This window comes from Candidatus Woesearchaeota archaeon, from assembly GCA_018303425.1.
Classification (GTDB): domain Archaea; phylum Nanobdellota; class Nanobdellia; order Woesearchaeales; family JAGVYF01; genus JAGVYF01.
On record JAGVYF010000032.1, the window covers coordinates 1 to 43,784 of the forward strand.

The following is a 43,784-nucleotide window of genomic DNA, read 5'->3' on the forward strand; positions in this document are numbered from 1 at the left end:
CAAAGATGGAGAATTTGGGCCTGCAATGGATAGCGCAAATGGCCTTTGGGAAAATTATGTAAATCGTAATTGCCAGCAACAGCATAAATTTTATATTTGTCCAAATGGTTGCAAAAATGGGGCATGTGTTTCAGATACTCCTTGTACTGATTCCGACGGTGGTAAAAATTACTTTGTTAAAGGAACAACTTCGGGCATGACAAAAACATACTACAATGGCACTGAATCAGAAAAATACTCAAGTTCAGATGATATTTGTGTAAAAGATAATCAAATTCCGCAATCTGGTTATGAAGAAGGGCTTTTCGAGCACTATTGTGAAAATAATTATTTGCAAGTAGATGGTTCAGATAAAACCTTTATTTGTCCAAATGTGTGCGAAGATGGTGCATGCGTTGAAAGTAATGATAATTCTGAAATAAAAACACGTTACGCATATTGGGAATGTTCAAATGGCGTAAGTTCAAAATCAGGAGGACCTACGAGCTGTAAACCCCGATATATTTGGGAAGAATATGGCAATGAATTCTGCAGAGCGCAATGTGGTGATATGGGATGTACGCTTAAAAAATTTGATACCTGGGAAAAATGCGGTGAAATAATAGATGATATTTTAATTTTACCAGCTGTAGATTTACCGGTTTACACATTACCTATTGATATGGCGGTAGATACAACGATTAGAGAATCTGAAAAATGTAATGGTTGCTTTAATAATGAAATTTGTCTTCCATTTGGTACAAGATTATTAAGTAATGATCTTCCAAGTTATTGTTCAATTAATCAAAAAATTGTAACTCAATTAGGGGTTGATGAACCCTGTATGAACAGTTATGAATGCAAAACTAACCAATGCGCAAGCAATGTTTGTATTGATTTAAAACAAGAAATTGCTGAAACAAGAGGCTTATTGCAAAAAATATTAGACTGGCTATCACAATTATTTGGTTAGATTTATTTTTTCTGTTTTATATTTTAACACTTTTAGTAATATATATAAAGTAAAATACCCCCAATTATAATATGAAAAGAGGTATAGCTATACTTTTACTTATTGTTATTAATGTGATTTCTGTTAACGCGCAAAATTTTAGCGCATTTGATGAAATTAATCTTAATTTAAACATCAGTTCATCATTAGTCAATTTATTTCTTTATCCTGAAGATAATTGGCAGCAAAATGTGTTAGATTTAAAGACTGAGCCAAATGCAAGTTTGAATGATGGAAGCATTTTATTTCAATGGCAAAATCTCGAAGAACAAAAAATAGATTTTCAGGTTACTGCCAATGTAAAAGTAAAAAATAAAGTATTTCCTATCAGAGATAAAATATCTTTTCCTATCAAAAACCTTCCAGATGAACTAAAAGTCTGGACACGGCCTACTGAAAAAATTAATTCTGATGACAGTAGAATCATTAGGCTTGCTTCAGATTTAGCGGAGGGTGAAGATGACTTGTTTAAAGTCGTGTTTAAGCTAGCCAATTTTACTAAAAATTATATTCGTTACGATTTAGCATTTGCCGGGGAAGTAAAATCTGCCTTATGGATACTTAACAACAGAAATGGAGTATGCGGAGACTTTAGTTCATTATTTATGGCGCTTACTCGCGCTTTAGGAATTCCGATAAAATATGTTGTAGGTGTTGCATACACCGATTTTGAAGATGCAAATGAATTTGTACCGCATGCGTGGACAGAAGTATATTTTCCTAATGAGGGGTGGATACCATTTGATCCTACCTATGGTGAATTTGGTTATATCGATATAAGCCATGTAAAACTTAAAGAATCTGTTGATGTTGACAATCCTTCAGTGCATTATGAATGGAGGGGTAAAAATTTTGATATAGCTATTGATAAATTGGAGTTTAAAGGTCAGATCACGTCTGAAACTGGGATATATGTGAAACCTATTTCAATTGAAACAAGTGTAGAAAGCAAAATAGTGGATATTGGTTCATATCAATTAATAACTGCCATAATTAAAAATTTAAAAGATTATTATATTACAGACCAAATTAATTTATTCGTTCCTTCAGAGATAAAATTAATTAATCCGGCTGTTCAAGTTTTGTATCTTGAACCCGGTCAGGAAAAAACGTTATATTGGATAGTGCAGGTTGATGAAATACTTAGCCCAAAATATACTTATACATTCCCTTATACCATTAAAACATTAAGAGATATAAGCGCAACTTACCAATTTGAATCTGTTCCTGGTTCAGAAAGTTATACATTGCTCGAACTGCAAAATAAGATTAGTCAAATTGATGAAGAAAAAGAAAAAGTTTATTCAAGCAATGTAGAATTAATCTGTACCGCCACGCAAGATGAAATTTATACATTTGAACCATTAGAAGTAAATTGTAAGATGACTAATGTAGGCAATCAATATCTTGAAAATTTGCATGTCTGTCTTTCTAGAGACTGCAATTTTCTTGATTTAGGCATTGGGCAAGAAAAAGAAACAAAATTTAAAACAGTGTTTAATGAATCAAGATCATCTATTGAAATAATTGCAAAAAATAATCTAATTACTAAAGTAGAAATTTTGGATATTAAAATCATCTCGCCACCAATAATGCGCATAAAAGACATTGAATACCCATTAGAGTTAAATTTTAATGAAAAGTATAAACTAAGTTTTAAACTATCAAAGGAAAAGTTATCAGATGCGCAAGATATATTTATACATTATAATCATAAGGTTTATCCTGTAAATGATTTTTCTCTTGAAAAAGAGATTATGATTAATAATCTTAAAGCATATGATTTAGTAGAAGGTGATAATAATCTAAAAATATTTATAGAATATAAAGATAAGAGAGGCAACAAATATACTATTTCTGAAGCAGTCACATTAAAATTAAATCATTTGAATATTTGGCAAAAAATAGTCAGCAAAGTAAATTATTATCTTAACTTATTATCTTCAGCAGTTGAGAATGCTTACATATCTCCAATTTATAAATAAATTGCGTAACTTTAGTTTTTATTAATATAATTAATTTAAATTAAAAATAGAAATAAATAAAAAAATAAGAAAAAAAGATATTTTTGATATTTTATCTTCTTACAACTTTTCTGACAGCTCTTCTTTTAACTGATCTTTTAGCTGCAGATCTTCTTGCTACTCTTTTAACTGCAGTTTTTCTTCTTACAACTTTTCTGACAGCTCTTCTTTTAACTGATCTTTTAGCTACAGATCTTCTTGCTACACTTTTAACTGCAGTTTTTCTTCTTACAACTTTTCTGACAGCTCTTCTTTTTACAGATCTTTTTGCTGCAGTTTTTCGTCTTACAACCATTGAATTGCACCTCTTTTTTATATTTTAATAACAATAACCTGAATTTGTTTTAAATTCCGATATAACTTTCTATTTTATATGGATTATTATTTATAAATGTTTCTATTTTCTTCCGTGAATCATTTAATTTTTTTTTAAAGTAATTGGTTAAGATTTTCTCGTCGAGAAAAATTAAGTAATTTTATTAAACGGGCAAGCCAAAACTTTTGTTTGCGGATTTGGGTCAAACTTACGAAATGTACTGTCGTACTCTTATTTTTACTTAATAGTTCTGTTTGATTAATTATTTGAAACGAAACAATTAAATACCTTTAAAGTAAATTCAATAACATGATGAAATACAAAAAGATTATTCCCGATACTTCAATTTTAATTGAAAATACTTTATCTAAACAACTGGAAGCTAAAGAAATCACCGTCGATGAAATCATAATACACGAAGCAAGTTTAGCTGAAATGGAGGCACAGGCCAATAAAAATAAAGAAATTGGCTACTTGGGGTTAAATGAAGTAAAAAAATTAAGAATACTGTCAAAACAACTAAAATTTGAGATTTCATATAAAGGACAAAGACCAGCTGAATTTGAGATATCCTTTGCAAAGTCCGGAGAGATTGATGCATTAATCAGGTCATTAGCATATGATGAGCAAGGAACATTATTTACTGCTGATAGAGTCCAGGCGCTTGTTGCAGAATCAAAAGGGATAGATGTAAAGCTTATTGAATTCATTAGGAAAGCCACTAAATGCCAAATTGAAAAATATTTTGACGATAAAACTATGAGTGTCCATTTGAAGGAAGGTGTTATACCTGGCGCAAAAAAAGGGGGTCCGGGCAATTGGCAATTTGTCGAGGTTGGTAAAAAGAAACTAACACAAATTGAAGTAAAAGAAATTGCAAATGAAATTGTTGAAACTGCTAACACTACTAAAGACGGATTTATAGAAGTTTCAAGAAAAGGTTCAACTATTATACAAATGGGCAGGTATAGGATTGTAATTACCAAACCGCCGTTCGCAGACGGTTGGGAAATTACAGCAGTCAGACCAGTTAAAACATTAATGTTTAAGGATTATGAATTATCTGATAAACTTAAAAATAGAGTTTCTGAACAAGCCGAAGGAATTTTAATTGCAGGTTCGCCGGGCATGGGTAAAAGCACATTTGCGCAAGCACTGGCGGAATTTTATGTAGATAAAAAAAAAATTGTTAAAACGGTGGAAGCTCCCCGTGATTTATTAGTTTCAGATTCAGTTACACAATATTCATTAACATTAGGGGATCATGATGAGATTCATGACATACTTTTATTATCAAGACCAGATTATACTTTTTTTGATGAGATAAGAAATTTCCAGGATTTTAAAGTATTCGCAGATTTAAGACTTGCAGGGGTTGGTATGGTTGGAATTGTTCATGCAACTAACCCTATTGACGCAATTCAAAGATTTTTAGGCAAAATTGAATTGGGGATAATTCCTCAAGTTATTGATACTGTTATTTTTATTAAAAATGGTATTGTTAATGCAGTACTTAGTATGAAAATGGAAGTTAAAGTGCCTTCCGGCATGCAAGAAGCTGATTTAGCAAGGCCTGTTGTAACTGTTTCAGATTTTGAAAGCAATAAACCCGCATATGAAATATATACTTATGGAGAACAAACAGTGGTGATTCCTGTAACTGAAACAAACATGAAAAGCATGGTAAAACGTTATGCTGCTGAAGAGATTGAAAGAAGATTAACAAATGAAATTGGAAAAGTAAAAGTTGAAGTTACTAGTGAAGAGCGTTGCATAGCTTACGTTCCAGAAAAAAATATTGCCATGATTATTGGTAAACAGGGCCAAAACATTGAAAAAATTGAACAACGCCTTGGAATGAGCATTGATGTTCAACCATTGTTACAGCTTGAAACAGGCAAAATTGAATTGGGATATGATATAGCAATTGCAAAAAACAATATTTCTATAAGTTTTGAACAGCGTGCAATCGGCAAACAAATTAGCTTATTTATTGACGGAGAATATTTATTGAGCGCCAGGGTTTCAAAAGATTCAAAACTGCGCATTAAAAAGAAAAGTGAGCAAGGAAAAGATATTATGAATGCAATTAATACAGGTAAAGTTTTAAAAGTTTATTACTAAACATTCATAAAATCAACAATACTTTTAAATATCCTTTCTATATACTTAAATATTATGATAGACATTAAACAAGTACGGGAAAATTCGGAGATATATCTAAAAGATCTGGAAAAAAGGAAAGTACCTGATAAAATTAAATGGTTAAAAGACCTGGTTAAATTAGACCAAAAATGGAGACAGGTAAAGTTTGATTTGCAAAAGGTTGTACACCTTAAAAAAGAAATTTCTATGGAAATTAGTGAAATGAAAAAGAAAGAAGAAGATATAACTCTAAAATTAAAACGGTTAAGACAAATCCCTGAGACTATTGAAGTATATGAAGCGGAAATGGACAAGATGGAAGAAAAGATTAATTATTACTTAATGAGACTTCCAAATTTATTACATGAATCAGTTCCTCAAGGAGATAGTGAAGAAGACAATGAAGTAGTAAATTTATATGGAAAAAAACCCACTTTTGATTTTGAACCCAAAAGCCATGTAGATTTATTAAAAGAATTAGATATTGCAGATATTGAAAGAGCGGGTAAAATTTCAGGTTCAAGATTTTGGTTTTTGAAAGGAACATTAGCAGAATTAGATTTAGCATTACAAAAGTATGCAGTAGATTTTATGACAAAGCGCGGGTATATTTTAATTCATCCGCCATTTATGATGAATAGAGAAGCATATGAAGGGGTCACAGACCTTAGCGATTTTGAAAATGTAATGTACAAAATTGATGGTGAAGATTTATATTTAATTGCAACATCTGAACATCCATTAACAGCAATGTTCTATAATGAAATTATGGATGAAAAACAATTTCCTATCAAAATGGTCGGTATAAGTACATGTTTCAGGAAAGAAGCGGGTTCACATGGCAAAGATACTAAAGGAATATTTAGGGGTCACCAATTTAACAAAATAGAACAAGTCATAATATGCAAACCTGAAGAATCATGGACATTCCATGAAGAATTGATTAAAAACATGTCCGATTTTTTTGAAAGTTTGAATCTTCATTTTAGGCAGGTAAATATCTGCACTGGTGACATTGGCACAGTTGCAGCTAAAAAATATGATTTAGAAGTATGGATGCCTGTGCAAAAAACATATAGGGAAGTTGGTTCATGTTCAAACTGTACAGATTATCAGGCAAGAAGACTAAAAATGCGCTATAAAACAAATAAAGACACCATTATTCCGCACACATTAAATTCAACATGTGTAGCAACATCAAGAGCACTTGTAGCAATCCTTGAGAATTATCAGCAAAAAGAGGGTTCAATTAAAATACCTAACGTATTAGTACCTTATATGAATGGTAAATTAATGATTAAAAAAGTTTAAATATAATTAACACTATTATTTCTGCATGCAAAAAGATTTGAAGGTTGTAATTGGCATATTTATCGTGAGTAGCGTATTATTACTTGGCATGGAAGCAAAAACAGAAATTAAATCAGTTATGCCTGAATCTAAAATTGACAGTGTGATTACAATACCGCATGGAAACTTTGACATTGGCAATAAAGAAAGAGGCACAATTACGATTAATATGGATTCTAATCATTATAATCAGATGATTTTAGAGAAAAAAGATAGAAATGTTAAATCATTAATCTTTTTTAGCTCAAAGGTTATGCCTGGTTTAGAAATTAGGTATAATATTAAAGAACAAGTTTTTGAAGCAGGTATACCTCCTTTTAAAAGTACCAGTGTTGAACTGCTTAATGGGCAACAACATACACTTGCATTTACATATCAACTTGGAGAAAAACAAGCAATATATTTTGATGGTCAAAATATTGGATATAGGCCATTTGTAAGCTATAATAGAGACCAAATTTCCGGATTTGCAATTAAAGGATATGGCACCGAGGAAATTATTGTGGAGTCATTAGCTTCAAAGATGAGGATTGCAGACTATGTAATTAGTGAAGAAGAACTTCTTGCGCGTTAGGATTATTACTTCTGCGCATAGACTTTTAGGTTCTTATACATCGAAATTCTTAAAAATATCAGAATATAATCAGGGTTATATGGGTCTTTTCGATAATTTTCAAAAAGAAGGTGAGTCATTATTTAGAGCGCGTGTCGCACTAGATTTTGATTATATGCCTAAACTAGTTAAGTTTAGAGAAAATGAACAACATTATATTGCATCATGTATTAAACCTTTATTTGAAAAACAAAGTGGTAGAAATTTATTACTCTATGGACCACCGGGTATTGGTAAAACTGTAGCAACAAGACATGTATTAAGTGAGATTGTTGAACATACTGATGATGTAATTCCGCTTTACATAAATTGTTGGCAAAAAAATACCACTTATAAAATATTATTAGAAATATGCGAGAGGGTTGGTTATGCATTGCCTTATAACAAAAATACTCAGGATTTGTTCAAAATTATCAAAGAAAAACTCAATAAATATTCAGTTGTATTTTGTTTTGATGAAGTGGATAAATTAGAAGATTTTGATATTCTTTATATGATACTTGAAGATATTTATAAGAGTTCACTTATTATGATTACTAATTATAAAACCTGGTTGACCTTGCTTGATGAACGCATACGTTCTAGATTAACGCCAGATACATTAGAGTTTAGGGATTATAATGATTACGAAATCAAGGAAATTTTAAAATATCGGTTAAGTTATGCTTTTGCGCCTACGGCATGGGAAGAAAATGCGTTACAAAAGGTATTTGAAACTACACTTGAAGTTGGAGATGTCAGATCCGGATTGTATCTGCTTAAAGAATCAGGCATGTGTGCTGAAGAAGCTTCATTAAAAAAAATAACTCTTAACGAAGTTGAAAAAGCTATCTCTAAATTAAATGAGTTTTCTGTTAAAGATAGTGAAGACCTTGAAACAGAAAACAAATTTATATTAGAAATAATTAAACAAAACTCGGGTAATAAGATCGGAGATTTATTTGAAATTTATGAAAAAAATAATGGTCAGCGGGGATACAAATCATTTCAAAGGGCAATAAAAAAACTTGCCGATGCGAATTTTATATTGGCTGAAAAAGTAACTGGTGGGGGCGGTAATTCCACAATTGTAAAATTCAATGACCAAGCAAAAACTTTATCTGATTATTAAGTTATTTTTTAAAATAAATTTAATTGCTATTTATATTTTAATCATTTTTTAATTATTTCTACAAAAAAAGTAAAGCACTGGACATATGATTATTCGACGGTGATTTATAAGCACTGGACACTGGACATTTATGGATGAACTTTATAAAGTAAAAGAGTAATCATTTCTATAGCCTAAACTAAGAAATAAGGCAGGTTTCACAATAAGCAAGGTTTTTGTATCAAGAACGTTGTTTTTTGGCGCTACACTGTTTTCTTGCCTCTTCTTTAAAAGGCTAGTAAAAATAATAGAGGTGAATTAAAAATGAACAATGAGAACTTAAACACTGAATATATACATAATTTGTTTATTCAACAAATACATAATTTATCAGTTAAAAATCAGATACGCGATTTAATTTTATTCAATCTTGTAAAGGGTGAAGTATGATGAAAAGACAAAAATTAATTTTTAAGATTGTTGAATATGATGTAGAAAATGTTGACAATGTTGAAAGCAGAGAGGGTATAGAGTATGCAGCTGAAGATGATATTCTTTCAGGCGCAGAAGAGGGTTTTTTGATGGGTTATACTGGTGCATAAAAATGTTAGCGGCAATAATGACGGCTAGGGCAAACGATTATAAGTATAATAAGTTTAGAAACTCTTTTCATTTAAACTTTACGGAAAAAAAATACATCAAAGAACAGGGTTACTTTGAAATTGAAAAATATGCTCAAAATAGTATTAGGCGTAAATTAAAGATTAAGCTTAATAATGATGGTAAGCAAACTCCTTATAGCGGTCATCCAATCTTTAAAGCTCAACATGCTACCGCTTGCTGTTGCAGGAAATGTATCCAAAAATATCCTCAATTCCAAGTTATAAAGAATTGTCAGACCCTGAATTAAATCATCTTGTTAATACAGTAATGACTTGGATTAAAAAAGAGATGGAAGGGGGTTGTTTGATTTTGAGTTTATTTTATTTTTTTATTTTAAGAAAATATAGAATTTCTAGTTTATTAGAAACTTTACTTTAAAGGTAAAATTGATATCCCATACAGAGGGATGTAATATTTTTTGCATATTCCTTTATAATATTCCTACCACAATCTTTAAATACCTTTAATTTTATCTTTTGTTTATGGGGGCGTAGCATAACCTGGTCAGTGTAGCCGGCTCCAATATGGGTCCGTGTTCAAAATAATTTTTAAGAAAAATTTAAGTTAATGAAAATCACGGCGTCCCCACTTGATTTTTCAAAATTATTAAAATATATGATATGTCAAATAAAAATAAAATAGAAAAAATAAGTCTTACTTACCAAGAATTCTGTACATACCTGTACCACATTTAGGGCATTTTCCTTTCATTGCTTTTCTACCATTTTTCATGGTAACTGTTTTAGCATCTGCCATATCTCTTTTTGCTTTACATTTTACGCAATAAGCTTGTACTTTTTCAGCCATTTTTAAATCTCCTCCATTAATTATTAAATAATAATACTATATTAATTAAAGTGAAGGGCATTTATAAAGGTTTGCCAAAGAAACACTTCAAATATTAAAAATATTTATAAATGGAGCAATTTACTAAAAAATCAATGATCATCAAATTAATGGGAATTATAGATTTAATTACTGCGTTAATTTTAATTTTAATACCGTTTAATATTATTAACTGGCAAGGAATGATAATTGGGACCTTATATTTACTATTAAAATCTTACTTATTTAAAGGAGATATTGCGAGTATAATAGATGGAATTTCGGGGGTATATCTATTTTTGACATTTTTAGGTGTTACTACAATATTCACCCCGATATTTGGGGCTTATTTAATCCAGAAATCAATATTTAGCTTATTATAACTCTAATTATTCTAAATATTTAAATAATAAAATCCAAATAAATGCACTAATAAACAAGGTAATAATTAAAGTAAAAAATACGCCTACTTCTAAATATGCAAATAATGCCGCTATTAATACAGCTCCTAAAGTAGTAAAATAATTTATATAAGAAATTATAATCAAATAAAATCCAGTAGTAGATGGAATTGGCAGCATGGAAAATATTGCGATTAACAAACTAATCACAACAATCTTTTCAAATATTAAAGATACGCCATATAATGGAGCAAACAATGCTCCAATTAAAATAAGAAATAATGAGCTTATGGTGCCTATATAACCAAATGATGAATATTTCATCATTTTAAGTTTACCCAGCCTATGCTTTTTCACATAATTAAAATAAATACTGCCGGGAATAAGCAATATAAACAGTCCCTCGCTCATAAAAGTTAAAAATAATGCAATTCCTAAAATCGTTTTACTTAATTTAAATTCCGCTTTATATCCTTTCCATATAGCTACAATTTTAATAATTGAAAGGTAGACCATATATAACAAGAAAAAAATACCCGATGAAATAACCCATGCTGAAATTCCGGATTTTACACTAAAAATATTTTTGCCCCAATCTCTAAAACTGAGCATAAAACCAAATAAAATGGTTGCTAATAGGATAGAAAATAATTCTTCTTTAGAAAACTTAAAATATTCTTGAAGTTTTCCCGATATATTCCTAAACATAATATTGTTTATATAAAGTAAATATATAAATGTTATTATATGGCACTTGAAACGCAGTAATATTTTGATAAGATGAAGCTTTCCCAGTGTACTGCATTTTTCAGGATATATAAGAGATGAGTGTAGTAGGCTTGATATAATAACTATTTACGCACAAGCGTAAACAATCTCAAATTAGGGAATAAAACTATAAAATTAAAGTATTATGAAATAAACTCAATTTGGGAGTTATCAATTTTTTTTATAATTTTAATAATCTCGTCTTCATGACCTGCGCCCACAACAGCAATGATTTTTTCGTTTGGGAATTTTTTAAACAATGCAACTAACTTTTTTGCCATTACAATATTACGGTCGTGAATCAATACTTTATATAATGAAGGATAACGCATTTTAACATTTTTTAATAATTTAGCTATAACTTTTTTAGAAGGTACTTTAGTAATGTCAAAAGTATCAATCCCTAACTCTTTTATCTGATTTTTCTTAAAAAATAAACCTTTTAATATATCAACAAAAAAGTTCCAGCGCTCTTTCCAGGTAAAAGCTTTAGAAAATTTATATAATGTAATAGTAATATCCTGATCAATGAGTGCCAGTTGGGATTTAGTTTTATTAGCAAGTTTAACTGCTTCTAACATTTCAGACCCTGGATCAACACCGACAATTCTCCCCAACTTTTTTTGTATATAAGATGCGATTAATATAAACAAATAAGCTTTCACGCCTAATCTAAATATTTCTTTTAATTTCAAACGCTTATGGCTTTTATCAAGTAAACCGGCAAGCCGTTTTTTGTCAAGCTCAATTGCAATTATTCCGGGTTTTTCAGCTTCAACAGCAGACCTAACTTCTTGAATACTTTGCTCTGCAATATGTGATGTGCCAATTAATGTTAACTGTTTGTATTTTATCATAATTCTATAGTTATAGTTTTATCCTTGGAGTTTAAATTTTTAATTAGTTTGTGTCCTTTTAGTTTTTCTTTTATTTCATCAAAAGAATATTTTTCTAGAGCTTTGCGGATCTGTAGTAAAACTTCGCTAATTAATTGATAATTTGAGTATAATTGTTCGCCTTTTTCACGATTTTCCTTTTCATCTTTTTCTAGTTTTAACAAATTATTTCTTTGAATTTCTATAATTTTATTTATCTTGTTTTGTTCTTTATTTAAAGAAGTTTCCAAAATCGATTTAGTTTCCTCTTTTGAAATATTTGTAAAATAATTATCCAGCGCTTCATTATAAGTATTAAATTCTTTAAACTCTTTATTTGCATATGATTTAAGTTGAAAAGGGCTGATATCTTCGTTAGTGTAATTATACCCTTTATTTCCATTTTTTAATTCCATCAAGATTTTAAATAGATTTTCAAGTTTTTTTCTGCCTAATGCCGGTTCAGAATTTTTATCAATATTAGCGATAATACATGCCTCTTCAGAATAAGTTTTGCCCAGTCCTAAATCTAAAGCCAAAGTTTTAACAATAGATTCCTGTGAAGATTTTTTACAAAATTCTCGAAATTGTTCTTCGTCCATTTTAAGAAAATTAATCGGTTTATTCGGGAAAATATAATCGTTACCTGGCATAACTGACCTGTCTGCCCATTTTTGCTGTTCAACAGCGCTCAATATTTTATTATCTTTTACCAGTATAATGTTTCCTTTGCCAAACAGCTCAATAAATAAACTTAATTTGCCCTCTTGTTTTTCAATTTCAATTTCAACTATCCTTTCAAAACCTTTTTGTTCTAATTTTCTTATTCTAGCGCCTAACAGCTTTTTTCTAAGGTATAAACAAAAAGAGGTCGCGCCCTCGAATTTTGGTTTATAGTCAGTTAAATACATAAATTTACCTGCCATGATTCTTAATATTTTTTTACCTAAAGAAGGCACATGTATAATTAACATCAGCTCTTTCTTTGAAGGGTTATAAATATTGTCTAACTTACTTCCTACAAGAAATTGTAATTCCTTAATTATATAATTAAGTTCAAGGGCTGCTATGTTTTGTTTCATCATTAATTTTTTTCACAATGCTGCTTATTTTGTAACCTTCAGAAGTTTCAACAACTAAAATCTTATGTTTATATTGTTCTTGCGCTTCTGTTAAACATACATCAAATATTTCTGCATCCAGGTTATCACGTATTTTTTTATCTTTATATCCGCGTTCTTTTAAACGCTTTTTTAATTCTGAAATTTCGCACTTGCATACAACGCACAAATCAATATATTTTTGCGGGATATAATGGGATAAATGGGAATCAATAATTAACCGGTTATTTTTATTTATCAAATCAATTAACATTTTTGCTAATTTTTTAGGATCGATTATTAAACATTCATTCTGCTCATCAAATCCTTCACAAATAGTGCTTTTTTCAAGTAAAGCCTTAACATCAATAAATTTATGATTATATGCTTTAGCCAATTTTTTTGAAATAACTGTCTTTCCGGTTCCGGGTGTACCAGTAACTATTATTATCATATTTTATAGTAATGAAAAATCCTATATAAAAGTATCTTTATTAATGACTTAATATTAAAATGAGGTTAATTCCTTTTCGTGAAGGTTACCCCGTGTATAAATTGGTTTAAATATTTGGATACTCCTTTTAATTAATAGTTGTTATATGATATGTTAAAGGTATTTAAAAAAACTAGCTTCTTTAACATTTTTTTTTGCTTTTTCAATATGTTCTACTGAAAAGTATTTATTTTTTTCTTTATCCTCCTTTTCTTCTACTTTTTCAATGATCGACTTTTTTCTAAATTTTAGGAAAGAAGGTATTAACGCAAATTTAGTGCTTCCGGGAGTTAAACTGCCCCAACCTTTCAAAAGATTTCTTCTTCGAATTACATTAATCAATATAATCAGGAAAAATATTGCTAGTGAAATCCCTATCAAATAAAACACTTGTTTAGATAATGTTTCTAAAGGTTGGCCATAAACTAAAACTTTCTTTAGCATATCTTCAGCTATAACAAATGGATTATATGATAAATATACCCTAAATGATTCAGGTACAGATTCTAACGGAATAATCAGATTCGAAAGCAACAAAAATAAACTACCTATAGAAATTGCGCCTAACGTCCCTGTTTCTTCAGAGTTAAATAAATATCCTATTAACATTCCAATGACCGTAAAAATTGTAGTGATTAATACAAGTGATACAGATGCTTCTAAAATAGTGGTAATGAGGTTAGGACTAAAGAATACAATTGAAATACCTATTATAATTATTATTTGGATTAAAACTAATACCATATTTGTAAAATAGATTGAAATTACAAACCAAAAATCAGAAACAGGTGAAATAAAATTTCTAAAATATGCTGGACTATGTTTTTCCATCATTACAAGAGTCGTGGCAAGCAATATACTTACAAACATTATAACTAACACAATTAAACTTGGAAATAATAAATTAAGATGTGTTGTTTCAGAGGTTACTGCTTTAATATTAGTTTTAATTGGGCTAACAACCTCATCAGCACCAGAAATTTGAACACTGCCTACAGAATTATCAATTTTATTAAATGCTTCCTGTATACTCTCTAAAGAAGATAAGCTTTCATCTATATTAGTTTTAATAGTCAGCAGCAAAGTATTTGCATCTGTCCGTGTTTTGGATGCAAGTTGTAATTTATCACTTGTTTCAATAATTTTGTTATAAGAAAGTTCTATCATTTGCATTAATTCCCCTGTATTATTTGCACCACTTTCAAGAAGGCTTTTAGCGTTTGTTAAACTGGAATATGCCGAATTTAAATCCGAAACAACTTCATCTCCGCCGCTTAATGAAGTCGCGAGAGCCATTGCAGCGCTAACTTTTGATCTTGCTGAAGTAATGCTGCTGAGAGCCTCTTCTTTATCCGATTCTAGGATTTTAGCCTTAAGCTCAGGCATATTAAATTCTTCAATATTCACATTTAAATCTAAAGAAGATAAATCTGTTGTAATTGACTGGATATTAGAACTTATTTGTTTATTATCTGAAATAAGCTTTGATAGCAAAGGTTTTTTACTAAATACTTCTTTTCTGGTCTCTTCTAAACTGGTTAACAATGTATTTGTAAGTTCCATACTTATTTCTTTTGAACGTAATGAGATTTTATTTGTTAAAGTTTCAAGAATCAGGTAAACCATATTAATCCTTGAATAATCCACATAAAATGTTACTTCATTATTACGATTTTCACCTACAATACTAAAATCATTTGGAAAAATAACACAAGTATGCAAAGCTCCTTCTTTAATCCTTTGAACACAGTCAGTTTCAGTATTTGTCTTTACAACATTAAATTGTTTTTCTGAAAGTTTATCTATAAAGGAATTAACTATTTCATTTACATTTGAAGAATAGATTCCAATATTTAGCGCATAAGTATTTGTGTTATCAAATGCAAAACCCAGCAACAATATTACTAATAATGGTCCAAGGATAACAATTAACGCTGAAGCTTTGGACCTAATCAAAAGTTTAAAATTCTTTTGTATTAATTTAATAAATTTGTTAAGCATTATCGTTTTTGTGAGTTAATAAACACTTCCTCCAAAGATGGTCTTGATACAGTTAATTTTACGATATGGTCTTTTGATAGTTTAACCATTTTGATTAAATAGTCTAATACTTGTTCAGTATTAGGGGTATGAAAAATTAATGAGTTTTCAATTTTTACAATATTAGATACTTTAAAACTTTTTTTAGATTTAAGTTTAGGAATGAGTTTACTATAATTTTTTGAAGTTGTAGTCAGATAAACTTCATTATTAGTTGTATAAAGCTGTTTAAGTTTCTCAATTGAACCAATTTGACTAAATTTCCCGTCATGTAATACGGCGATAGTATCACATTCACTTTCAAGTTCATCCAACAAATGAGAAGCAATAATAATTGTTGTTCCCGCATTATTGACCTTTGCTAAAAGTTCCCAGGTTTCTCTCCTCATTATCGGATCAAGGTCAGCAGTAGGTTCATCCAATATCAATACTTTTGGTTTATGAATTAACGCGCAAGCAATCCCTAAACGTTTCTGCATTCCAAAAGAGAGTTCCATTGCCAATGAATCTTTAAATTTAATTAAATTTACCAAACCTAACAATTCTTTAGATGTTTTTGCAATTTCTTCACTTGAAAGACTATATAGTGTACCAAAATATTCCAAGTTTTCTTGGGCAGTTAATTTGGGATAAAAAGAAGAATCCTGCGGTGCAAATCCAATCAATGTTTTAATAATTTTTGAAGATTTCGAAATTGGCATCATGCCTTTATCAGTCCTAAACAATACTTCACCTGTTTCAGGGGATAAAAATCCTATCAAAACATTTAATAAAGTACTTTTACCTGAACCTGACATTCCAATTATACCCATCACTTCTCCGGTTTTAACTGCAAGATCTAAATTACTTAAAACTTTATTTTTGCCATATTGTTTGGATATTCCTTTACAATCTATGATATACTGATTATTTTTGTTTTTAGCAGAATCTTTAAAAATTGATTTTTTTTTAGAAATCACTTTATTTTTAACACTAGCTTTTGCCATAGATTTACCTCTTTTTCTTTTAGGCATTAATATATATTATAGAATATTTTATTTATAAAACTTTCTTTTATTCTGCTTTGGAGAAAAACTCATTACATGAGGTTGACTTCAAGTTAGTATTCTAATCAGTCCAATATCTCTAAGAAAGGTTTTTTGGTTACTTTAAATTTAAACTGAAATACTAACCAAAAGAAGTCAACAGATTTTTACCGGGCTTTCACTTATACAATATCTCTACCAAACACCAGAGACTTTTTTTTGAACTTATAAAGTTTTGCAGGCCTATGCGCGCCTTCCATTTTAGACTCTCTGGTTTCATCAAGAATATCTAAAGAAAGTAACTTTTTTCTAAAATTCCGTTTATCAAGTTTTCTATCAAGAATAATTTCATACAACTTCTGTAATTCAGTTAATGTAAATAACTGCGGCAATAATTGAAAAGCAATTGTAGTATAATTAAGCTTATTCCTTAATCTTTTGATAGCATAATCTAATATTAAATTGTGATCGAACCCTAATTTAGAAACTTTGCTAATTGGAAACCATTTAGCATTTTTTGCATCTGTTGAAGCCTTTAACTTAATTTTTGTAGAATCAATTAATGAATAATATGTCACTGTAATCACTCTTCCCCGGGGGTCACGTTGAGGATTACCAAAAGTGTAAAGTTGTTCCATATAAATATTATTTACACCTGTTTCTTCAAAAAGTTCACGTTTTGCAGCTTTTTCTAAATCTTCATCTAATCTGACAAAACCGCCCGGAATTACCATTAAATCTTTCCATGGCTCAAACTTTCTTTGAACAAGCAATACCTTGAGAGTTTCGTGTTCAACAGTAAAAAGAACAATATCTACAGTCACTAACATTTTATCCATAGTGTATATTATACATTTAGTTTATTTAAATGTTATCCAAAACATCATCAGTAGTAACAAACTTTGCGCCTGCTTCAGCCATTTCTTCTAAAGCCAATTTGGTTGTATCGGGAGCAACACCTTTAATTGCATCTTTCACAACATAACATTGTATTCCTCGCTTCTGCATACCTAAAACTGCTGCTTTTACGCAATAATCTGTTGCGACTCCATAGACGACTGCTTCGTCTATCATTGGTACAATTCTATCATTTTTCAAACCTTTATTACTTAACAATTCTTCGATTGCAGGGTTAGTAAAAATGTCACAAGATTGTTTTTCAAAATAAACTGAATTTTTAAGTCCCAAACAACGAAATTTATAAAAAATAGAGAATAAAGAATCTCGAGCAATCCCTAATAATTTATTATTACTTCCCTTAACTAAATCGTGAGGAATATAAATTCCTAAATCTTCACCATCATAAGGTGAACCATCAATAGTTTGATGAATTTTTAATTGTCCTAAAGTTCCATCCATACAATGATCCGGAAATGGTCCACCATATCTCTGCAATTCTTCTTCTCTGGATTTATATTCAGGTGTGCCAAAATGCCTATCAACTGAACCAATTACCTGAATTCCCGATAAATTTGCAAAATCAATTAATAATTCCAAATTATCTTTAATCTCTTCTGCTCCTGGCACATAAAGCGCACCATCCACATTCATAAAATCATTTTGTGTATCCACATCAAAAAATATTTTCATTTTTAATCACCCCATAATTTCAATTTTGAGGTCAGAAAACTTTTTAGTTTTCGTTACCTCATATAATTTACTACCCAAATTTTTAATCATTTCATAATTTTCAAGTTTTGTTTTCCATCTATCTGGAATCTCATCAATTCCATTAAAAGTTCCTAACAAAGCGCCAACAATTGCGCCATTTGTATCAGTGTCACCACCCGAATTAACAGTTTCAATCAAAGTTTCTTCAAAATCATATGGGTTCATTGCAAACATTCCCAATGAAAAAGGTACGGCCTCTAAAACATAAAATCTTGCTCCAACTTTTTCCAATAGATATCCTGAGTCAAATTCTAAACTTTTTTTAACAATTTGCAACTTATTTGACAAATATTCTTCAGTTGGTCCTAATTTTGCTTCACAATCTTTTGCGTAATTTATCAATGTGTCAATAAAATGATTTTTTTCAAAATCATTACGATGATTTAATGTGTAACTGATAGCATATGCAGTTACAGCTGAACTAACTAGAGCTCTTGGATCTGTGTGTGTCATTAAACCAATATTTTTACAAGCCTCAAATATTTTTTCATGGTGCAAATGATAAAACAAACCAACCGGTGAAATTTTCATTGAAGGTCCAGTACCTGCACTAGGCAATCCTGTTTCTTGCCAAGATTTACCATTAGCCAATTTCTCTAAAGCATTAGTTGTGGTTGGACCCCAGCCCCTCAATGGTTTTTCATTAAATGCTTCAATATGTTTTTTAACAATGTCATCAATATTAATTGCTTTTGAATCAATAATAGATTTGGCGATTGCAATTGTCAGTTGGGTATCATCGCTATATTGCCCAAGCGCCATATGTGAACAATATTTATGTCTAACTGGAGCAATAAAATCTCTTAACTTTTGAGGAAATCTTTTTAAAACCTGTTTCTTTGTTAAAAATTCTAGCGGTAAACCCAATGTATCACCTACACCGCACCCAATGAGGCAGCCTTCAATATTTTTTTTCATTAACAACATCCCCATACAATTTTTTCTCAATTAATTTTCCAAACGCCAATTTTATTAACAGGAGATTTGGAATTTAATTTTTCATCTTACATAATTTTTTTTATTTGTGCCACATTCTTATATATTTTATATTCAATTTTCTGCAAATAAGTTTAATTCGTTTACTTCGTGTATAGACCACACTAACATCTATATAAACTTTTCGTTAGAAACCCTTAAAAAGAGCAAAAAATCACTTAAGATAATGCACCCGTAGCGCAGTCTGGACATAGCAAATCTTGATTTATGAGATTTCCTTTGGGGCAAATAGCGCGACAGCCTCCTAAGCTGTAGGTCGGGAGTTCGAAATGAATTAAATTCAGCGAAAATCTCCCCGGGTGCGTTCATATTCACAATCATCACAATTAGATTTAGTGAGGTTAAGCTTACAAAGTAAGCGCACACCGCACTTGTTTTTCCCGGGTTTTATTAAAATGCAGGTAGGGTGTGCTATTTTTTAAAATGATAGAACAAATAAAAGAAGGCCTATGGATGTTTTTATTTAGATTCAAACCTTACCCCAAATACAAAGGTAATGCAACAGAAATCTGTGAACAAATAGTACAAAAATGCTGGAATGGCAAATTTTTTCAAACTGGTGCATGCTCATACCCTTTATTTTGGACAAGAGATTTTGCTTTTTGTACTAATGCACTAATGAGTTTGGGGTACAAAAAAGAAGTACATAAAACATTAAATTTTGCATTAAACCATTTTCAAAAACAAAACAAAGTTGGATGCTACATAAACAGATATGGAAAAGTAATGAATTTTCCAATCTACGCCGTAGACACATTGCCATTACTACTTTATTCAATAGATACTGCAAATTTTAATATCAAGCCATACAAGGATTTTCTAAATCAAGAAATTCAAGGATTTTACAAAAAAGTATTCAATGCAAAAAAAGGAATCATAAAAGAATATACTCATTTTTCTTCAATGAAAGATCATTTCATAAAAAATAGTTCCTGTTATGATAATTGCATGATTGCGCTATTATGTAAAGAAGTAACTAAATTAAAATTAGAGAACCCATTTAAAAAATATAATTTTAAAAAAATAATAACTAAACATTTTTGGAACGGTTATTATTTCAATGAAGATTTGACAAACGCAGAAGTTACAGGTGATGCAAACATATTTCCGTTTTGGACAAGTGTAATAACTGGTAAAAAAATGTTCAAATCATGTCTTGGCTATATTCAGACAGAAAAACTTGACAAACCGTTTCCATTAAAATACACTAAAGAGAATCATAATGGACAAATCGCGGCATCAATTTTCGTGCCAACATGGGAAGGCGATAAAATTTGGCCTTTTTTAGGATTATACTTTATCGAAATTTTAATAAGATTTAATAAACCATTAGCTCAACAATATCTAAACCTGTATAAAGAACAAATTGAAAAAAATCAGAATTTTTACGAACTTTTCACAAAAAAAGGCGAGGTTTATAAGTCATTGTTTTACAAAGCGGATCATTCAATGTTATGGGCATCTAAATACTTGTATTTAGATAGCTTTAAATAAATCTAACTTTTTCAAAAAAGATTATGAGTTATGAGGAAATACAACGGAACATTCAAAATCAGATAAAATTTGAAGACGGAATTAATATACAAAGACTTGACGCAATATTCAGACTTTTAAAAAATAAAAGCGGCAAATTACTTGATGTTGGATGCAGCGAAGGTAAATTTATAATTGAATATCAAAAAAAGGGATTTGAATGCGAAGGAATTGATATTTCTGATAAAGCAATTGAAAATGGAAAACGCAGGGGTTTAGATATAAAAAAAGTTGATATTACACAAAAATTACCTTACAAAGATGAAACTTTTGACATTATATGTTGCGGTCAAGTGCTCGAACATGTATTAGACCCTTTGCCTGTAGTAAGAGATATGCACAGAATACTTAAAAAAAATGGAAACTTAATAATCACTGTGCCTAATATTAATATGTTCAGAAATCTTTTTTTGATTTTACTTGGAAAACCTCTAGCTTATTCTTGCAGGTTTGATAGTCCGCACTATCGGGATTTTTGTAAAACCGAGGCCATAAGGATACTTAAAAAGGGCGGATTTAAAAATATTAAAATTACAGGAGATAAGTTAAATATTCCTTATTGGAAAGGCAAACTGATTAGATTAACACCATATATCCCTAGATTTTGTGATAATTTAGTTTTAAGAGGAACAAAATGAAAATCACCAAAAGGATGGCAATTTTCATAATAATATTAAGCACATTCCTAAACACATTTGCCGAGGTTTCCTACAAATTGGGCGCAAATAAATTGGAATTAAATGTAATCTCAATTATAACAAATTATTCTTTATTTTTAGGTTTAACAGCATATGGGGTTTCTGCCTGTTTATTGATAATTGCATTAAGAGGCGGAAAATTATCAGTGTTATATCCAATTTTTGCTACGGGATATGTTTGGGTAACTCTTACGTCAATATATTTTTTTCATGAGGTTTTAAGCCTTTATAAAATATTTGGCGTCTTATTTATTATTTTAGGGATTTCACTAATTAATTACAATAACCAAACCAATCATAATAATTTAAGTAACAAGGTGTTGCAATGAAAACTTCAATTTATGCAATTATTGGAGTATTTATCGCATCATTATTTGGAGGGATAGGTGCGCTTTACTTAAAAAAAGGTTCAGACAATATTAAATTAAATTTTTGGAAACTTATTAAAAATTATGATTTAATCAAAGGAATTTTATGTTACGGATTCTCAACACTTCTGTTCATTCCTTCTTTAAAATTTGGAGAACTTTCAGTTCTTTATCCTATTACTTCATTTACATATATTTGGGTAATTTTATTCTCACTAATATTTCTGAATGAACGGATGAATAAATACAAATGGTTAGGCCTCATATTGATAGTAATAGGCGTAATTTTAATAGGCATAGGAAGTTAAATTTATATATACTTAATACTTTATTTTCTTATGTTAAAAGTAATTTCATTAGGGGGGTCACTTATTATACCGAATGAAATAAATTATATTTTTTTAAAACAATTTAGAAAAATGATTATCAATTACATAAAAAAAGGTAATAAAGTAATAATTGTTTGCGGGGGGGGCAGTATTTGCAGAAAGTATTATAGGGCGGCTAAACTCGTTACAAATATAAAACAATCTGAACTTGATTGGGTTGGGGTTATGGCTACAAGGCTTAATGCTGAATTAATACGGATAATATTTGGAAGTTTTGCAGAAAAAAATGTAAAGTACAGTCCCAACAAAAAATATGATTTTAAAAAAATTTTAATAATTGGGGGAGACAAACCGGGAGGAAGTTCTGATCTTGACACAGTAGAGCTTGCGAAAAAATATAATACAAAAGAAGTAATAAATTTGTCAGATATTTCATATGTTTATGATCAAAATCCCAAAAAATATAAAAATGCCAAACCTCTAAAATCTTTAAGATGGCAAGAATATAAAAAAGTTATAGGTCGCAAATGGGTATCTGGTGCGCATGTGCCTTTTGATCCAATCGCAAGTAACAGGGCTATGCAATATGGTCTTAAAGTAATAATTGCAAATGGTAAAGATTTAAATAATTTAAAAAAAATATTATATTCCAGCAGAAGTTTTAAAGGTACGGTGATTGAATAATGGGAATTTTGAGCAAAGATGAGATATTAAAAGAAATTAAAAAACAAAATTTAACGATTTCTCCATTCAATAAGAATAATCTTGGCGCAGCATCTTATGATTTAACCCTTGATGAAGAGTTTAGAATATTTGATTTAAATTTAAAAGTGTTTAATGTTGAAGAAAATTCGGATTATAAAAAATTATCAAGTTTCAAAAAAACAAAGTCAATTATTCTTCAGCCCGGAGATTTTGCTTTGGGAATTACAAAGGAAACGATTAATTTAAACAGTAACATTTGCGGTTGGCTTTCAGGCAGAAGCAGATTTGCAAGATTGGGGATAGGGGTGCATGTTACTTCAAATTTCGTTCAACCAGGGATTGATAATAAACAAGTTCTTGAAATTAAAAATTTAGGAAATACGCCCTTAAAGATTAATGCCGGTACAAGGATTATCCAGATTATATTTGAAAGAATAGAAGGAAAAGTTTCTAAATACAAAGGTAAATTCGTAAAACAAACCGAAATTTAATCTTGCATATTAACACATTTTTTACAAATATCTAACTTAAATTTTCCGTCTTGAAGCTCTTTTCGTAATTTAATAAAGTTAGGCTTTTTCCAAACTTCATTTATTTTTTCAGTTGTAAGGTTGCCGAATTTAACAGAACTAAAAAAATCATTACAACAAAGAATTACGTTTCCTTGAAAATCAATAATTAAAGAAGTAGCTGGAAAATTGCATTTATTCATATATTCAGTTTTAATTTTGTCAATCAAGCCTCCTCTATTTGATAAAGTGGTATCGGGAGTAAATTTTCTCAGGGTAACCTTTTTCTTTTCCGCGGCACTTAAAGAATTTAACATTTTTTTCAAGGTTTCAGAGTCAGGACCTACATGCCGGGTGATTAAAAAAGCATCAACGCCTTTAGATAATAATAAATCAAACATTTCTTTTGTCAAAAAATCACCATTTGTAAAAACAACAATATATGCGGAGGGCAATTTTTGTCGAGTATACCCTAATAAATCAGGTAAACGTTTATCTCCTAAAGGTTCGCCATAAAAATGCGGTGAAACTCTGCCATTGTAGTTTAACTCTGCTAATTCATCAATTATTTTTTTATACAAAGACTCTTCCATATATTGATCCCCGCGGTCATATTTTGAATTTGGGCAATAGAAACATTTGCGGTTGCATTTAGTTAATGTTTCAATTTCAACTGCTCTAAAAAAATCAGTTGTCCCATGTTTAACATAATTGTTTAGGAGATAATATAGTTTAGAAAAATGATGCTTGATTTTTTTAGGAATAATCTTCTTTCCTATTAAAAATAACTTCACTGTCATATGTTGAAAAAATCCTAATAACTATATAAATATGCTTACCTTCTTTGATTATAGATAGTGTGCTCTAATAATCTTTATAAATCATGTTTAGATTAAAATTCTAAAATGAAAAAAGAACCACTATTTTTTCTGAGAAAAAAGTTTATGGGGGGATTTATTGCAGTATTAATGATTCTTAGTATTAGTGCAGTATTCACTTCAAACACTAATTCGGAAAAAGACCCCGTAGAGTTTAATGGTAAATGGTTTTATCCTTACAATTTGGGGTGGTTTACATATATAAATAATGTACAAACAGCATTTCCCTATTTACCTGATGAATTAACAAATATAAGTTCATTGCCATATGTATTCATAGACTCGCCAAAAGTTTATATTATAACCGATCCGAATGAAAAAAACATAACATTTGATTTGCTAAAACAACGATTGGTATATTTCCTAAATCAAAAAGGGATTACTTCGGTACCGGCATGCAGTCAAGAAGAGGGTTGTCCAGATTCATTACCCATAAAAGACTGTAAAGACATCAATGTAGCAGGGATATTTTTAAAAAGTGGAGTTCAATCTAGAGTATACAAAGATTACATGTGTTATGTTATTGAAGGGGACACAAGTCTCAATCTGAATAAAGCAACTGAAAAATTAATTTACCTATTATTAGGGGTAATATAAATGACAGAACCAACAAAAATCGAAAAAAATCCAGATACTAAAATTAATGAAAATATTGCTGAAATGTTAAATTGTGCTGAAGGGGTTAAACAAACTATTTCAGATCATTCTTCAATTATGGAAAATAATTCGGAACCTGAAATTATTTCAAAAACAAAATTTCATAGCTTCTATAAAGGTGAAAATCTCAATGAGGAAGAAAATGCCGGAGAAAACAACGAACAGATAGCTATTGAGGAAAGGCAGAAAGAAATCTTAAATTTTATTAAACAACAAAAAAAAAAAATCCCTTATGCAATTCTTGCAATAATCTTGTGGATTGCGTATCAAATAAGAGTTAGTAATATTCCTTTAATGAGAGATATAACAACACAAAGACTTATACCGATAGATCCGGATGCATTCGTTTTTTTGAGATATGCAAAATATCTACTTGGGCATGGAACATTGCAATATTGGGACACTATGAGATATGTGCCTTATGGTTTTAATCCGCAAGAAAATTTACTTGGAACATCTTATGTTAGTGTAATTATATTTAAAATAATTAGCTTTTTTAATCCGGCATTCACAATTGACTCAGCGCACGTATATTATCCTCCAATAGTATTTGTTTTTGGCATGATTTTTTTTTATCTGCTTGTTAAAAGATTATTTGATTTTAGAATATCATTATTGGCTACAACCACTTTAGCATTCATTCCAATTTTTCTTTTCCGAACAATGGCGGGGGTTTCAGATAAAGAATCTGCCGGATTTCTATTTTATTTTTTAATATTGTATTTGTTTGTCAGATCCTGGCAAGAAACAAATACATTTAAAAGTATAATGTGGGGATTATTTTCGGGCTTGTCCACAGCGTTAATGGCATATACGTGGGGCGGGGTCAAATTTATTTATTTGACAATCGGGGGATTTATTTTAGTTGAAATATTTTTAAATAAATTTAAGGAAAAGGATTTTTATTCATATTCTGCATGGTTCAGCATGATGATTGGTTTTTCAATAATTCATCCTAATCTATTGGGGTTTAAAATATTGTTAACCTCTTTTACATCTGGTATCATAGTAATTGCATTTGGAGTTGGTTTGGTATATCATTTCTTAATTAACAAAAATTTATTTAATCTTAAGAAAACTATAGAAAAAAAAACCATCCCAGGATTAGCATGTTTAATTATCACAGTATTTTTTGGAGTAATTATTTTATCCGGGTTATATGGTCCAGCTATAATTCCGCAAAAAGCCGAAAATATTTACACAGATCTAATCAATCCTTATGGTAAGGATCGGTGGCAATTAACAGTCGCAGAAAATCATCAGCCATTCCTAACAGACTGGGTTGGACAAATGGGCTGGTTTTATATATTATTATTTTTTATAGGGTCCGGTGTTTTATTTTATGAATTGTTAAATCCTATTAAAACTAGCTTAAAAGAGTTAAAATTAAATTATATAAATCAATTTACATTAACAATCTTATATGGACTATTCATATATTTCTTTGTATTTAGCAGATATAGCCAAAATTCAACGTATTTCAACGGTGTTAGCACAATTTCAAAGTTTGCGTATATTGGCTCAATTATAATATTTTCGCTTATATTATTTGGAATATATTTATATTCATATTACATAGATAAAAGAGTTTATGAAAATATAAAGTTAATTGATAAAAAATATATTCTTTTAATAATTTGGTTTATAATCGCATTAGTCGGTGCAAGAGGAGCAATAAGATTGTTAATGGTGCTTGCGCCAATTACAGCAATAATTGCATCATATTTCATATTCAAAATGGTAGATTATAGTTTGGCGTTAAAAGATAAGCGTTATAAATATGCGGCATTAGGATTAATTATATTATTGGTTGGCAGTCCCTATGCATTGGGTTCAACATTAAGCGAAGGTTATTTAGTGAATTTTTATAAACAGATTTCTGGAAGCGCGCAATACAGTGGTCCAGGTTATGATAGGCAATGGCAAATTGCAGGACAATGGGTTAGAGAAAATACACCAACTGATTCAGTATTTGCACACTGGTGGGATTATGGTTATTTTGTACAAACTGGATTTGAAAGGGCTACAATAACAGATGGAGGTAACGCTCACGGTTATTGGAATTATCAAATAGGGAGACATGTTTTAACTGCTCAAAATGAAATTGAAGCATTAGAAGTATTATATGCGCATAATGCCACATATTTATTAATTATTAGCGATGAAATTGGAAAATATACCGCATATTCATCTATAGGTTCAGATAAAAACTACGATAGATATTCATGGATAACCAGTTTTAGGCTTGACCCGCAGAGAACACAAGAAACACGAGATCAGACAATACTATTTTACGGCGGTTCATATGTACTTGATGACGATTTTGTTTACGAAGGACAAATATATCCTAGACAAGGTGCAGGAATTGGGGGGATATTTTTACCATTTGAAACAAGAGAAACATTTAACGAAAACAATGAAACTATCACAGTCCCAAATTATAAACAACCGACTGCGGCATTATTTTTTAATAACCAAAGAAAAGATGTACCTATTGAATGTTTATATGTAAACGGAGTTAAAACAACCTGGGATACGCCTGGATTAAAAGGTTGTTTTAGAATAGAACCTATAATTGAGAATAATCAAATGAACCCTATTGGCGCAGGTTTGTATGTGTCAGAAGAAGGAGTTCATGCATTATGGACACAATTATTTTTATTCAATAAAGGAACTCCTAATTTTGAATTAGTATATGATGACAGCAATCAAATGCCTCTTGCGTTATATCAAGGCAGACAAATTGGGCCTTTAAAGATATGGAAAATTAATTACCCCAAAGACTTTAAAGTAAGTGAAGAAAAGCTTAAATTATATCAAGGATTTACTCATGAAAATCCAGATTCACTCATAATTTAAATTAAGTATACTAAATGAAAATTTGCCTAAACCCCTATATTGAAGGCTCTGGTGTAGGAACTTACACTTTAGAACTTGCAAGATATCTCTCTAAGAATTCAGAACATGAGATAGTTGTAATTGGAGACAAAAAATTAGAAAATCCAGAGTATAACATCAAAGTATTTGAAAGCCCAAAACAAAGGTCTTTTTTTTTTGAAATACCCCCTTTTTCTTGGTTTTATGGGCCATACCAAGACTATCTAATTTCTGAGCTGGTTAATAAGATTAAACCAGATATTTTCCATACGAGCGACCATTTGGCGTTTAATAGGGTTAAGTGCCCTACAATTAGTACGGGGTGGGATTATCCTAAGGGACTATTAGAATGTGTTAAACTTGCCTTAAATTATGAAAAAAAATCTTTATTGCTTTATAGAATTATCCGGGAAATAGAAATGAGTATCAAGGATTGGCTTGCCATTAAAAAGGTTAAAAAAGTATTGTGTGTTACAAATCATGTTAAACAAAATATAGGAAATAAAGGAATTTTTCTTCCGCCAGGAATTAATATTCAAAAAAATAACGAAAAAAAGTTTGAAAGGCTTACTTTAACATTTATTGGGAGAAATCATATCTGGATAAAACGCAAAGGTTTAAAATATTTATTAGACGCGCTTAGTTTGATTGAAAAATATTGTAAAATCGATTATGATTTAGTATTAATTGGAAAAATCCCTTCGAAATTTAAAAAAGTTTTAGCAAATTATAAAACAATCCGGAGCCATATTAAGCTAAAAGGGCTTTTATCACGGGAGAATACATTAAATATAATTAAAAAATCACATTTACTTGTTGCGCCTTCATTATATGATGAATTTAATTTTGGAGTATTAGAAGCATTATCCTGCGGAATACCGGTTATCGCATCAAAGTATAATTATTCATTCCAAGACATGATCGGACATAATGAAACCGGAATATTGGTCAATATTTATGATAAGAAACAATTTGCAAAAGAATTGTTTAACCTAATTCAAAACAAAACTAAATTAAACATATTAAGCAAAAATACAGTTAAAAGAGTTAAAGAAAAGTATTCATGGGAAGTCCAGGTACCTAAAATTTTAGAAGTTTACGAACATTATCTCTAATTTTTCGTTCTATTCCAATTGCTCCATAAAATCCAATTTGAAATCTTAATTTAGCTAAGATTGATTGAACCGCCATGTGATAACGTTTAGTTTTAAACAGAATAACGGGGTCATAAACCGCATATCTTGCATATGTAATAAACGCATTAACAAACTTCCTATCGTAGACCCATGGTAATGAATCAAAACCATAACCGCCTTTTTCAATTGGATCAGATGATTTTTTAAAAGCTTCGCCCATTATTTCAGGCCACCCTCTTAAAGTTTTAGCTTCGGGAACACCAAACTTTTTAGCAATATCATACAACTCACACCCTGGATAAGGACGGTATAAGTGAGGACCCAAAAGAACAGATGAAGGGCATAATTTAATTATTTGTTTCATAATATCTAAAGTCATCATAATATCTTCTTTTGTTTCGCCGGGCAATCCAACAATAAACGAATATACTGGTTTTATTCCATACTTATTACAAACTTCAGCAGATTTTAATATTTGTCCAGGTGTAATCCCTTTCCTTAAAAATTTTAACATTTTAGGTGAACCTGATTCAGCGCCAAAACTTAGATTGACACAACCACAATCTTTTAATTTTTTCATAACTTCATCATCAACAATTCCAATTTCAAAAAAATCAACTCTGGCATTTGCAGCCCACTCAATTTTAATATTTTTTTCTATTAACGCATCACAAAACTCAATAATCCTTTTTTTTGTTAAAAAGAAGATTTCATCTCTGAAATTTATCCATTCAATACCGTAGATTTTTACAAGATTTTCAATTTCATCTACTACATTCCTTACTTCTTTAACGCGCCATTTACGATAACAATTTAAAGCGGTGTTTATACAAAATGTACACATGTAAGGACAGCCCCTGCTAGTTTGCACAGGCAACTGTTTAACTGGTATAGGATCAGACCAAGTGCCACCAATTAAAAACTGATTTAAATCATAAAATGACCAGTTCCAGGCAGGTAAATCATTAATCTCATGAAATTTCTTCTGGGGGTTAAATATTAATTCACCATTCTTTTTATACCCCAAACCATCAATATTTTCAAAATCTTCTCCTAATTCTAAAGCTTTCAATACATCTAAAAAAGACCAATCTCCTTCTCCCTGGATAACAAAATCCACTAATGGATCATCTAACGTTTGTTTAGGAAATAAACTTGGATGATATCCCCCCCATACAAGCGGCATTTTAGGGTAATTTTGTTTAATTTTACTAGCAATTCTTAAAGCAGAATCAACTTGTGCCGTCATAACAGATAAACCCACACAAAGTGAATCTTTTATTTCTCTTTCTAAAACAGGCCAAAAATCTTTTCCTTGTTGAAGATATTTCCGAGAATCAAAAATAACCGGTTCATAACCTTCTTGTTTAATATATGTTGCAATAGCCAAAAGACCCAGATGTGGTGGTAGCGGTTTAAGGTCCATATCACTAGGCATCCATGTATTTATTAATACTATTTTTTTAGTCATAATTTTAAAACCTCATCATATATTGAGGTGAGTTTATCAGCAACCTTAGATGCAACTAAATTTTGTTTTGCAAATTCTTTTACATTCTTAGCCAATTTATTTCTTAATTTCCCATCATTTAATAATTTGTCCATAGCCAAAACAATATCATTCATCCTCGGTTCAATCACTAAAGCATTAACATTATTACTTAAAAAATCTGAAGAACCGCCCCTTCCTCTAAAAGTAATTATAGGTTTTCCACAACAGGCCGCTTCTGCCCAACCTCTGCCAAAAGCTTCAAACCATAAACTTGGAAACACAAAAATATCAGAGGAGTAATAATATTTTTTAATATCATCAACAGAAACTTGACCCAAAAATTTAATATTCGGATATTTATGTTGGATTAATTTAATATTTAAATTATTTTCTTTTCTAATATCTCCCGCTATTAGTAATTTGGTGTCATCTTGTTTAAGCTTAATAAATGCTTCAATCAAAACCCTTACGCCTTTAAATGGTTCACCGCCGCCCTGATAAAAAATTGTTTTTTTGTCAAAATGCAACCGTTTTTGGGGTTTAATCAGCATATCATCATCAATTGGCTGATTGCACACATAAATTTTATTCTTAACTCCATTAATACGTAATAATTTTTTTAAAGTTGGGCTAATTGCAATAATCCCATTAATATCATTAAGAAGTTTAATTCTTTGATTTCTGTTATAATATCTTAATGGATAAAAAAATAATGCTGATAATTTTTCATTCAGAGGCCTAACATTTTTTTCTTTAATTTGACAAACTAGTCCTTTAAAGAAACTACATTTAAAGCACGGAACCCCAAAATTAGAGTCATATTTGATATGGACTCCAGTTTGGCACGTGATTAAATTATTAATTGTTGATAATAAAGGTATGTCTAATTTTTTAGAAATCGGATAAACTTTATCAAGATCTTTGATATTATGATGTAAGATAATATCCGGTTTAGATTTTATTAACGCTTTTTCCATTTCAAGTATACTTTTAAAAAAGGTAACATGATGTCCGGCTTTATTTAGATATTTGAAAGTAGTTGAAGAACTATTTCCGCCTCCGCCCATTTGTGTGATATCTTGGGTTGAATAAAGATAGATATTAAGCCGTTTCATGAGAGAATGGAATAGATAGCCATTTAAAAAAGTTATGAATCACTAAAAGTAGTAACTTTACCCGTTTTTTGATATTTATCTGTACGGTCAAAAAATGCCTTAAGTCCGCCATAATATTGATAGATTATATTAACGATTAAAAAGGGGGGATAAATTAAAGCATAGAAGAATACAACATATTCCATTCTATTAAAGATTGACATAAAAATGATAAAAATATTCCTAAATGAAAGTTGAAACAAAAACATTAATTTACTTAAGTTAAAGAATATTCCCGTTAATAATCCAGGTTTTTTATTGTTTTTAGGTGCAGTATTAAAAAACAAGCGCCCTAATATCTCTTGTTGTTTATTTTTGTGATAACAATAATAATTATATGTCGCATAACGCAGATTTACAATTAAATCATATGATATCATTGACATAAGCATAATAAAACCCATGCCCAAAATCCAAAAACTTTCTGTTTTAATAAAAGATCCGAATACAATACCAAATAAAATTGCGATCTCTCCTAAATGTCCGGCTAATGCATCCATATGGTGTCCCTCAATAGAAGACATTTTTTTAAATCTTGCAATTTCTCCATCAATACAATCAGCATACCACATTAAGAAAAATAAAAAACTACCATATAAACCGAATATATAATCTCCAGTAGCATAAAATATTCCAGCCATTACACCAAACACTAAACTCATTAATGTTATTTGCGTGGGGGTAATTTCTGGAATATGCAAAGATAACCAAGTACCATAAATAGAGATTTTTCTATAAGATCTGGAAAACCAATCTTCCATCTCATTTTTATAAATTATTTTTTTTAATTTTTTAATTGAGGGAATATGCATTTCTATAGAAAAATAAAGAGAGTTTATTAAGCTTATCGAATATTAAGTATATAAATCAACTATGAAATATTAAAAAATAATGATAGATACTTAAGCTTTTAATGAACGACATACAAAAAACACAGTATTTCTGCTCTTTAATTTTAAATCTTCGGGAGCAATAATATTTCTCCACTCATAAATTACTAATTCAAAACCGGCGTGTGCAATTTGCTGTTTAATTTCAGATAATTTGGGTATATGAATGTATTGTCCATGCTTATATTTTTCCCTAGTGGCATTTTTCCAAAACTTATCTCCAAATTCAATCTCATTGGCAGGAAAACCAAATCGCTCTAAAATATACATTTTTATCCATTGCATTATCCAATATGGAGTTCGTTTTCCTATTTCTCTTATGTGGGATGTGAAAATAAAATACCCTCCGGGTTTTAAAACCCTATATACTTCTTTCAATGCTTTTAATCTGTCTTCTTTTCCGGGGATTTGATCCCATCCGTTAAACGAAAATAAAGCGCCATCAAAATTTTCATTTATGAATTCTAAATTTGTTACATTTCCGATATTAAAGTCAGTCTTTGTCTTTAATTCTTCGGCGATTTTTTTTGCAGAGGTTATCATCGCAGGTGTTAAATCTATCCCTATTACTTTATAACCCATCCTTATTAATGGGAAAGTCGTCCTGCCAGAACCGCAACCAACATCTAAAATTTTTGACCCTTTTTTAAAATACTTATTAAATAATTTTTCTTCTGACTGCCATAACCCCTCTTTAGTCATTTCTCTATATGCCTCTTGAACTCCTGCACCTGAATATTCATCAATAACTATCTCTTGAATTAATTTTTTGCATTTCATATAACCATGATTTATCTGATATTTATAAAATTACCTAAAAAGTAATATAAGTTTGTCTCATATTATTTATTTGCGTATTGAGTTATTGCCCTAAACTTCATTGTAACTTAGAAAGTATCTCCTTGAGAATATATAATTTTAAATATTATACTTTTTACTTAAAAATCAGTATGACTCATCAATTAAACTCAATTAAAAAAGTATTACTTTTAACTCCTTCTTTTACAGTAGATAAAACATCAATCAGAAGATTAGTAAATCCCATAAATTTTTTATATATTGGAGCTGTTCTTGAACAAAATGGTTATGAGGTTGTTATTGTAGATAGCCCTTGTGAAGGTTATGATAATATTTCAGAAGAGGGAGAATATGTTACTTATGGATTAAGCCCTGAACAAATAAAAGAAAGAATCAACCTTGAAAAACCTGATGTAGTTGGTGTTGCATGTTCTTTTTCATTTAATGAAGAAAAAGTAAATAAATTATGCACTTTGATAAAATCCCTAGATACCAATATCATCACTATAGTTGGAGGAATACATCCTAGTTTCTTTCCGAAAGAAATGATGGAAGAATGCAGTGATATTGATTTTATTGTTCTAAACGAAGGCGAATATCGGGCATTAAATTTATTGAATGCTTTGAAAAATGGAAAATCTTATGATGAAATTGAAGGAATTGCATTTCGTAAAAACAATGAGATAAAAATAAATCCTGCTAAGGGATTTATTCAAGATTTAGATAAAATTCCTTTCCCTGCGAGACATTTAGTAAATATGGAAAAGTATTTTGAAATTGGAATGCATGCAAATCCATTTGTGCGTAACAGAAGAGTTGCAAGAGTTTTAACATCAAGGGGGTGTCCTTTTAATTGTTGTTTTTGTCCGGGCACAAGTTATTGGGGAAGATTCCGGCCAAGAAGTGTTGAAAACATAATTGAAGAAATGAGAATACTTAAAGAAAAATATCATGCAGGAGAGTTACACTTTTTAGATGATAATCTTACCCTCGATCGTAAAAGGGCAATGGAATTATTCAAAAGAATGAAGGAAGAGAAATTTGGTTTTAAGTGGTGTACTCCCGGCGGAATAATGATGAAAACATTAGATGAAGAACTAATCAAAGCTATGGCTGAATCCGGATGTTACCAATTAACATTTTCACCTGAAACCGGAAGTCAAAGGGTACTTGATCAAATTATCCACAAACATTTCGATCTAAAAATAGTTAAGCCATTAGTAGAGATATGTCATAAACATGATATAGATGTGCACTCAAATTTTATAGTGGGGCTGCCTGGTGAAACCCGCGAAGAATTAATGATGACTTTTAATTTTGCAAAAGAAGTTGATTTTGATAGTGTTGCTTTTTTTATTGCGGTTCCTGTTGTAGGAACTGAATTATACAATATATGTAAAACGCGGGGATGGCTTAAAAATACAAGTCGTACTGCTGATTTCAAGCATGCAAATATTTTTATCGGTGAACATGAAAAAGAATTTGTCATGCCCAGAGAGGAATTAGAAAAATTAGTTGAAACAAATACCAGGGAATTTAATGAATGGAGCAAACAAAAAAATCCTGAAAGATGGAACCGTAAATTCAAGATATATAATGAAACAAAAAAAGATCTTTCTGATAAAATTATGGGAAGGGTTGTTTAAACTAAAGTGGGAGAGAAATAAATGGTAACTGTTTATACAACCGGAACTTGGGATTTATTTCACATAGGACATCTTAATATATTGAGAAGATCAAAAAAATTAGGAGACAAATTAATTGTGGGCGTTAGCACCGACGAGTTAGTTAATTCATATAAAGAAAATTTAGTTATTCCCTTTGTAGATCGCGCGGAAATTATACAAGCTTGTAAATATGTAGATGAAGTAATATCTCAACATAAATTAATGGATATAAGTCAATTAATTGAAATAAATCCGGATATAGTTACCATAGGCAGTGATTGGAAAGATAAGTATTTAGAAGGTTTAGAATGGTTTAAGCAACAACCAAATAAAAAAGTAGTTTACTTGGATTATACTGGGCGCATTAGTTCAACTACAATCAGAAATAAGCTGTTTGGTTTTGATATGCATGAAAATCTTCTAAAGCCCAAGTTATTTACCATTGGTTGTCATGAATCCAGAGACATGATGTATAACAGGTCTCCTGAATTTTCTAAGCTTTATTTGAAATTGCAGGATGGATTAAAAGAACTTTTTAAAACAAAGAATGATGTATATATTTTAACTAGCTCTGGAACTGGCGCAATGGAGTGTGTTATAACAAATATATTATCTAAAGGAGATGAAGTTTTAGTAGTTAACGGGGGGCCTTTCGGACAAAGATGGGCCGAGATATGCAAGTGTTTTGGAATTCATGTTAAAGAATTAAAGGTGGAATTTGGAAAATCAATTAAGCCAACTGAGATTGAAGCTAATTTAGCTGGAAATATAAAAGCTGTTTTTGTGACGCATAATGAGACTTCATCATGCAATCTTACGGATGTTAAAACAATTGGGGAAATTGTCAAAAAATCAAATGCTTTATTTGTAGTTGATGCCATTTCAAGTTTTTTAGGTGAGGAATTAGAAGTTGATAATTGGGGAATTGATGTAGTAATCAGCAGCAGTCAAAAAGCATTGTTGCTTCCGCCAGGTTTATCATTTATATCATTGAGTGAAAAAGCCTGGAAAAGCACTTCTGATTTACCTAAATATTATTTTGATTTAAGAAAATATAAATCTGAGCTAATAAGAGGTCAAACTCCTTTTACTCCCGCGATAAGTTTAATATTGCAACTTTCAAGACAGATCAATAAAAGATATTCTTTTAATAGTTCGGTTGTCAGAAATAGCATAGTTAATTTGGGTTATTCGCTTGTAGGAGAAAATCCTTCCAATTATGGCACTGCATTTTATGCAAACGATGCGCCGCAAATAATTGAAGCATTTAAAAAAGAAAAAATTCTTGTTAACCCTTCTGCTCCCCCTTATGATAAGAGCATAATTAGGGTCGCAATAACAAATGCAGAAGATGCCCAGCATTTTTCAGAAATTTTAAAAAAAATAACTAACGAAATGAATTTTAAAATAAGAGAAAAAGATGAATTGCCCCGTTTGTGATTTTGAATAAATCCGAAATGACTTTTTTATAAGGTTGATTTTTTTGGTTAAGGCAGGCATATATTTAGTGGCGCAAAATTTATTCATGATTCTTTTAAAAATAGATTATTCATCTTTTACAAAAATCCCTATCTGCTTTTAAAAATTAGATGTTATTACTTCATGGGTTTAATACCTTGTAGCTTACTGCGATAATTAATTAAATACATGAATTTCAAAAATACCGCGCAGCTTGTCGTGGTTGGGATTTTTATTTTAAAAAATATGGGAGACAACACAATTTATAAATTGGACACTATTTATGTACAATCATGAAACAAGATTCAAATGATGCATTAAAAATTCTAGTAAAAGGAGCAGGATTTGTATACTTTGGAATGATTTTTTCAAAGATTTTAACTTACTTATACAGGATTGTTATCGCAAGAATTGGAACTTCAGAATATGGAATTTTTTCATTGGGTCTTGCAATTATTAATATGGTAATGTTTATCCCACTCCTTGGCATGGATGAAGGAATAGTAAGATATGTTTCATACTATTTGGGATTAAAAGAAGATGCTAAAATCAAGGGCACAATAACAACTGCATTAAAAATATCGGGATTCTTAAGTTTAATAGTTACGACAATTTTATTTTTTAGTTCAGAATATATAGCAATAAATATTCTCAGAGAACAATCACTAAATATTATCCTAAATGTTTTAACTTTATCTATCCCATTTTATGTTATAAGTACAATTTATTTAAGCGTCATTAAAGCTTACAAAAGAATGGATTATTGGGTTTTTATTAAAAGTATAACTGAAAATATCTCTAAAATTGGGATAACCTTTATATTAATTTTCAAAGGTTTTGGTCTTCTCGCTGCGGCAATAGGATATACTGTTTCTTTAATAATTGCATGCATAATCGCAATTATGATTGTAGAATTTAAATTTGTCAAAATATTTAGTTCAAAAATTAAAAGTATTACATCAACTCGAAAATTAATTGGATACTCTTGGCCAATTATGTTCCACATTATAATTGCGCAATTATTGGGTTGGACAGATACTTTAATGATAGGATATTTTAAAAATTCTATTGAAGTTGGAATTTATAATGCGGCGCTTCCTACTGCCCACGTTATGACAATTATTCCCGCAGGAATATTCTCACTATCTATTCCAATTATGACTGATTTATATGCCCAAAAACAAAAAAACGAATTTATTAATGTATACCAAACAGCAAATAAATGGGTATACTATTTTATGGTTTACCTGTTAATTATTTTTACAATATTCAGCAAAGAGATATTAAACATTCTTTTTGGTAGTGAATATGTTACTGGAAGTTTAACATTGATTGCAGGAGCAATTGGATACTTTATCTATTCAAATGGTTCGGGAGACTGCATTTTAAAAGTGATTGGTAAAACTAAATATATTATGATAAATACACTAATATCAACGACCCTTAACATTATTTTAAACTATTTTTTAATTCCAAGATACGGGATGTTGGGTGCTGCTGCTGCATCAACAATATCACTTGGAGTCTGGACATTTTTAGGATTTATTGAATCATATTACATAACAAAAATACATCCATTCAAAAAAGGTTTTATAAAAATTACAATTATAGGTATAATTACATATGTACTAACAAACCTATTAAATAAATATCTTATAGTAAGTGTTATGAAATTAGCGCTGGGTTTAATATCCGCAGCACTAATATTTATCTTCTTGATTATTATTACAAAAACATTAGATAGAGAAGATAAAGCCATCCTTAATGCGATAAAAAATAAGATTACTAAGCAAATCCTAACAAAAATCTTGCACCTTTAACATACCTTTTAAAATCTTCATAACTTCTGATTCTTTTCAGATGATTAAAAACACATACAGGTCTTAAATAAAATTCTCTCATTGCGCGTTTTTCCATAGCTTTGATCTCTTCTTCATTTTTATAACCAAATGGCACAAAAACGGGTTCCCATATATTATATTTAGAATAATCCGTACTTAATGTTCCGTACTTATGAGCCTCCGCAAACAACTTAGTACCGGGATAAGGGGTTGTGATACAAAACTGTGCATATTCAGGGTTAAGTTTTTTTGCAAACTCAATTGTTTTTAATGCCTTTTCAGGAGTTTCACCTGGCAATGCAAGCATAAATGATGCCCTAATCTCAATACCTATTTCTTTACACCAAGCATTTGATATTTCAATTTGTTGTAAAGTTATGCCTTTATTAATGTTATTTAACAATTCTTGATCACCTGATTCATAGCCAAAAAAAATGTTCCAACAACCTGCATTATACATTTTTTGCAAAAGCTCTTTTGTTACTGTATCTACTCTAGAATAACATGTCCAAGTAATTCCCAAATTAGCATTCATCATTTCATCACAGAATTCCTCCATCCACTTTTTATTAGATGTCATCATATCGTCCCAAAATGAAATATCCTTGGCCTCATACTTATCCTTCAAGTGCTTTATTTCTTCAACAACTAACTTAGGAGACCTTGCCCTAATCTGCCTTCCAAAAATTGCATTATCTGAACAAAAACTGCACGCAAATGGACATCCCCTGATTGCCACCATATGGACAATAGGCAAATTTTTATATTGATTTGGCAAAGGAACATATTTATCCATTGGCAATAAATCTCTAGCAGGGTAGGGTAAAACATCCAAATCAGGAATCAAAATTCTTTTATTAGTGACAACAATTTCTTTATCCAATTTAAAAGCAATACCATCAATCTCTTTTAATTTGAACTTACTTGATAAAAATGCCTCATAATCATAACTTAAACTTTTATAAAAATCTAAAACTTCAACAGCAGTTATCTCTCCTTCACCAATAGCAACAATATCAAAACAAGATTCATCTTTAACAACATTGTAATAATCTATAGTCGCATGATGTCCTCCAAGAATAATTAATATTTTAGGAAACTTTTCTTTAATTTTATTAGCTAATGAAATGGCTCTATGATAAATAGGCGTCAATGACGTGATTCCAATAGACTTAGGTTTATGAATAGCAATATATTGAATAATATCTTCTTCATTATAATTCAATGCTAATGAATCTATCAGACCAATTGAAAAGTTTTTTTCCCTTACATAAGCGGCAAGCGAGGCTAGTCCAAGCGGGGGTAAATGACCTCCTGTATCACCAACATCTCGGGCATAACGTTCTTTAGGAGACAGCGGGGGAGAAATAAATAATATATCCATCTTAATCACCTATAATAACCCATAATTGAATAAAATCTTATTTTTAACAAATCACGGAACATTGATATGCCTGCAGTTATTGGGTTGACTTTTGACCCGGGAGGATTGTTTGATGTTACCGGAATATCTTTTATTCTAAACCCTAATTTTCTTGCTAAAAATAAAATTTCAACATCAAAAGCCCATCCGTTTATTAACTGTCTCTGAAATATGGTTTTTGCGGCTTTTTTTGTAAAAAGCTTAAATCCGCATTGCGTATCTGGTATGCCTTTAATAATTAGCAATTGAACTATCCAACTAAATACTTCGCCAATAAAACGTCTATATAAAACTTCCCCTACTAATGAACCAGAAAGTGAACGTGACGCAATAATGACATCAAAATCTTTTAAATATGGCAGGAATTTATTCATTTCGAATAATGATGTATGTAAATCTGCATCTGTAAAAAGTATTAAATCGCCAGTCGATTCACGGACTCCTTTTCTTATTGAATAACCTTTTCCGCTATTTTCAGAATTTTGAAATAACCTAAAATTGAATTTATTAAGAATATAATTATCTACAATTATATTTGTATTATCAGTACTCCCATCATCTACTATTAAAACTTCATAATTAAAAGGATACTTTGTAAAATAATAATCAATCTCTTTTAATGTTCCTAAAATTCTTTTTTCTTCATTATATGCCGGAATTATTATCGATAATTTCATATTGCTGAACTTCATATTTTAGATTAATTCAAAAAAATTACACAGATTAAATAACTTTCGTTTGTGTATATGTGCATAGTCTTTGCCACTTTTGATACAACCTAATTTAGGGTAATTTAGTTAATTACATCTCTAACATATATTTTAAAATGTCCAAATTCTTTCTTTAAAATAAATTTTTCATCCAAATAATCTTTTACTTCTGGATTTAATCCACCCATATGTTCATTTAAAAAAGAAGAGTAAATAAAATAAGAAACATTTTCTAATTTGCCCAAATGATTCGTGTTATATGGCCCAATGATTGATCCGCATGAACTGGGCAATCTATAAACTAATGAATTATTAACCCTGCAATAATTATTTACAAAAAAATCATCATCTCTATAATATTTTCCGCCAATCAAAAATCCGGCATCATCTCTCACTACAATAAGCGCATCTTTTTTATAAATATTTTTCATGTAATCAATCAGTTCATCATATCCCCGTTCACCATAAAGATTGACAGTTGAATAATCAACAATAGACTGTGAGAGATTAATAGATACAAAAAAAATAACCGAAATAACCAATAATGCGCTAAAGCGATATTTTCGTTTAATCGATAATATAAACATGAGGGGGGAAAAATATAGTGAAAGCAAGATTAAGTAATAAATTGAATCAATATTATAAGGCAAAAGCTTGGGGAGCATCAAAAAAGGGTCAGGTAAACTAAAAAATAAAACGCTTGATAATAAATAAACTGCCAAATGATTCTTTTTAAATTTGAATTTAAAACCAAATGGATAAAAAATTAACAAAAGTATTAAACCAAATAATGGAAATTTATAGTAAATATCTGGCGCTTTAATCGAATAAGCTAACCAACCTAAAATCACAAAAATAAAAATTAAATCAATTTTTTCAGCAGTTCTTGTTTTAAAATAAGCAATCAAGCGATATAAAAAAGAAGATGCAAACAAAACCATAATATATGGAGACACCCAAAAAGAATCATATGCTAATGCGGTTAAGATGTGTTTAACAATTATTTTGAATGACAATGGGGTTGCTATCCTCGCAAAAGTATAATTTAAAGTTTCAGCAAAAGTGTCAATAGAATATTGCGAAAAAAGCCACATCGCAATTAAGAAAAGTCCAACACCCATAATACTGGTCCAAAAAGTTACATGAAATGCTTGGAAATATTTTGTTCTTAGGACATAATATAAAAACAAAGAAAGGATCAATATCGGCACTGTTGTGTATTTAATTAACAGCAAAATTCCTAACATTAAGCCAAAAATTAAAAAATTAAATTTATAATCTTCATATTTTAAAATTAAAAAAATAAAAATTCCCAAAAGTGCCGGATAAAATAAAGTATCCATGGATTGATAAGTAGACTTTTGAACGACAAGGTGGGATGTTAAATATAAAATTGGAATTAGATAAAAAAGATATTTATTTTTTTTAGCAGAATAAATTTGTTTCGAGATAATCGTTAAAACAAGGATTGTTATTAACACATTTAGATATCCGACAAATCTTAAAGAAAAAATAGATTTTCCTAAAAATAGATAAAATAAATATAAAATATATGCACCAAGCGGGGGATGCGCTAAACCATTAATATAATCACCAATGATCCCTCCGCCATATTGGTATCCTGTTTCTTCTCCACGATATACTAAGGGAAGCCCTAATTTATCAATCCCGTCAACTAATTTATAATAATAAATGTCATCATATTTAGGCATTTGATTAAGATGTATATTTAAAAATAAACTCAGATTAAATATAAAAGCCAATAACAGCATTATCTTTAAAAAATTCCGGTTCATCTCCCCACACCCATATAAATTATCCCCCGTGATTCAATATTTTTTTTATTCAAACAATTTCTTCCATCAATTATAATTTTAACATTTTGCAATTTAGATGATTCTATTTCTTTAAATTTTGAGTGTGCAGTACAAATCACTAACACTTCGCATTTTAAGGCATTTTCTAAAGAAGCAACATTTGAATGTTTAGGCAACCAGGGGTCATAAACGGATAAATCCGCCCCTAAACTTTTCAATCCTGAAATAACTTTTAATGCTGGACTTTCACGGAAATCGTCAATATCCGGTTTATATGCAACACCAAGAACTGCAATTTTTGTTCCATTAACACATCTGCCGACAGAATTTAATGCCGAAATTAAACGTGAGATTGTGTAATTTGGCATGCTATTATTAATTTCTCTTGCAAGTTTTAAAAATTTATGATCAAAACCCATCTCACTGCCTTTTTCAATTAGATAATACGGATCAACACTGATACAATGGCCTCCGACCCCACAACCGGGATAATGGGGCATAAATGCAAATGGTTTTGTTGCTGCGCCTTTAATCACTTCAGTAATGTCAATCCCCATCCTGTCAAAACATTTTGCAATTTCATTAATAAAAGCAATATTAATATCCCTAAAACTATTTTCTATAATTTTTGAAGCTTCTGCCGCTTTAAGAGAGGATACTTCGACAATTTCAGCATCTATGAAAGAACGATAAAATTCAGATGCTAATCTTAAACTTTCCTTAGACAAAGCGCCTATAACTCTAGGCAAATCTTTTAACAAATACTTTTTATTGCCTGGATCTATTCTTTCCGGACAATGTGCAAGATAAAAATCATTGCCTGCCTTTAATCCTAATCTCTCCAATATTGGCAACATTATCTCTTCACAAGTACCAGGTGAAACCGTAGATTCAAGAATGATTATATGTCCTTTGTGCAGGCGGGGCAAGATAGATTCACACGCTGAGATTATTGGACCGAATTCAGGTTTATATTTTTCATCAATCGGTGTTGGCACGCAGATAAGAATAACTTCACAATCTTCAATCATTCCCGCATCCGTAGTTGCTAATATTTTACCCTTTAATTCTGCAATGTCCTTTTTTAAAATTTCATCATTAATCGGACTTATTCCTTGGTTAATCAAATTAATCTTTTCTTTAATTATGTCTATTCCAACTACCTGAAATCCTCTTTTTGCTAATTGACAAGCTATTGGCAAACCAAATACTTCTCAAATTGTTTGTAATTATAACAATGGGTCATTAACCTTCCATTTTTGCAAATGAAATTTGGATAATTTAAATCTGCAAAACTCCATGGTTTTTCAACTAGCTTATTTGAAAATAAATATGGCACTGTAACAATCCCCCTTAATAAATTCCTTCCCCAATTCCTTATGAAAAATAGGTTTCCCCACTTATTCCAAACTTTATCGCGAATTGAAGAATCATATAATCCTTTTGTTGCAACATAAT

The 43,784-nt window shown here is 30.1% G+C and carries 40 protein-coding genes, 2 tRNA genes and 2 pseudogenes; 23 read left to right on the plus strand and 21 right to left on the minus strand.

Annotation, left to right across the window (positions count from 1 at the left end; genetic code table 11):
- Both J4418_04255 and J4418_04260 read left to right on the plus strand, forming a co-directional pair.
- On the plus strand, positions 1–952 hold a 952-nt coding region (locus J4418_04255), incomplete at its 5' end, for a hypothetical protein (protein ID MBS3113269.1).
- 71 nt (positions 953–1,023) lie between these two features.
- The gene (locus J4418_04260; GenBank protein ID MBS3113270.1) at positions 1,024–2,976 is read left to right on the plus strand and encodes a transglutaminase domain-containing protein; all 1,953 of its coding nucleotides are present in this window, start codon (positions 1,024–1,026) and stop codon (positions 2,974–2,976) included.
- Positions 2,977–3,067: 91 nt separating this feature from the next.
- On the opposite strand, the gene J4418_04265 is transcribed toward J4418_04260, so the two are convergent.
- Positions 3,068–3,310 (minus strand): hypothetical protein, encoded by a 243-nt coding sequence (locus J4418_04265; GenBank protein MBS3113271.1) that lies wholly within the window; start codon positions 3,308–3,310, stop codon positions 3,068–3,070.
- Between the two features lie 330 nt (positions 3,311–3,640).
- On the opposite strand from J4418_04265, the gene tadA reads away from it, so the two are divergent.
- The 7 genes and pseudogenes from tadA to J4418_04300 all read left to right on the plus strand — a co-directional run bounded on the left by tadA (position 3,641) and on the right by J4418_04300 (position 9,780).
- Positions 3,641–5,455, plus strand: coding sequence for a Flp pilus assembly complex ATPase component TadA (gene tadA / locus J4418_04270; GenBank protein MBS3113272.1), 1,815 nt, complete (start codon positions 3,641–3,643; stop codon positions 5,453–5,455).
- A gap of 54 nt (positions 5,456–5,509) precedes the next feature.
- The gene (serS, locus tag J4418_04275; GenBank protein MBS3113273.1) at positions 5,510–6,787 is read left to right on the plus strand and encodes a serine--tRNA ligase; all 1,278 of its coding nucleotides are present in this window, start codon (positions 5,510–5,512) and stop codon (positions 6,785–6,787) included.
- Between the two features lie 25 nt (positions 6,788–6,812).
- On the plus strand, positions 6,813–7,400 hold the full coding sequence (locus J4418_04280) for a hypothetical protein (GenBank protein MBS3113274.1): 588 nt from the start codon (positions 6,813–6,815) through the stop codon (positions 7,398–7,400).
- A gap of 79 nt (positions 7,401–7,479) precedes the next feature.
- On the plus strand, positions 7,480–8,550 hold the full coding sequence (locus tag J4418_04285) for an AAA family ATPase (GenBank protein ID MBS3113275.1): 1,071 nt from the start codon (positions 7,480–7,482) through the stop codon (positions 8,548–8,550).
- Between the two features lie 425 nt (positions 8,551–8,975).
- The gene (locus J4418_04290) at positions 8,976–9,131 is read left to right on the plus strand and encodes a hypothetical protein (protein ID MBS3113276.1); all 156 of its coding nucleotides are present in this window, start codon (positions 8,976–8,978) and stop codon (positions 9,129–9,131) included.
- Positions 9,132–9,133: 2 nt separating this feature from the next.
- Positions 9,134–9,570: pseudogene (locus J4418_04295) on the plus strand (DUF4186 family protein).
- 106 nt (positions 9,571–9,676) lie between these two features.
- Positions 9,677–9,780: transfer RNA gene (locus tag J4418_04300), tRNA-OTHER, on the plus strand.
- A gap of 66 nt (positions 9,781–9,846) precedes the next feature.
- Here J4418_04300 and J4418_04305 read toward each other — a convergent pair.
- Positions 9,847–9,999 (minus strand): hypothetical protein, encoded by a 153-nt coding sequence (locus tag J4418_04305; GenBank protein ID MBS3113277.1) that lies wholly within the window; start codon positions 9,997–9,999, stop codon positions 9,847–9,849.
- 134 nt (positions 10,000–10,133) lie between these two features.
- Between J4418_04305 and J4418_04310 the strand changes: the two genes are divergently transcribed.
- Entirely contained in the window at positions 10,134–10,400 is a 267-nt protein-coding gene (locus tag J4418_04310; GenBank protein MBS3113278.1) for a hypothetical protein, read from the plus strand.
- A 6-nt stretch (positions 10,401–10,406) separates the two neighbouring features.
- Here J4418_04310 and J4418_04315 read toward each other — a convergent pair whose 3' ends face one another.
- The 9 genes from J4418_04315 to J4418_04355 all read right to left on the minus strand — a co-directional run bounded on the left by J4418_04315 (position 10,407) and on the right by J4418_04355 (position 19,308).
- On the minus strand, positions 10,407–11,126 hold the full coding sequence (locus J4418_04315) for a hypothetical protein (protein ID MBS3113279.1): 720 nt from the start codon (positions 11,124–11,126) through the stop codon (positions 10,407–10,409).
- Between the two features lie 203 nt (positions 11,127–11,329).
- A complete protein-coding gene (locus J4418_04320) occupies positions 11,330–12,043 on the minus strand; it encodes a TraB/GumN family protein (GenBank protein ID MBS3113280.1) in 714 nt (237 codons plus the stop codon).
- The gene (locus tag J4418_04325) at positions 12,040–13,146 is read right to left on the minus strand and encodes an NFACT family protein (GenBank protein ID MBS3113281.1); all 1,107 of its coding nucleotides are present in this window, start codon (positions 13,144–13,146) and stop codon (positions 12,040–12,042) included. The genes J4418_04320 and J4418_04325 overlap by 4 nt, the downstream gene beginning before the upstream one ends.
- Positions 13,118–13,615, minus strand: coding sequence for an adenylate kinase family protein (locus J4418_04330; protein MBS3113282.1), 498 nt, complete (start codon positions 13,613–13,615; stop codon positions 13,118–13,120). Before J4418_04330 ends, J4418_04325 begins: the two co-directional genes overlap by 29 nt.
- Before the next feature lie 153 nt (positions 13,616–13,768).
- Positions 13,769–15,655 carry an ABC transporter permease gene (locus tag J4418_04335; protein ID MBS3113283.1) on the minus strand — a complete coding sequence of 629 codons (1,887 nt, stop codon included), beginning with the start codon at positions 15,653–15,655 and terminating at the stop codon, positions 13,769–13,771.
- A complete protein-coding gene (locus tag J4418_04340; GenBank protein ID MBS3113284.1) occupies positions 15,655–16,707 on the minus strand; it encodes an ABC transporter ATP-binding protein in 1,053 nt (350 codons plus the stop codon). Before J4418_04340 ends, J4418_04335 begins: the two co-directional genes overlap by 1 nt.
- A gap of 194 nt (positions 16,708–16,901) precedes the next feature.
- Positions 16,902–17,558 (minus strand): NUDIX hydrolase, encoded by a 657-nt coding sequence (locus J4418_04345; protein MBS3113285.1) that lies wholly within the window; start codon positions 17,556–17,558, stop codon positions 16,902–16,904.
- A gap of 25 nt (positions 17,559–17,583) precedes the next feature.
- Positions 17,584–18,309, minus strand: coding sequence for an isochorismatase family protein (locus J4418_04350; protein ID MBS3113286.1), 726 nt, complete (start codon positions 18,307–18,309; stop codon positions 17,584–17,586).
- Positions 18,310–18,315: 6 nt separating this feature from the next.
- Entirely contained in the window at positions 18,316–19,308 is a 993-nt protein-coding gene (locus J4418_04355) for an ADP-ribosylglycohydrolase family protein (protein ID MBS3113287.1), read from the minus strand.
- A 246-nt stretch (positions 19,309–19,554) separates the two neighbouring features.
- Here J4418_04355 and J4418_04360 point away from each other — a divergent pair.
- The 7 genes from J4418_04360 to dcd all read left to right on the plus strand — a co-directional run bounded on the left by J4418_04360 (position 19,555) and on the right by dcd (position 23,510).
- A tRNA-Arg gene (locus J4418_04360) sits at positions 19,555–19,690 on the plus strand.
- 119 nt (positions 19,691–19,809) lie between these two features.
- The gene (locus tag J4418_04365) at positions 19,810–20,880 is read left to right on the plus strand and encodes a hypothetical protein (protein ID MBS3113288.1); all 1,071 of its coding nucleotides are present in this window, start codon (positions 19,810–19,812) and stop codon (positions 20,878–20,880) included.
- A gap of 23 nt (positions 20,881–20,903) precedes the next feature.
- Complete coding sequence (locus J4418_04370) at positions 20,904–21,557, plus strand: class I SAM-dependent methyltransferase (protein ID MBS3113289.1); 654 nt, start codon at positions 20,904–20,906, stop codon at positions 21,555–21,557.
- Positions 21,554–21,946 carry a hypothetical protein gene (locus tag J4418_04375; protein MBS3113290.1) on the plus strand — a complete coding sequence of 131 codons (393 nt, stop codon included), beginning with the start codon at positions 21,554–21,556 and terminating at the stop codon, positions 21,944–21,946. The genes J4418_04370 and J4418_04375 overlap by 4 nt, the downstream gene beginning before the upstream one ends.
- Complete coding sequence (locus J4418_04380; GenBank protein MBS3113291.1) at positions 21,943–22,293, plus strand: EamA family transporter; 351 nt, start codon at positions 21,943–21,945, stop codon at positions 22,291–22,293. The genes J4418_04375 and J4418_04380 overlap by 4 nt, the downstream gene beginning before the upstream one ends.
- 30 nt (positions 22,294–22,323) lie before the next feature.
- Positions 22,324–22,998, plus strand: a complete 675-nt coding sequence (locus tag J4418_04385) for a UMP kinase (protein MBS3113292.1) — start codon at positions 22,324–22,326, stop codon at positions 22,996–22,998.
- The gene (gene dcd / locus J4418_04390; protein ID MBS3113293.1) at positions 22,998–23,510 is read left to right on the plus strand and encodes a dCTP deaminase; all 513 of its coding nucleotides are present in this window, start codon (positions 22,998–23,000) and stop codon (positions 23,508–23,510) included. The genes J4418_04385 and dcd overlap by 1 nt, the downstream gene beginning before the upstream one ends.
- On the opposite strand, the gene J4418_04395 is transcribed toward dcd, so the two are convergent.
- Positions 23,507–24,328, minus strand: coding sequence for an SPASM domain-containing protein (locus J4418_04395; GenBank protein ID MBS3113294.1), 822 nt, complete (start codon positions 24,326–24,328; stop codon positions 23,507–23,509). The two genes, dcd and J4418_04395, sit on opposite strands and share 4 nt — an antisense overlap.
- A 105-nt stretch (positions 24,329–24,433) precedes the next feature.
- Between J4418_04395 and J4418_04400 the strand changes: the two genes are divergently transcribed.
- From J4418_04400 to J4418_04410, 3 genes are read left to right on the plus strand one after another with little or no spacing between them, the layout of a single operon-like run.
- Positions 24,434–25,003 (plus strand): hypothetical protein, encoded by a 570-nt coding sequence (locus tag J4418_04400; protein MBS3113295.1) that lies wholly within the window; start codon positions 24,434–24,436, stop codon positions 25,001–25,003.
- Positions 25,004–27,922 (plus strand): hypothetical protein, encoded by a 2,919-nt coding sequence (locus J4418_04405; GenBank protein ID MBS3113296.1) that lies wholly within the window; start codon positions 25,004–25,006, stop codon positions 27,920–27,922.
- Between the two features lie 14 nt (positions 27,923–27,936).
- Positions 27,937–29,055, plus strand: coding sequence for a glycosyltransferase family 4 protein (locus J4418_04410; protein ID MBS3113297.1), 1,119 nt, complete (start codon positions 27,937–27,939; stop codon positions 29,053–29,055).
- Here the strand turns inward: J4418_04410 and J4418_04415 are convergent.
- The 4 genes from J4418_04415 to J4418_04430 all read right to left on the minus strand — a co-directional run bounded on the left by J4418_04415 (position 29,021) and on the right by J4418_04430 (position 33,392).
- A complete protein-coding gene (locus tag J4418_04415) occupies positions 29,021–30,547 on the minus strand; it encodes a B12-binding domain-containing radical SAM protein (protein ID MBS3113298.1) in 1,527 nt (508 codons plus the stop codon). The two genes, J4418_04410 and J4418_04415, sit on opposite strands and share 35 nt — an antisense overlap.
- Positions 30,544–31,683 (minus strand): glycosyltransferase family 4 protein, encoded by a 1,140-nt coding sequence (locus J4418_04420; protein ID MBS3113299.1) that lies wholly within the window; start codon positions 31,681–31,683, stop codon positions 30,544–30,546. The genes J4418_04415 and J4418_04420 overlap by 4 nt, the downstream gene beginning before the upstream one ends.
- 32 nt (positions 31,684–31,715) lie before the next feature.
- Entirely contained in the window at positions 31,716–32,534 is an 819-nt protein-coding gene (locus J4418_04425; GenBank protein MBS3113300.1) for a CDP-alcohol phosphatidyltransferase family protein, read from the minus strand.
- Positions 32,535–32,624: 90 nt separating this feature from the next.
- On the minus strand, positions 32,625–33,392 hold the full coding sequence (locus tag J4418_04430) for a class I SAM-dependent methyltransferase (protein MBS3113301.1): 768 nt from the start codon (positions 33,390–33,392) through the stop codon (positions 32,625–32,627).
- Positions 33,393–33,562: 170 nt separating this feature from the next.
- Here J4418_04430 and J4418_04435 point away from each other — a divergent pair, with 170 nt between their 5' ends.
- The 3 genes from J4418_04435 to J4418_04445 all read left to right on the plus strand — a co-directional run bounded on the left by J4418_04435 (position 33,563) and on the right by J4418_04445 (position 38,355).
- The gene (locus J4418_04435; protein MBS3113302.1) at positions 33,563–35,056 is read left to right on the plus strand and encodes a radical SAM protein; all 1,494 of its coding nucleotides are present in this window, start codon (positions 33,563–33,565) and stop codon (positions 35,054–35,056) included.
- A 21-nt stretch (positions 35,057–35,077) separates the two neighbouring features.
- A complete protein-coding gene (locus J4418_04440) occupies positions 35,078–36,517 on the plus strand; it encodes an aminotransferase class V-fold PLP-dependent enzyme (GenBank protein ID MBS3113303.1) in 1,440 nt (479 codons plus the stop codon).
- 311 nt (positions 36,518–36,828) lie between these two features.
- Positions 36,829–38,355, plus strand: a complete 1,527-nt coding sequence (locus J4418_04445) for a flippase (protein ID MBS3113304.1) — start codon at positions 36,829–36,831, stop codon at positions 38,353–38,355.
- Here the strand turns inward: J4418_04445 and J4418_04450 are convergent.
- The 5 genes and pseudogenes from J4418_04450 to J4418_04470 all read right to left on the minus strand — a co-directional run.
- Positions 38,321–39,760, minus strand: coding sequence for a cobalamin-dependent protein (locus tag J4418_04450; protein ID MBS3113305.1), 1,440 nt, complete (start codon positions 39,758–39,760; stop codon positions 38,321–38,323). The two genes, J4418_04445 and J4418_04450, sit on opposite strands and share 35 nt — an antisense overlap.
- A 5-nt stretch (positions 39,761–39,765) precedes the next feature.
- Positions 39,766–40,476 carry a glycosyltransferase family 2 protein gene (locus J4418_04455; GenBank protein ID MBS3113306.1) on the minus strand — a complete coding sequence of 237 codons (711 nt, stop codon included), beginning with the start codon at positions 40,474–40,476 and terminating at the stop codon, positions 39,766–39,768.
- Between the two features lie 116 nt (positions 40,477–40,592).
- A complete protein-coding gene (locus J4418_04460) occupies positions 40,593–42,305 on the minus strand; it encodes a glycosyltransferase family 39 protein (GenBank protein MBS3113307.1) in 1,713 nt (570 codons plus the stop codon).
- A pseudogene (locus J4418_04465) lies at positions 42,302–43,531 on the minus strand (nucleotide sugar dehydrogenase). Before J4418_04465 ends, J4418_04460 begins: the two are co-directional and overlap by 4 nt.
- A partial coding sequence (locus tag J4418_04470) for a hypothetical protein (GenBank protein ID MBS3113308.1) occupies positions 43,519–43,784 on the minus strand: 266 nt, incomplete at its 5' end. The gene J4418_04470 and the pseudogene J4418_04465, both read right to left, overlap by 13 nt.

What these genes read in the sequence shown, in the direction of transcription:
- J4418_04340 (MBS3113284.1), bottom strand. Translation starts at nt 16,707, where the DNA reads ATGCCTAAAAGAAAAAGAGGTAAATCTATGGCAAAAGCTAGTGTTAAA.
- J4418_04410 (MBS3113297.1), top strand. Translation starts at nt 27,937, where the DNA reads ATGAAAATTTGCCTAAACCCCTATATTGAAGGCTCTGGTGTAGGAACT.
- J4418_04345 (MBS3113285.1), bottom strand. Translation starts at nt 17,558, where the DNA reads ATGGATAAAATGTTAGTGACTGTAGATATTGTTCTTTTTACTGTTGAA.
- J4418_04440 (MBS3113303.1), top strand. Translation starts at nt 35,078, where the DNA reads ATGGTAACTGTTTATACAACCGGAACTTGGGATTTATTTCACATAGGA.
- J4418_04395 (MBS3113294.1), bottom strand. Translation starts at nt 24,328, where the DNA reads ATGACAGTGAAGTTATTTTTAATAGGAAAGAAGATTATTCCTAAAAAA.
- J4418_04435 (MBS3113302.1), top strand. Translation starts at nt 33,563, where the DNA reads ATGACTCATCAATTAAACTCAATTAAAAAAGTATTACTTTTAACTCCT.
- J4418_04460 (MBS3113307.1), bottom strand. Translation starts at nt 42,305, where the DNA reads ATGAACCGGAATTTTTTAAAGATAATGCTGTTATTGGCTTTTATATTT.
- J4418_04290 (MBS3113276.1), top strand. Translation starts at nt 8,976, where the DNA reads ATGATGAAAAGACAAAAATTAATTTTTAAGATTGTTGAATATGATGTA.
- J4418_04325 (MBS3113281.1), bottom strand. Translation starts at nt 13,146, where the DNA reads ATGATGAAACAAAACATAGCAGCCCTTGAACTTAATTATATAATTAAG.
- J4418_04335 (MBS3113283.1), bottom strand. Translation starts at nt 15,655, where the DNA reads ATGCTTAACAAATTTATTAAATTAATACAAAAGAATTTTAAACTTTTG.
- J4418_04405 (MBS3113296.1), top strand. Translation starts at nt 25,004, where the DNA reads ATGACAGAACCAACAAAAATCGAAAAAAATCCAGATACTAAAATTAAT.
- dcd (MBS3113293.1), top strand. Translation starts at nt 22,998, where the DNA reads ATGGGAATTTTGAGCAAAGATGAGATATTAAAAGAAATTAAAAAACAA.
- J4418_04330 (MBS3113282.1), bottom strand. Translation starts at nt 13,615, where the DNA reads ATGATAATAATAGTTACTGGTACACCCGGAACCGGAAAGACAGTTATT.
- J4418_04285 (MBS3113275.1), top strand. Translation starts at nt 7,480, where the DNA reads ATGGGTCTTTTCGATAATTTTCAAAAAGAAGGTGAGTCATTATTTAGA.
- J4418_04320 (MBS3113280.1), bottom strand. Translation starts at nt 12,043, where the DNA reads ATGATAAAATACAAACAGTTAACATTAATTGGCACATCACATATTGCA.
- J4418_04370 (MBS3113289.1), top strand. Translation starts at nt 20,904, where the DNA reads ATGAGTTATGAGGAAATACAACGGAACATTCAAAATCAGATAAAATTT.
- serS (MBS3113273.1), top strand. Translation starts at nt 5,510, where the DNA reads ATGATAGACATTAAACAAGTACGGGAAAATTCGGAGATATATCTAAAA.
- J4418_04350 (MBS3113286.1), bottom strand. Translation starts at nt 18,309, where the DNA reads ATGAAAATATTTTTTGATGTGGATACACAAAATGATTTTATGAATGTG.
- J4418_04315 (MBS3113279.1), bottom strand. Translation starts at nt 11,126, where the DNA reads ATGTTTAGGAATATATCGGGAAAACTTCAAGAATATTTTAAGTTTTCT.
- J4418_04400 (MBS3113295.1), top strand. Translation starts at nt 24,434, where the DNA reads ATGAAAAAAGAACCACTATTTTTTCTGAGAAAAAAGTTTATGGGGGGA.
- J4418_04415 (MBS3113298.1), bottom strand. Translation starts at nt 30,547, where the DNA reads ATGACTAAAAAAATAGTATTAATAAATACATGGATGCCTAGTGATATG.
- J4418_04260 (MBS3113270.1), top strand. Translation starts at nt 1,024, where the DNA reads ATGAAAAGAGGTATAGCTATACTTTTACTTATTGTTATTAATGTGATT.
- J4418_04380 (MBS3113291.1), top strand. Translation starts at nt 21,943, where the DNA reads ATGAAAACTTCAATTTATGCAATTATTGGAGTATTTATCGCATCATTA.
- J4418_04355 (MBS3113287.1), bottom strand. Translation starts at nt 19,308, where the DNA reads ATGAAAAAAAATATTGAAGGCTGCCTCATTGGGTGCGGTGTAGGTGAT.
- J4418_04420 (MBS3113299.1), bottom strand. Translation starts at nt 31,683, where the DNA reads ATGAAACGGCTTAATATCTATCTTTATTCAACCCAAGATATCACACAA.
- J4418_04385 (MBS3113292.1), top strand. Translation starts at nt 22,324, where the DNA reads ATGTTAAAAGTAATTTCATTAGGGGGGTCACTTATTATACCGAATGAA.
- tadA (MBS3113272.1), top strand. Translation starts at nt 3,641, where the DNA reads ATGATGAAATACAAAAAGATTATTCCCGATACTTCAATTTTAATTGAA.
- J4418_04265 (MBS3113271.1), bottom strand. Translation starts at nt 3,310, where the DNA reads ATGGTTGTAAGACGAAAAACTGCAGCAAAAAGATCTGTAAAAAGAAGA.
- J4418_04365 (MBS3113288.1), top strand. Translation starts at nt 19,810, where the DNA reads ATGATAGAACAAATAAAAGAAGGCCTATGGATGTTTTTATTTAGATTC.
- J4418_04310 (MBS3113278.1), top strand. Translation starts at nt 10,134, where the DNA reads ATGATCATCAAATTAATGGGAATTATAGATTTAATTACTGCGTTAATT.
- J4418_04445 (MBS3113304.1), top strand. Translation starts at nt 36,829, where the DNA reads ATGAAACAAGATTCAAATGATGCATTAAAAATTCTAGTAAAAGGAGCA.
- J4418_04455 (MBS3113306.1), bottom strand. Translation starts at nt 40,476, where the DNA reads ATGAAATTATCGATAATAATTCCGGCATATAATGAAGAAAAAAGAATT.
- J4418_04430 (MBS3113301.1), bottom strand. Translation starts at nt 33,392, where the DNA reads ATGAAATGCAAAAAATTAATTCAAGAGATAGTTATTGATGAATATTCA.
- J4418_04280 (MBS3113274.1), top strand. Translation starts at nt 6,813, where the DNA reads ATGCAAAAAGATTTGAAGGTTGTAATTGGCATATTTATCGTGAGTAGC.
- J4418_04425 (MBS3113300.1), bottom strand. Translation starts at nt 32,534, where the DNA reads ATGCATATTCCCTCAATTAAAAAATTAAAAAAAATAATTTATAAAAAT.
- J4418_04450 (MBS3113305.1), bottom strand. Translation starts at nt 39,760, where the DNA reads ATGGATATATTATTTATTTCTCCCCCGCTGTCTCCTAAAGAACGTTAT.
- J4418_04375 (MBS3113290.1), top strand. Translation starts at nt 21,554, where the DNA reads ATGAAAATCACCAAAAGGATGGCAATTTTCATAATAATATTAAGCACA.
- J4418_04305 (MBS3113277.1), bottom strand. Translation starts at nt 9,999, where the DNA reads ATGGCTGAAAAAGTACAAGCTTATTGCGTAAAATGTAAAGCAAAAAGA.